The 55481-nt window shown below is 62.7% G+C and carries 56 protein-coding genes and 1 tRNA gene (2 of these 57 cut by a window edge); 27 read left to right on the top strand and 30 right to left on the bottom strand.

Annotation, left to right across the window (positions count from 1 at the left end; all coding sequences use genetic code 11):
* The 9 genes from rqpR to BWP39_RS15905 all read right to left on the bottom strand — a co-directional run.
* On the bottom strand, positions 1 to 99 hold the 5' end (the start) of the coding sequence (gene rqpR, locus BWP39_RS15945; protein WP_096721706.1) for a response regulator transcription factor RqpR. It extends 558 nt beyond the left edge of the window; only the first 99 of its 657 coding nucleotides appear in the window; the start codon lies at positions 97 to 99; the stop codon falls past the left edge of the window.
* Complete coding sequence (locus BWP39_RS15940) at positions 96 to 929, bottom strand: sensor histidine kinase (protein ID WP_096721704.1); 834 nt, start codon at positions 927 to 929, stop codon at positions 96 to 98. The genes rqpR and BWP39_RS15940 overlap by 4 nt, the downstream gene beginning before the upstream one ends.
* 422 nt (positions 930 to 1351) lie before the next feature.
* Entirely contained in the window at positions 1352 to 2122 is a 771-nt protein-coding gene (locus BWP39_RS15935) for a ferredoxin--NADP reductase (protein WP_091019573.1), read from the bottom strand.
* 371 nt (positions 2123 to 2493) lie between these two features.
* The gene (locus tag BWP39_RS15930; protein WP_096721702.1) at positions 2494 to 3138 is read right to left on the bottom strand and encodes a LysE family translocator; all 645 of its coding nucleotides are present in this window, start codon (positions 3136 to 3138) and stop codon (positions 2494 to 2496) included.
* Between the two features lie 193 nt (positions 3139 to 3331).
* Positions 3332 to 4291 (bottom strand): ABC transporter permease, encoded by a 960-nt coding sequence (locus tag BWP39_RS15925; RefSeq protein WP_096721700.1) that lies wholly within the window; start codon positions 4289 to 4291, stop codon positions 3332 to 3334.
* A gap of 40 nt (positions 4292 to 4331) precedes the next feature.
* Positions 4332 to 5342, bottom strand: a complete 1011-nt coding sequence (locus BWP39_RS15920; RefSeq protein WP_096721698.1) for an ABC transporter permease — start codon at positions 5340 to 5342, stop codon at positions 4332 to 4334.
* Entirely contained in the window at positions 5332 to 6885 is a 1554-nt protein-coding gene (locus BWP39_RS15915; RefSeq protein ID WP_096721696.1) for a sugar ABC transporter ATP-binding protein, read from the bottom strand. Before BWP39_RS15915 ends, BWP39_RS15920 begins: the two co-directional genes overlap by 11 nt.
* A 303-nt stretch (positions 6886 to 7188) precedes the next feature.
* The gene (locus tag BWP39_RS15910) at positions 7189 to 8208 is read right to left on the bottom strand and encodes an ABC transporter substrate-binding protein (protein ID WP_096721694.1); all 1020 of its coding nucleotides are present in this window, start codon (positions 8206 to 8208) and stop codon (positions 7189 to 7191) included.
* A gap of 113 nt (positions 8209 to 8321) precedes the next feature.
* On the bottom strand, positions 8322 to 9374 hold the full coding sequence (locus tag BWP39_RS15905; protein ID WP_096722649.1) for a LacI family DNA-binding transcriptional regulator: 1053 nt from the start codon (positions 9372 to 9374) through the stop codon (positions 8322 to 8324).
* Between the two features lie 277 nt (positions 9375 to 9651).
* On the opposite strand from BWP39_RS15905, the gene BWP39_RS15900 reads away from it, so the two are divergent.
* Positions 9652 to 10629: an aldose 1-epimerase gene (locus BWP39_RS15900; RefSeq protein WP_096721692.1), complete on the top strand. Its 978-nt coding sequence runs from the start codon at positions 9652 to 9654 to the stop codon at positions 10627 to 10629.
* Between the two features lie 10 nt (positions 10630 to 10639).
* Here BWP39_RS15900 and BWP39_RS15895 read toward each other — a convergent pair whose 3' ends face one another.
* Both BWP39_RS15895 and BWP39_RS15890 read right to left on the bottom strand, forming a co-directional pair.
* Entirely contained in the window at positions 10640 to 11437 is a 798-nt protein-coding gene (locus BWP39_RS15895; RefSeq protein ID WP_096721690.1) for an endonuclease/exonuclease/phosphatase family protein, read from the bottom strand.
* A gap of 28 nt (positions 11438 to 11465) precedes the next feature.
* Entirely contained in the window at positions 11466 to 11954 is a 489-nt protein-coding gene (locus BWP39_RS15890; RefSeq protein ID WP_096722647.1) for a hypothetical protein, read from the bottom strand.
* A 281-nt stretch (positions 11955 to 12235) separates the two neighbouring features.
* On the opposite strand from BWP39_RS15890, the gene BWP39_RS15885 reads away from it, so the two are divergent.
* The 3 genes from BWP39_RS15885 (at position 12236) to BWP39_RS15875 (ending at position 14959) form a co-directional block, all read left to right on the top strand.
* Entirely contained in the window at positions 12236 to 13213 is a 978-nt protein-coding gene (locus BWP39_RS15885) for an AAA family ATPase (RefSeq protein WP_096721688.1), read from the top strand.
* Between the two features lie 181 nt (positions 13214 to 13394).
* Entirely contained in the window at positions 13395 to 14501 is a 1107-nt protein-coding gene (locus BWP39_RS15880) for an NAD(P)/FAD-dependent oxidoreductase (protein ID WP_096721686.1), read from the top strand.
* A 143-nt stretch (positions 14502 to 14644) separates the two neighbouring features.
* Complete coding sequence (locus tag BWP39_RS15875) at positions 14645 to 14959, top strand: high-potential iron-sulfur protein (RefSeq protein ID WP_091019523.1); 315 nt, start codon at positions 14645 to 14647, stop codon at positions 14957 to 14959.
* Positions 14960 to 15013: 54 nt separating this feature from the next.
* On the opposite strand, the gene BWP39_RS15870 is transcribed toward BWP39_RS15875, so the two are convergent.
* A complete protein-coding gene (locus BWP39_RS15870) occupies positions 15014 to 16501 on the bottom strand; it encodes an amidase (RefSeq protein ID WP_096721683.1) in 1488 nt (495 codons plus the stop codon).
* 7 nt (positions 16502 to 16508) lie between these two features.
* Positions 16509 to 17207, bottom strand: a complete 699-nt coding sequence (locus BWP39_RS15865) for a dienelactone hydrolase family protein (RefSeq protein ID WP_096722645.1) — start codon at positions 17205 to 17207, stop codon at positions 16509 to 16511.
* Between the two features lie 608 nt (positions 17208 to 17815).
* Between BWP39_RS15865 and BWP39_RS15860 the strand changes: the two genes are divergently transcribed.
* Positions 17816 to 18961 carry a branched-chain amino acid ABC transporter substrate-binding protein gene (locus BWP39_RS15860; protein WP_096721681.1) on the top strand — a complete coding sequence of 382 codons (1146 nt, stop codon included), beginning with the start codon at positions 17816 to 17818 and terminating at the stop codon, positions 18959 to 18961.
* Between the two features lie 151 nt (positions 18962 to 19112).
* The gene (locus tag BWP39_RS15855; RefSeq protein ID WP_096721679.1) at positions 19113 to 20120 is read left to right on the top strand and encodes a cupin-like domain-containing protein; all 1008 of its coding nucleotides are present in this window, start codon (positions 19113 to 19115) and stop codon (positions 20118 to 20120) included.
* A 100-nt stretch (positions 20121 to 20220) separates the two neighbouring features.
* On the opposite strand, the gene BWP39_RS15850 is transcribed toward BWP39_RS15855, so the two are convergent.
* From BWP39_RS15850 to BWP39_RS15825, 5 genes are all read right to left on the bottom strand, one after another.
* Positions 20221 to 21843: a collagen-like triple helix repeat-containing protein gene (locus BWP39_RS15850; protein ID WP_096721677.1), complete on the bottom strand. Its 1623-nt coding sequence runs from the start codon at positions 21841 to 21843 to the stop codon at positions 20221 to 20223.
* 344 nt (positions 21844 to 22187) lie between these two features.
* Positions 22188 to 24164, bottom strand: a complete 1977-nt coding sequence (locus tag BWP39_RS15845; RefSeq protein WP_096721675.1) for a collagen-like triple helix repeat-containing protein — start codon at positions 24162 to 24164, stop codon at positions 22188 to 22190.
* A gap of 343 nt (positions 24165 to 24507) precedes the next feature.
* Positions 24508 to 26799, bottom strand: a complete 2292-nt coding sequence (locus tag BWP39_RS32100) for a collagen-like triple helix repeat-containing protein (RefSeq protein WP_207556840.1) — start codon at positions 26797 to 26799, stop codon at positions 24508 to 24510.
* A gap of 341 nt (positions 26800 to 27140) precedes the next feature.
* Positions 27141 to 28796: a collagen-like triple helix repeat-containing protein gene (locus BWP39_RS15830; protein WP_096721673.1), complete on the bottom strand. Its 1656-nt coding sequence runs from the start codon at positions 28794 to 28796 to the stop codon at positions 27141 to 27143.
* 277 nt (positions 28797 to 29073) lie between these two features.
* Positions 29074 to 30285 carry an MFS transporter gene (locus BWP39_RS15825; protein ID WP_096721671.1) on the bottom strand — a complete coding sequence of 404 codons (1212 nt, stop codon included), beginning with the start codon at positions 30283 to 30285 and terminating at the stop codon, positions 29074 to 29076.
* 221 nt (positions 30286 to 30506) lie between these two features.
* Between BWP39_RS15825 and BWP39_RS15820 the strand changes: the two genes are divergently transcribed.
* The 3 genes from BWP39_RS15820 (at position 30507) to BWP39_RS15810 (ending at position 33331) form a co-directional block, all read left to right on the top strand.
* A complete protein-coding gene (locus BWP39_RS15820) occupies positions 30507 to 31169 on the top strand; it encodes a HugZ family pyridoxamine 5'-phosphate oxidase (RefSeq protein WP_096721669.1) in 663 nt (220 codons plus the stop codon).
* A 396-nt stretch (positions 31170 to 31565) separates the two neighbouring features.
* Entirely contained in the window at positions 31566 to 31865 is a 300-nt protein-coding gene (locus BWP39_RS15815) for an H-NS histone family protein (protein WP_091008989.1), read from the top strand.
* Between the two features lie 251 nt (positions 31866 to 32116).
* A complete protein-coding gene (locus BWP39_RS15810; RefSeq protein WP_096722641.1) occupies positions 32117 to 33331 on the top strand; it encodes a cation diffusion facilitator family transporter in 1215 nt (404 codons plus the stop codon).
* Between the two features lie 206 nt (positions 33332 to 33537).
* Here the strand turns inward: BWP39_RS15810 and BWP39_RS15805 are convergent, their stop codons facing one another.
* From BWP39_RS15805 to BWP39_RS15795, 3 genes are all read right to left on the bottom strand, one after another.
* Positions 33538 to 33996, bottom strand: a complete 459-nt coding sequence (locus BWP39_RS15805) for an Lrp/AsnC family transcriptional regulator (RefSeq protein WP_074263115.1) — start codon at positions 33994 to 33996, stop codon at positions 33538 to 33540.
* A gap of 90 nt (positions 33997 to 34086) precedes the next feature.
* A complete protein-coding gene (locus BWP39_RS15800) occupies positions 34087 to 34731 on the bottom strand; it encodes a 3'-5' exonuclease family protein (RefSeq protein WP_096721667.1) in 645 nt (214 codons plus the stop codon).
* Positions 34728 to 35372, bottom strand: coding sequence for an MBL fold metallo-hydrolase (locus BWP39_RS15795; protein ID WP_096721665.1), 645 nt, complete (start codon positions 35370 to 35372; stop codon positions 34728 to 34730). The genes BWP39_RS15800 and BWP39_RS15795 overlap by 4 nt, the downstream gene beginning before the upstream one ends.
* A gap of 632 nt (positions 35373 to 36004) precedes the next feature.
* On the opposite strand from BWP39_RS15795, the gene BWP39_RS15790 reads away from it, so the two are divergent.
* Positions 36005 to 36613, top strand: coding sequence for a septal ring lytic transglycosylase RlpA family protein (locus tag BWP39_RS15790; RefSeq protein ID WP_096721663.1), 609 nt, complete (start codon positions 36005 to 36007; stop codon positions 36611 to 36613).
* Positions 36614 to 36680: 67 nt separating this feature from the next.
* Here the strand turns inward: BWP39_RS15790 and rsmI are convergent, their stop codons facing one another.
* Positions 36681 to 37553 carry a 16S rRNA (cytidine(1402)-2'-O)-methyltransferase gene (gene rsmI, locus BWP39_RS15785; protein WP_096721661.1) on the bottom strand — a complete coding sequence of 291 codons (873 nt, stop codon included), beginning with the start codon at positions 37551 to 37553 and terminating at the stop codon, positions 36681 to 36683.
* Between rsmI and BWP39_RS15780 the strand changes: the two genes are divergently transcribed.
* From BWP39_RS15780 to BWP39_RS15715, 14 genes are all read left to right on the top strand, one after another.
* Positions 37552 to 38106 (top strand): YraN family protein, encoded by a 555-nt coding sequence (locus tag BWP39_RS15780; RefSeq protein ID WP_235851428.1) that lies wholly within the window; start codon positions 37552 to 37554, stop codon positions 38104 to 38106. The two genes, rsmI and BWP39_RS15780, sit on opposite strands and share 2 nt — an antisense overlap.
* Positions 38107 to 38230: 124 nt before the next feature.
* Positions 38231 to 38818: a phosphoheptose isomerase gene (locus BWP39_RS15775; RefSeq protein ID WP_096721657.1), complete on the top strand. Its 588-nt coding sequence runs from the start codon at positions 38231 to 38233 to the stop codon at positions 38816 to 38818.
* Between the two features lie 20 nt (positions 38819 to 38838).
* On the top strand, positions 38839 to 39636 hold the full coding sequence (locus BWP39_RS15770; RefSeq protein WP_096721655.1) for a BON domain-containing protein: 798 nt from the start codon (positions 38839 to 38841) through the stop codon (positions 39634 to 39636).
* Positions 39637 to 39650: 14 nt separating this feature from the next.
* Positions 39651 to 39995, top strand: coding sequence for a c-type cytochrome (locus tag BWP39_RS15765; RefSeq protein WP_096722639.1), 345 nt, complete (start codon positions 39651 to 39653; stop codon positions 39993 to 39995).
* Positions 39996 to 40063: 68 nt separating this feature from the next.
* A tRNA-Ala gene (locus BWP39_RS15760) sits at positions 40064 to 40139 on the top strand.
* Between the two features lie 380 nt (positions 40140 to 40519).
* The gene (locus BWP39_RS15755; RefSeq protein ID WP_133116885.1) at positions 40520 to 40918 is read left to right on the top strand and encodes a surface-adhesin E family protein; all 399 of its coding nucleotides are present in this window, start codon (positions 40520 to 40522) and stop codon (positions 40916 to 40918) included.
* A gap of 117 nt (positions 40919 to 41035) precedes the next feature.
* Positions 41036 to 43246, top strand: coding sequence for a sensor domain-containing diguanylate cyclase (locus BWP39_RS15750; protein ID WP_207556837.1), 2211 nt, complete (start codon positions 41036 to 41038; stop codon positions 43244 to 43246).
* Positions 43170 to 44255: an autoinducer binding domain-containing protein gene (locus BWP39_RS15745; RefSeq protein WP_207556836.1), complete on the top strand. Its 1086-nt coding sequence runs from the start codon at positions 43170 to 43172 to the stop codon at positions 44253 to 44255. Before BWP39_RS15750 ends, BWP39_RS15745 begins: the two co-directional genes overlap by 77 nt.
* Before the next feature lie 147 nt (positions 44256 to 44402).
* A complete protein-coding gene (gene dctP / locus BWP39_RS15740) occupies positions 44403 to 45467 on the top strand; it encodes a TRAP transporter substrate-binding protein DctP (RefSeq protein WP_096721649.1) in 1065 nt (354 codons plus the stop codon).
* Positions 45454 to 46281, top strand: a complete 828-nt coding sequence (gene pxpA, locus BWP39_RS15735) for a 5-oxoprolinase subunit PxpA (protein ID WP_096721647.1) — start codon at positions 45454 to 45456, stop codon at positions 46279 to 46281. The genes dctP and pxpA overlap by 14 nt, the downstream gene beginning before the upstream one ends.
* 296 nt (positions 46282 to 46577) lie before the next feature.
* Positions 46578 to 46856: a hypothetical protein gene (locus BWP39_RS15730; protein WP_133116883.1), complete on the top strand. Its 279-nt coding sequence runs from the start codon at positions 46578 to 46580 to the stop codon at positions 46854 to 46856.
* Between the two features lies 1 nt (position 46857).
* Positions 46858 to 47310, top strand: coding sequence for a hypothetical protein (locus BWP39_RS15725; RefSeq protein WP_096721643.1), 453 nt, complete (start codon positions 46858 to 46860; stop codon positions 47308 to 47310).
* A gap of 15 nt (positions 47311 to 47325) precedes the next feature.
* Positions 47326 to 47808, top strand: a complete 483-nt coding sequence (locus BWP39_RS15720; RefSeq protein ID WP_133116882.1) for a hypothetical protein — start codon at positions 47326 to 47328, stop codon at positions 47806 to 47808.
* Positions 47809 to 47901: 93 nt separating this feature from the next.
* A complete protein-coding gene (locus tag BWP39_RS15715; RefSeq protein WP_096722635.1) occupies positions 47902 to 48282 on the top strand; it encodes a RidA family protein in 381 nt (126 codons plus the stop codon).
* Positions 48283 to 48376: 94 nt separating this feature from the next.
* On the opposite strand, the gene arsH is transcribed toward BWP39_RS15715, so the two are convergent.
* From arsH to BWP39_RS15690, 5 genes are read right to left on the bottom strand one after another with little or no spacing between them, the layout of a single operon-like run.
* Complete coding sequence (gene arsH, locus BWP39_RS15710; RefSeq protein ID WP_096721639.1) at positions 48377 to 49141, bottom strand: arsenical resistance protein ArsH; 765 nt, start codon at positions 49139 to 49141, stop codon at positions 48377 to 48379.
* A gap of 37 nt (positions 49142 to 49178) precedes the next feature.
* Complete coding sequence (arsB, locus tag BWP39_RS15705; protein WP_096721637.1) at positions 49179 to 50261, bottom strand: ACR3 family arsenite efflux transporter; 1083 nt, start codon at positions 50259 to 50261, stop codon at positions 49179 to 49181.
* Entirely contained in the window at positions 50248 to 50769 is a 522-nt protein-coding gene (locus tag BWP39_RS15700; RefSeq protein ID WP_096721635.1) for an arsenate reductase ArsC, read from the bottom strand. The genes arsB and BWP39_RS15700 overlap by 14 nt, the downstream gene beginning before the upstream one ends.
* A 16-nt stretch (positions 50770 to 50785) precedes the next feature.
* Positions 50786 to 51232 (bottom strand): ArsI/CadI family heavy metal resistance metalloenzyme, encoded by a 447-nt coding sequence (locus BWP39_RS15695; RefSeq protein WP_096721633.1) that lies wholly within the window; start codon positions 51230 to 51232, stop codon positions 50786 to 50788.
* The gene (locus tag BWP39_RS15690) at positions 51229 to 51561 is read right to left on the bottom strand and encodes an ArsR/SmtB family transcription factor (protein ID WP_096721631.1); all 333 of its coding nucleotides are present in this window, start codon (positions 51559 to 51561) and stop codon (positions 51229 to 51231) included. The genes BWP39_RS15695 and BWP39_RS15690 overlap by 4 nt, the downstream gene beginning before the upstream one ends.
* A gap of 190 nt (positions 51562 to 51751) precedes the next feature.
* Between BWP39_RS15690 and BWP39_RS15685 the strand changes: the two genes are divergently transcribed.
* Together BWP39_RS15685 and BWP39_RS32340 are read left to right on the top strand one after the other, a co-directional pair.
* On the top strand, positions 51752 to 52303 hold the full coding sequence (locus BWP39_RS15685; protein ID WP_096721629.1) for an arsinothricin resistance N-acetyltransferase ArsN1 family B: 552 nt from the start codon (positions 51752 to 51754) through the stop codon (positions 52301 to 52303).
* 7 nt (positions 52304 to 52310) lie between these two features.
* Positions 52311 to 52523, top strand: a complete 213-nt coding sequence (locus tag BWP39_RS32340; protein WP_096721627.1) for a GDCCVxC domain-containing (seleno)protein — start codon at positions 52311 to 52313, stop codon at positions 52521 to 52523.
* Between the two features lie 50 nt (positions 52524 to 52573).
* Here the strand turns inward: BWP39_RS32340 and BWP39_RS15675 are convergent, their stop codons facing one another.
* Genes BWP39_RS15675 through BWP39_RS15665 form a run of 3 tightly spaced genes read right to left on the bottom strand, consistent with a single transcriptional unit; the run spans position 52574 to position 55186 of the window.
* A complete protein-coding gene (locus BWP39_RS15675) occupies positions 52574 to 53440 on the bottom strand; it encodes an NmrA family NAD(P)-binding protein (protein ID WP_096721625.1) in 867 nt (288 codons plus the stop codon).
* A gap of 50 nt (positions 53441 to 53490) precedes the next feature.
* Positions 53491 to 54804 (bottom strand): serine hydrolase domain-containing protein, encoded by a 1314-nt coding sequence (locus BWP39_RS15670; protein ID WP_096721623.1) that lies wholly within the window; start codon positions 54802 to 54804, stop codon positions 53491 to 53493.
* Positions 54805 to 54853: 49 nt separating this feature from the next.
* Entirely contained in the window at positions 54854 to 55186 is a 333-nt protein-coding gene (locus BWP39_RS15665; protein ID WP_096721621.1) for a DUF4148 domain-containing protein, read from the bottom strand.
* Between the two features lie 170 nt (positions 55187 to 55356).
* Between BWP39_RS15665 and BWP39_RS15660 the strand changes: the two genes are divergently transcribed.
* A protein-coding gene (locus tag BWP39_RS15660) for a LysR family transcriptional regulator (protein WP_096721619.1) crosses the window boundary here: on the top strand, positions 55357 to 55481 show its start. It continues 790 nt past the right edge of the window; 125 of the gene's 915 nt are visible here — the first part of the coding sequence; its start codon is at positions 55357 to 55359; its stop codon lies off the right edge, out of view.

Below are 55481 nucleotides of genomic sequence, written 5' to 3'. Positions count from 1 at the left end.
TTCGGCGACTTCGATGGCGATGCCGCGGTCGAGCAGCAGATGGCGGACGCCCTGGCGGACGACGGCGTGATCGTCGGCGAGCAGAATGCGCAGGCTCATGACGATCTGCCTGCACTTGAGCGCCGCGCGGCGGCGTGCGACGGAGCGTGCGATGCGTGCGACGTGTACGGTGTGAGCGGCGATGTAAGCGCGAGTAGCGCGTCCCACGCAAAACGTGCGCGCACCGTCGTGCCGCGTGCTTTGCCGTCCGCCGGTTCGCGCGCGCTGCTCACGCGCAGCGTGCCGCCGAACGCTTCGCAGCGCGCCCGCATACCGGCGACGCCGAAATGACCTTGCGCTTCGCCGCGACGGCGGCGCGCATCGCGCGGCAGGCCGATACCGTCGTCGCTGATGGCCAGTGTCAGATACCGCCGATTGGTCTCGATGCGCACGTTCGCACACGATGCGCGCGCGTGCCGGGCGGTGTTGTTCAGCGCTTCCTGGGCGACGCGGAACACCGCTAGCGTCGCGTCGGTGGGAAGGCGGGTGAGGCGCACGTCGGCGGTACAGACGAAGCTCGTGCGGAGGCTGGTGCGGGTCGCGAAGCTGCCGGCCCATTGCGCGAGCGTCGCGACGATGCCCGCATCCAGCGATGGCGCATGCAAACCGGCGACCGCCTGGCGTGTCGCTGCGCAGGCGGCGTCGAGCGAGCGGTTCGCGACGGCAAGGGCGGCCGCGCATTGCGGCGGGGCATCGGCGGGTAGCCAGGTGTCGACACCGGCAAGCGCGAAGCGGGTGGCGGTCAGTTCGGCGCCCACGCCGTCATGCAGTTCGCGCGCGAGATGGCGGCGTGCGGCTTCCTGCGCGCCGACGAGTTCGGCGGCCAGTTCGCGCACGCGTTCACGCAGTCGGACGATTTCGTCATCGGCGGTGCAGACAAAAGAACGCATGCGAACCTCTAGCCCCCAGACATGCCCGTTACTTGTACAACTTGACGGACAATTGTTACGTTGGAGCGTAACGAAATTTACATTTCGCAACAAATCGGATCTAACCCTGGTGAGGGTTGCCACTATCGTCGCTGAGCCGCGATGATATCTGAAAAAAACTAGAAATGCCTATGTGGCAAGGCTTAGCGCGTGGTCTTCGCGTAAAACATAAGGTTTGTCAAAGAGTGGGATGTCAGAAAAACGCCGACAAGAAAGGTTAAATTTTGAGGACGAATTTGTAACTGCGCCGATTGCTGCCTGTAGAGGCGCGCCGATGGCGCCGCACAAACAAAAACCGGAGCGCGAGGCTCCGGTTTTGCGGTGACGAAGGGGCCGCAAGGGCCCCGGCAGCAGTTTCGCTGCGAGCGTTGCCGTTGCCGGCCTCAGCCGACGAACGCTTTTTCCACGACGTAATGCCCCGGCTCGTTGTTGCTGCCTTCCTTGAACCCAAGGCTGTCGAGCAGTTCGCGCGTGTCGCGCAGCATGTGCGGGCTGCCGCACAGCATCACACGGTCGCGTTCGACCGAGAACGGCTGCACATCGAGGTCTTCGAAGAGCTTTTTCGTGTCGATCAGTTCGGTGATGCGGCCGCGGTTCTGGAATGTTTCGCGTGTGACCGTCGGGTAGTACACGAGCTTTTCGCGGACGACTTCGCCGAGGTACTCGTGGTTGTGCAGGTCTTCGGTGATGTATTCCTTGTACGCGAGCTCGTCGACAAAGCGGCACGTATGCGTGAGCACCACCTTCTCGTAGCGCTCGTACACTTCCGGGTCCTTGATGATCGACATGAACGGCGCGAGGCCCGTGCCTGTGGACAGCAGCCACAGCGTCTTGCCGGGCAGCAGGTTATCGGCCATCAGCGTGCCGGTCGGCTTCTTGCCGATCAACACCTGGTCGCCCACCTTCAGATGCTGCAGACGCGACGTCAGCGGACCGTCCTGCACCTTGATGCTGAGGAACTCGAGATGTTCTTCGTAGTTGGCGCTCGCCATGCTGTAGGCGCGGATCAGCGGTTTGCCGGCGACTTCGAGGCCGACCATCGTGAACTGGCCGTTTTCGAAGCGCAGTGCGGGGTCGCGCGTGCAGGTGAAGCTGAACAGCGTGTCGGTCCAGTGGTGGACGCTCAGAACGGTTTGGTGAGTCAGGTTGCTCATGGCTTTGGGTGCAAAAAAGAAGGCGGCCAGATGGACTGGACGTCGGGCACGGCAAGGGCGATGCATGCGCGCATGCGGAAATGGGAGCGATGCGCAATCCGCCATTCTACCGCGCCTGCTGCCGGTGGGTCGCTGGGCGGTGACTGGGCGGGGCGTGAGGCGGGGTGCCGCGGAATCTTGCGATGATACCGAAAGCGGTCGTGCGGCGCAGCATTGACCCTGCTGGCGGGACGGCAAAGGCCTTGAATCTAATGGAGAAACGCCTGGAAAGCGGCGATTTCCACGCTCGATGAGCGGTGCCCTTGTAGGGATGGGGCTCGGCGCCCGGTCGCTGAGCCGACCACCCCGGTGATTTGCTGCCCTGAACCTGCCTAGCTGTCCGCCGCCAGTTTCGCCCCGAGGCCGACCAGCACCGCGCCACATATGCCGTCGATCGGCCGACGCAGCCGCCGGTAGCCGCGCTGCGTGCGCTCGGTGGCGAACATCAGGGCAACGCTGCCGTACCAGCTCACCGACATCGTCGCGATCATCGCGAGTACGACGCCGTAGAACCAGACCGGCGGGTGCGGAGGGAACATGGTCGCGAAGACGCTGGTCCAGAACGCACAGGATTTCGGATTCGTGAGACAGGTGAACAAGCCCGAGCGCCAGGCGCGGAAATACGCTTGCGGCGTCGCCTCGGGCGGCGGCGCGGCAACCGGCGCGGAGGCATCGTCGCGCCGCATGCTCGCGCGCAGCAGCTTGATGCCGAAGTAGATCAGATACAGCGCACCCGCGAGGCGGATGCCGTTATACAGCCAGTCGATTTTCTGCAGCACCGTGGCGAGCCCGAGCATCGCGAGCGCGACCCAGATCGCCGAGGCCGTGCCGACACCGAGTGCGGACACCGCGCCGAGCCCGCGCCGCCCGGCGAGCGACAGCTGGGTGATCATGAAGAAGTTCGGGCCGGGGCTGATCGTCGCGACGAGGTAGACGGCGGCGATCTGCAGCAGGATCAGAACGTAGGGCTGGTGCATGTCGATTGGCGGTGTTGCGCGGACGGCAGCCGCTCGGGGAAGGAAAGGCGATCTTACCCGGGTGAGGCGTGGCCGTCATGCCAGTTGTCGGCATGGGCGTGCGGGGTTGTCGTGCTGGATGTTGTGCCCGAGTCAGCTCGAACAGCCTGCACGGAACCTGCCGCCGCAATCCGCACGCGCGTAGTCCGGGCGCCTACCCTCCGGCCGCCACCGTCTTTCGCCCACGTTGCTTTAGCACCCGCGCCTGCAGCACGATCACGAGCAGCAGGAACACGCCGCGTATCACCGATTGCCAGTACGCAGAAAGACTGACGAAGCCCAGCCCATTCTCGAAGTTCAGCAGATTGAACACGAGGCCAAGTAGCGCCACGCCAGCAATCGTCATCGCGATCGACCCTTCGCCACCAGTGAGCAGCGTGCCGCCGAGCACCACCGCCGAGATCGCGAACAGCTCCCAGCCGACGCCTTCATTCGGCTGCCCGGCGCCGAACTGCGCGGCGAGAATCACACCCGCGAGACCCGCGAGCAGACCGCTCACGGCATAGGCCATGACCAGCGTGCGATCGACGTTGAGCCCCATCAACCGTGCGGCTTCCTCGCTGCCGCCGATCGCCAGCGAATGCCGTCCAAAGCGCGTACTGCGCAGCGCGAGCCAGCCCGCGATCGCGGCCGCAAGTGCGACGAGCCCAGGAATCGGCAGGCCGAACAGATCGCCCTGACCGAAGTTGCCGAAGTTCGAATCGGCGGCGATCGACACCGCGTCGTTCTTGCCCAGCAGCAACGCCACGCCGTGCGCGCCGAGGCTGGTCGCGAGCGTCGTGATGAACGGCAGGATCCTCAGTCGCGTGATGATCAGCCCGTTCAGCACGCCGACCGCGGCACCTGCAGCCGCACCGGCGAGCACGGCGACCCAACCGCCCCACGGGCTCGTCAGCGCCGCGACGACGCTGGCGAGCGCCGCAACCGTGCCGACCGACAGATCGATACCGCCGGTGATGATCACGAACGCCATGCCGATCGAGATCAGCGCGAACATCGAGTTGTAGCGCCAGATGGTCGTGAGGTTGTATGCCGAGGCAAAGTCGGGATAGCGCACGACACCGAATACGACGAGCGCGGCGAGCGCGATCAGGATGGGCAGGTTCTTTTTCATCGGGATCAATTCCTGGAGCGTCGTGGCTGGGCGATGTCAGTTAGCGCGAGCGCCGCTGCACATACACCGCCGCGACGATGATCGCGGCCTTCACGACGAGCGCCGCCGCATCAGGGATGCCGTGCGCGAGCAGCGTGTAACGCAGCAACTGGATGATCAGCGCACCGATCAGCGTGCCGCCGATATATGCCTTGCCGCCCGTCAACGCCGTACCACCCACCGCGACGGCCGCGATCGCATCGAGTTCAATGCCGAGCCCGACCACATTCGCATCGGACGACGAATTCACCGAAATCGAAATCAGGCCCGCAAGGCCCGCGAGCGCCGCGCAGATCGTGTACGCGATCAGCTTCGTGCGCGCAGTCGGAATGCCGCACAGATACGCGGCTTTCTCGTTGCCGCCGGTGACGAGCAGGTACTGCCCGAACAGCGTCTTGCGCACGATCCACGCGAACAGCGCGACGAGCGCGAACATCAGCAGCACCTGGAACGGCACGCCCGCGACCTTGCCGAGCGCGATCCACTGGAACGCAGGGTTGTCGAACGCCTGCAGGCTCCCGTCGGTGACGACTTGCGCAATACCGCGCCCGGCGATAAACAGCACTAACGTGGCGACTATCGGCTGCACCGATAATCGCGTGACGAGCAACCCGTTGAACGTGCCGCATACCGCTGCGGCCAGCACCGGCAACACGAACGCGAGCGCAATACCAAGGGCGCCGCCGATGTGCATGAAGAGCATCGGCGCAAGCGCACCGGCGATCGCCATCGATGCCCCCACCGACAGATCGATCCCCCCCGTCGCGACCACCAGCGTCATGCCGATGCCGACGATCACGATCGTCACGACCTGGGTCAGGTTCACGTTGAAGGTCTGCAGCGACCAGAAGTGCGGCGTGAAGATCAGATTGAAGACGAGCATTGCGAGCAGCACGGCGATCTCGCGCTGGATCGTGAGCCGATGGCGTTTCTTCACCGCTACCGCAGGTGCGGCTGCGTTTGCAGTAGAAAGCTGAGCTGCGCTGTCGTTGCGCAACGAATCATGAGCCATGCCGGCTGTCCTCCGGGTGCGCGGCGTGTGCCGCTTCCGCCAGTGCTGACTGACCTTCGCTGCCCCATGCAATGGCATCCATGATCGCGATTTCGCTCATCGCGGCGCCGTCGAGTTCAGCGACCGTGCGGCCGTCGCGGATTACAACGGCCCGATCGGCGACCGCGGTCAATTCTTCGAGTTCGGATGCAGACAGCAACACCGCGAGACCCGCGTCGCGCAGGTCGCGCACGATCTTCGCGACGTCTGCTTTTGCGCCGACATCGATGCCGCGCGTCGGCTCGTCGAGTAGCAGCAGCGTCGGTTGTGCGGCCAGCCAGCGCGCGAGCAGCACCTTTTGCTGATTGCCGCCCGACAGCTCGCGGATCGGTTGATCGGGGCTGCGTAGCTTGATGCCGAGCGACGCGACGAAGCGTTCGACGATCGCCTGCTGCTGTTTCCTGTCGACGATGCCGTGCTTCGCGAGCGTGCGCAGGCACACGAGCGTCAGGTTGTCGCGCACCGACAGCTCGGGCACGATGCCGTCGCCCTTGCGATCTTCGGTGAGATACGCGAGACCGCGCGCAATCGCGTCCTGCGGTGATTTCAGCGCGACCGTTTCGCCGCCGATCTCCACCGTGCCGCGTTCGAGCGGATCGGCGCCGAACATCAGACGCATCGTCTCCGTACGCCCTGAGCCGAGCAGCCCGGCGAGTCCAACCGCTTCACCACGATGCACGTCAAGCGACACATCGTTGACGAGCGGCCGCGCGCCGACCTTGCGCACGCTGATCGCCGCTTCGCCGCGGCGCGCGAGGTGCACTTCGCGCTCGGCGGTATCGCCTTCCACGACGGCGGCGAGCGTACGACCGAGCATCGTCGTGACGAGCTGGCGTTTGTCCATGTCGGCCATCGTGCTTTGCGCGACGGTCTGTCCATCGCGCATCACGGTGACGCGATCACAGAGCGCATACAGTTCATCGAGCCGGTGCGATACGAAGATCACCGCACGACCGTCGTCGCGCAACTTGCGCACGACCGTGAAGAGCAGTTCCACTTCGCGCTCGTCGAGCGACGACGTGGACTCGTCCATGATCACCATCTTCGCGTCCGCCGATACGGCGCGCGCGAGCGCAACCATCTGCTGGATCGCCGTCGAATAGCTGCCAGCCGGCTTCTTCACATCGACCTGCAAGCCAAACGATTCGAGCAGATCGGCGGCACGGCGCTGCACCGTGCGCCAGTCGATCAGACCAAAGCGACGCGGCTCGCGGCCAAGAAAAATGTTTTCCGCCACCGAGCGGAACGGCACCAGGTTGATCTCTTGATAGATCGTGCTGATGCCCGCTTCGCGAGCGGCCTTCGGACTGCGGAAATCGATCTCGCGACCTTCGAAGCGCACGCTCCCACCGGTGCGCCGATACGCGCCCGTCAGGATCTTGATCATGGTCGACTTGCCGGCGCCGTTCTGGCCGATCAGCGCGTGCACTTCGCCGGCTGCGACGCTCAGGTTCGCGCTGCGCAATGCGGGCACGCCGCCGAAGCTGATCTGGATGTCCTGCATATCCAGCAGCGTCGAACGAAGCAGGTCGGGAGAGGGTGGCGCCTGGCTGGCGGATGCCGTCACGGGGTCCTCCGGATGCGATGCTGTATTTCGCGCGGCGGGCATACTGGCCGCGCCGCAAGGTGATGGTACGCCGGACAAAGCGAAGCGGCGGCCCGCGCGATGCTCTACGCCTGTTGCGGGCGCGCCGCTTCCAACCTTCCCGTCAGCGGAGTGCACGACGCTCTCCGCTCACGCACTGCCCGTGAACCGCGGAGCGGGTCGCGTTGCACGCCGGCCCCGCGTTACCTCGTTACGTTTCAATCAATAGCCGTACTGCATGCTCTGCTGCACGTTGCTCTTGTCGTAGAAGCGATCCGAGACCTTGACCCACGTCGGAATCTTTTCGCCCTTCGCATAACGCTGTGCGACGTCGCAGGCGAGTGCACCGAAGAACGGGCTCGACTGCACGCTTGCACCGAGTTCGCCGGCGGCGATCGCGTCCATGCCGCCCTTTGTACCGTCGATCGTCACGATCTGGATGTCCTTGCCCGGCTGCTTGCCGGCTGCCTTGATCGCAGCGATCGCGCCGAGCGCCATTTCGTCGTTATGCGCGTACACCGCGGTTACGTCCGGATGCGCCTGCAACAACGTCTCCATCACCTGACGGCCCTTGTCGCGCGCGAAGTCGCCGCTTTGCGACGCGATGATCTGCATGCCCGGATTCTTCGCGATGACTTCGTCGAAGCCCTTCTTGCGATCGTTGGCGGCGGAAGCGCCGGTCGTGCCTTCGAGCTCGATGATCTTCGCCTTGCCGCTGGTCGCCTTGACGAGCCAGTCGGCGGCGCGGTGGCCCTGATCGATGAAGTCCGAACCGATGAACGTGATGTAGTCGCGACCCGCTTTCGCCACCGACTGATCGACGTCACGATCGACGAGGATCACCGGAATGCCGGCCTTCTTCGCCTGCAGCACGACCGGTGCGAGCGGCTTTTCTTCGCGCGGCGGGAACACGAGCAGATCGACGTGCTGCGCGATCATGCTCTGGATGTCGGACACCTGCTTCGAGTTCGAGCTGTTGGCGTCGGTCATCACGAGCTGCCAGCCGCATTTTGCGGCGACGTCCTTGAAGCTCTTCGTTTCGGCGAGCCGCCACGGGTTGTTGCTCTCGGTCTGCGCGAAGCCGACCTTCAGCGGGGTTTTGTTCGGCAGCTTGGGGAGCGCGTCGTCGGCATGTGCCGCGGCCGCCCCGAGACCGAGTGTCAGTGCGAGTGTCAGTACCTGAAACGATCCGGCCAGCGGATGAACCCGCAGCCGGCTCAATTGCCGATTGTGCGACGCCATGTCTTCCTCCAGTGCCTGGTGGGTTGTTTGTGCTTTTGTGGTGTTGCGGTCCGACGCATCCCCACACGAAGATTCCCGGACCCGCCGATTATTCCACTCGAAATTATTATTGGTCAATCAATAATAATATTAGTCACTGGCTGTTCTGTCTCGGTGATTACCCTCACCGAACTGCGTTCGACCAGCGGACCATCGAGTTTGACCATCCGGTGCCGCACCGGCGCGCCGGCGGCACGGTTGTGCTCTTCCTGCAGCAGGGTTTCGACAGCCCAGCGGCCCAGCTCGTAATTCGGCAGCACGACCGTGGAGAGTGCCGGATGTGTGTGACGCGCAATCTCCTGATCGTCGTAACCGAGCACCGAAACATCTTCGGGTACGCGGTGGCCGAGCTGTTTGAGCGCTTCGATCGCGCCGAGCGCCATCAGGTCGTTCGCGCAGAAGATCGCAGAAGGCGGATTCGGCTCGCGCATCAAGGACAACGTTTGCTCGAAACCGGTGCCGGAGCTCCAGTCGCCGTCGCGCACCAGCTCGGGTGTGTACGGCAGGTCGGCGGTGGCGAGCGCCGTGCGGTAACCCTTCAGCCGGTCTTTCGACGCGTCCTGCCAGGGCTCGCCGTTGATGTAGCCGATCCGCCGGTGGCCGGCACGCAGCAGGTATTCGGTTGCGACGTGGCCGCCTGCCACCTCGGCCGGCACCACCGACGACTGGCCGCCCTCGCTCGTGTAGCAGTTCAGCAGCACGGTCGGCACGCGCGACAGCGCGGCCGGCAGGCTGACCTTGCGCGTGTAGACCGTTGCGTAGACCACGCCGAAGACGTTCGGGCTCGACAGCACGGTGTCGAGCACCTGCTGCTCGATGTCGGCGTTGCCATGGGTGGAGTAGACCGCGAGCATCTTGCCGTTCGCGTAGGCCGCGTCGCGCGCGCCGTCGATGTTGACGACCGGGTGCGGGCTCGTCGAGATTTCGTCGGCCAGGTAGACGATCAGGTTGCGTTCGTCCTTGGATGGCGCGACCGGTGCGCGCGTCGCGAGCCGGTAGCCGAGATCGTGGGCCGCCTTGAGCACCTTGTTGCGGGTGGCTTCGGAGAACTTGGCGCCCGTCGCGTTGTTCAGCACCAGTGAGACTGAAGATTGGGACACGCCAGTGAGTTTGGCGATGTCAGTCATCGTAGGACGGCGTTGAGTCGTTTTCTTCATAAGGCTGACCGCGCGGCCGCGGCGGCAAGAGCAGGAAATGCCGGAAAACCGGCTGGATTGACGGTACCACTAATAATATGTGCCCGGCAACGCGCCAAAACCCGTCTGGATGGCTCTACGGGGCAGCGCCGTGTACTGGAAACATATGACAATTTATTACTAATAATATTGACCAATACTGCTGTGTCGTGCGATTCTCAGACGCGCCGGGCCGTTTCCGACCCTCAACCGCCGCTTCTATCCGACCATGCGCGACGCATCTCCGAGTACCCCCGTATCTGTTCCCCGCGCCGCGTCGTTCCATGCGCCGCAGGCCGATGCCGCCTTGATCGAACTGAGCAGCGGCGACACGCGGCTGACGGTGGCGCCACATATCGGCGGCTCGATTGCGTCGTACTACGATGTCTCGACTACGGGCCCGTTACATTGGTTCCGGCCAGCGACGCAATCTGCGCTCAACGCACGCGATCCGTTGCGAATGGGCAGCTTCCCACTGTTTCCGTACTGTAACCGCATTCGCGATGCGCGCTTCGAATTCGAGGGGCGCACGGTCGACCTCGCCGGCGACGGCAATCGCTTTCCGCACGCGCTGCATGGTCACGCCTGGCGTCGCGCCTGGAGTGTCGGTACGCGCACACCGAGCGCACTCGAGTTGCATTTCGAACATGTGCCGGACGTCCGGCGGCGTGGCGACTGGCCGTTTCACTACGACGCGCAGCAGCGTATCGAGTTGATCGGCGGAGCGCTGCATCTGACGTTGAGCGCACACAACCGCTCCGATCGCCCGATGCCGTTCGGTATGGGCCATCACCCGTATTACCCGCGCACGCCGCACACGCAGGTTCACGCGCAGGTGCAGGCGATGTGGCACGCGGACCGCGACGTGCTGCCAACGCATCTGGGCCCGCACCCGGCCGTCGATGCGCTGCGCAGCGGCATGCCTGCCGACGCTTTCGATCTCGACAACAATTTTGCGGGCTGGGCGCACGAGGCGATCGTGACGTGGACCGACGAGCGGCGCCGCCTGACGTTGACCGCCGAGGCGCCATTCGATCATCTGGTGGTGTTCGCTCCGGCGAACGAAGATTTGCTGTGCGTCGAGCCGGTGACGAACACAACCGACTCGTTCAACGCAGGCGAGACACCCGGGCACGCGGGCGGCCAGGTGCTGATGCCAGGCGAAGCGATTACTGCACGCATCGTGTGGACGCCGCAGCGTTTCTGATAGGCCCGGTTCAGCCGACCTGCAGGCGCGCCATATACGGAAGATGATCCGACAGCCATGCCGTTTCCTGGGCAGGCGGAATCCATTCGATCGGCTTCATGTCGCGCACGAACATCTTGTCGAGCGCGAGCGCCGGTGAAAACGCCGGGAACGTTCGCCCCGGTTCGCCGAGCAGCGTGGCGACTTCATGCAGTCCGTGCTCGCCGAAAAGCGGCACCGAGTCGTTGCGCCAGTCGTTGAAATCGCCGGCGAGTACGAGTGGGCCGCTTGGCGCTTCTTTCGCGATCCAGTGTGCGATCCAGTTCATCTGCCGCAGGCGGGCGGCGCGCGTGAGCGCAAGATGCGCACACAGCAACGTCACCGAGTGCCCCGCGAACGTCGCGCGCGCGACCAGCAGACCGCGTCGCTCGAAGCGATGTGCGGAGATGTCCCAGCGTCCGCCGAGATCAAGCGGATGCGGCGACAGGATCGCATTGCCGTGGCGCCATGAAGGTTTGAACACATTCGGCCCAAGCGCGATTTCGAGTTCGAGCGCGCGGGCGATTTCGGTGGCCTGGCAATGCCAGACATCATCGGCTGGATCGGTGAGCGGTGCGCCGAAAGTACTCGACAGAACCGGCGCCGGCATGCGCCGCGCCATCGCTTCCTGCAGGAAATACGCATCGGCGTGCGTCGACTGCACCCAGCGCTGCATCGCCTGCCATGCCTGAAAGCCGAGCGGCGAGCGGCCCTTGTGCAGGTTCCAGCTCACCGCAATGAAGTCTTTCGGCTGCGCGATGTCGCGAATCAGATCCTCGGGGTTTCGCATGCCGCGTCGTCCACGTCTTTTGTCGATGTCATGAGTGATTCGCGAGACTGGCGCGCACGCGGTAGACGAGCATCGGATTCTTGTCGACGATCGTCCATGCAGTCCATTCACCGGTCTTGACCTGCAGGCCCGGATGACTGGCGTTCACGACGCGCGGTTGCGGCGGCAGCTTGCAGCCTTCGCTGGTTTGCTGCGCGCTGTCGTCTTCGAGGGTTTCCTGTGCATCGATGGCGAGCGTCACGGTGTTCGCGTCGACCTGGGTCGGCGACACGGTGAGCGTGCGCAACAGATCGATGCTGCCGGCCGGTTGATCCTTGCAGCCGAGGTTGTGTTGCACGACATGATGATGCGTGTCCGTGCGCGCCTGGCCGACGGTCGTCGTACCGTCGAACGCGTCGATCTGCTGGCCGTCGCGCACGACTTGCAACTGCCATTGCACGACCGGCTGCGCCGACTCCTGCGCATGCGCGAGCAGTGCAGTGCCGAACAGCACGGCGGCGATACTGGTTTTCCACATGAGAACGATCTCCGGCGCCTGCATCCTGCCGATGGAACAGGCGCTCATCTTACGCCTGATGGCAATAACGGTTCTCTGACCGCCGATCGCGCGGCGGGTTCTGCAAGAGTGCATTTCAGTTGCTGACGGGAATCCGTATCGATCAGATAGAGCATGCGCTGTGCCTGTTAGCAGCAAACACACGCGGCTGCTCGCTTGCGCGCAAATTGTGCATCGCTACACTGACTCATAAGGGTGCGCAAAAATGCCGCACCTGCGGGTCCAGCACGACGGGGTGAACGATGACGACAGCCATGATCAAGCAGGAAATCGCCGTGGCGTCGTTCAGCAAGGTCTACGATCTCGACCGGATCGAGTCTGCGCTGAACGAGCTTGGCGATGGTGCGAACGACGCGTTGCGCACGACGTACGAGAAGATGCTGAAGATCGGCAACCTGCGCTTCTGCGTCAAGCCGAACCGGATGCCATCGATCGACGATCTGATCGGCGCGCTGCCGAACTTCGAAGAACCGCTCGACGATGTGCGTCGCCAGGTCGCGCTGTGCATCGAAACCGAGGACCGGCTCGAACTGATGCCAATCCTGCTGCTTGGCGACCCCGGCATCGGCAAGACGCATTTTGCGAAGCATCTCGCGCGTTTGCTGGGCACCGCGTATCACTACATCGCGATGAGTTCGTTGACGGCGGGCTGGATACTCTCGGGTGCATCGTCGCAATGGAAGAACGCGAAACCCGGCAAGGTATTCGACGCGCTCGTGCACGGCAGCTACGCGAATCCGGTCATCGTGGTCGACGAAATCGACAAGGCCACCGGCGATTCCCAATACGATCCGCTCGGCGCGCTGTACGCGTTGCTCGAACACGATACCGCGCAGACCTTCATCGATGAATTCGCCGAAGTGCCGATCAACGCGGGCCACGTGATCTGGATCGCGACGGCCAACGACGAACGCGCGATTCCCGAGCCGATCCTGAACCGCATGAACGTGTACGAAATCCCGCCGCCTGATCGCGACGGCGCGCGCCGCATCGCGCAGGCAATCTACGACGAGATCCGCACGGCGCACGGTTGGGGCGTGCGTTTTCCGACGCAACTCGATGACCGGACGCTCGACGCGCTGACCCAGGCGTCGCCACGCGAAATGCGCCGGGCGATTCTCAACGGATTCGGCGCGGCGCGGATTGCCGGTCACGAGCAGATCGAACCCGACGACATTCGTCTCGACTACGGCTCGCGCCGCAAACCGATCGGGTTCTGAACGCTTCTGCGGGTTTTTTGTTCCGCGTCGTACAATTTCGACAAATGCGGATGAGGTTCGCGGCGACACACAGCGCGTTGTAGCGCGTTGGTGTCGATCGCGACCCCACCCTGTTCCCATCCAGCAGTCAGGCAGCAATTGAGCGAGACGAAGCACGGCGCCAGGCGCCGCTGCGAGACCCATGGATCAGATCGAATGTGTAGTGATCGGCGCGGGTGTAGTCGGCCTCGCCGTGGCGCGCGCGCTGGCTGCGCGCGGACGCGAAGTGATCGTTGTCGAAGCGGCGGAAGCGATCGGTGTCGGCACCAGTTCGCGTAACAGCGAAGTGATTCATGCGGGGCTCTACTATCCGCGCGGTTCGCTAAAAGCGTCGTTGTGCGTGCGCGGTCGCGAACTGCTCTATGAGTACTGCGCGGCGCGCGGCGTGCCGCATCAGCGGTGCGGTAAGTTGCTGGTTGCGACGGCGCCCAACCAGATTGCGCAGCTCGAAAGCATTGCGGCGCGCGGCAAGGAAAACGGTGTGCTCGACCTGCTGCGGATCAGTGGCGCGGAAGCGCAGGCGCTCGAACCGGCACTGCAATGTGTCGCTGCGGTGTTTTCGCCGCAAACGGGGATCGTCGATAGCCATCAATTGATGCTTGCGCTCCAGGGCGATGCCGAACGCGACGGCGCGGTGTGCGCGTTTCATGCGCCGGTCGAATCAATCGAGGCGAGCAACGGGCGGTTCATCGTCAAAGTGGGCGGCGCGGCGCCGACGACGATCAGCGCCGGTTGCGTCGTGAACAGCGCGGGGTTGTATGCGAACGCGCTGGCGCGCAGCATCCGTGGGCTCGACGCGCGACATGTGCCGCCGCTATTTCTCGCACGTGGCAACTACTTCAGCGTGTCGGGTCACGCGCCGTTTAGCCGCCTCATTTATCCGATGCCGAACGAAGCGGGACTCGGTGTGCATCTGACCATCGATCTCGGCGGCCAGGCGCGCTTCGGTCCCGATGTCGAATGGGTCGACGCGATCGGCTATGACGTCGATCCGCATCGCGCGGACTCGTTCTATGCGGCGATCCGCGCGTACTGGCCAGCGTTACCCGATGCAGCGCTTCAACCGGCCTACGCCGGCATCCGGCCGAAACTCTCCGGCCCGGGCGAACCCGCTGCCGACTTTCTGATTCAGGGACCGGCCGCGCACGGTGTGCGTGGGCTCGTCAATCTGTTCGGCATCGAGTCGCCGGGACTGACGGCGTCGCTCGCGATCGCGCAGCGCGTCTGCGAACTTACCGGCTACGCATAACCGCAACCCTGCGCTCGCGTGTCGCAGTAGCGATTCGTTTATCTCTGTCATTTGAGCGAGCACGTACGGGTGCTTCGTTGCTATGCTTGGGGCGCGTCGTCGTCAGAACGGCGTTGAGTTCAATAAGAATGGAGTGAGTCCCCATGAAGTCATCCCGTCGTACGTTTTTGATTACGAGTATCGGCGTTGCGTCGACGCTCGCGCTGTCCCGCCAGGCTTTCGCAGCCGATGCCGCCAAGGTGACCGAAGCCGATCCGACCGCGCAGGCGCTCGGCTACAAGGAAGACGCCACCAAGGTCGACAAGGCGAAGTATGCGAAGTACGCCGCCGGCCAGGATTGCGGCAACTGCAGCTTCTACCAGGGCAAGGCCGCCGATCCCTGGGGTGCCTGTCCGATGTTCGGTGGCAAGCAGGTGTCCAGCAAGGGGTGGTGCAGCGCCTATAACAAGAAGGCCTGATTCCAGCAGAGCAGCGCTGGCTGCGCGTGGCGTGAATGCGGAACCGCGACAGGTTCACCCACGCGCAGGCATTAACGGCGGCCGCCGGTCGAACCACGGACGCGCCGCTTCCAGTTGTGTCGCCAGCTGCAGCAACGTCGCTTCAGCGCCCGCGCGCGCTGCGAACTGCACGCCGACCGGCAACCCGCGCGCATTCCAGTACAGCGGCACCGACATGGCGGGGTGCCCGGTCATATTGAACAGCTCCGTGCAACCGGCCCACGCGAACGCCTTGTTCGATGCTTCGGTGAGCAGTTTGCGCATCAGCGGTTCGAGCGGAAGCGCGGTGACCGCGCGCATCTGCAGACGCTCCCACGACGTCGGTTTCATCTCGCCGATCCTGATCGGCGCGGACGCGAGCGTCGCGCACAGAATTACGTCGTAACGCGACAGCAGATCGGTGACCCGGGCGGTGATCAGACGTTGTGTCTCGAGTGCGCCGGCCAGCGTGCGCGCGCCGAACTTGCGACCGATATGCGCCATTGCCCACGTGGCGATTTCGAAGTCCGCTTTCAGCGGTTTGCGGCCGGAGACACTTTCGGCACGCAGTACGGCGTCTTCTGCGATCACCGACCACACGGCGAGGAACGCATCGCGCGCGGCGATGAAATCGACGCCGGACGACACCGGCTCGATATGGTGTCCCAGCGATGCAGCCAGTTGCGCCGCGTCGTCGAGTGAGGCGCGTACATCGCCGGATAGCGTGGGCGCGAACATCGCTTCGCTCAGATAGCCGATATGCAGCGGCTTGACCGGTTCCTTCAGCGCGCCGACGAACGTCCCGGGCGCACCCGTCGGCAGATGCGCGTTGCCCGACGTGAGATCGAGCAGCAGTGCGCTGTCGCGCACGCTGCGAGAAATTGCATGATCGATGCCCATGTCGCCGGGCAGCGGATCGCCGGCCGAAGGTGTGCGACCGCGCGACGGCTTGAGTCCGAACAATCCGCAGCACGATGCGGGGATGCGGATTGAGCCGCCGCCATCTGCCGCATGCGCAAGCGGCACGATGCCTGCGGCGACCGCTGCTGCCGCCCCACCGCTCGATCCACCGGGCGTGTGATCGAGACTCCATGGGTTGCGGCACGGTCCGAACAGTTGGGGTTCCGTGTACGGCATCTGGCCGAGTTCCGGCGTGTTCGTCTTGCCGAAGATGTTCAGACCGGCCGCTTTTGTGAGCGCGACGATCGGTGCGTCTTCGGTGGGAACGTAGTGCCGGAAGTGGCGGCTACCCATCGACAGACGCAGCCCCGCCATCGCCGCACCGAGATCCTTCATCAGATACGGCACACCAGCGAGCGGCCCCTGCCCGGCGCCGTTCGCTTCATGACGCGCGGCGCGCTGGCGAGCCGCGTCGTAGTCCTTCAGGACGATCGCGTTGATCGCCGGATTGACCGCCTCGGCACGCGCGATGGCGATGTCGAGCAACTCGCGCGCGCTGGCTTCGCGCGTGCGGATCAGTTCGGCGAGGCCGGTTGCGTCGTGCGCGAGGTAGTCCGCTTGCACGCGAGCGTTACAGCCGTTCGCCGAGGAACGTCAGCGTGCGGCCGTGCGCGAGCGCCGACGCGTGCTGGTTATACGACGCGCGGTCGGTGCAGTTGAAGCCGTGGTCGGCGCCGGCATACACGTGGAATTCGGCATCGTCGCGACCCGCGAAACGCTCTTTCACCTCGCCCACTGCCGACAACGGAATGCCGTGATCGAGTTCGGCGTAGTGGAACAGAATGGGTACCTTGATCTTCGGCGCTTCGTCGAGTGCGTTCTGAATGCCGCCGCCGTAATACGCGACCGCTGCGTCGACCGTGCCCTGCGCTGCTGCGAGGTAAGCGAGCCGGCCGCCGAAGCAGTAGCCGATTGCCGCGATCTTGCCGGTCACTTCGGGCCGCGCGCGCAGCGCCGCGGCGCTCGCGCCGATGTCGGCGACTGCGAGACCGACATCGGTCTTCTGCATCAGCTCGATTCCTTTATCGCGGTCCGAGCCGGCATAAGTCAGCTCGACGCGCGGTTGCGTGCGCCAGAAGATGTCCGGTGCGAATGCGACATAGCCGTCAGCCGCGTACTGATCGGCGACCGTGCGGATGTGGCTGTTCACGCCGAAAATTTCCTGAATGATGATGACCGCCGGCCCCTTGCCGCTCTGCGGCAGCGCCAGATAACCTTCGAAGCTGTCGGCGCCGGCCGGAATGTCGATCCATCGCGAAGTCGTGCTCACACTGTTCTCCTGGAACAAAAGCGGTTGATGTCGGGGCCGGTCAGTGTGCCATCAAAAGAATCGGCTTGCAGTGCGGGTGCCCGGCCGATCGCGACGCGCCACGTCGTTCCCGTAAGCGGATTGAAACGATGTCGATTATTCATTTTTTGGCACTGTGAACACCCAGGCATCCCGCCATTGAAGTGCACCGCACTCACGCGCTCGTTTTCATCAATTGTTCTTGTGTTTGCAATGGCTATTCAAACTATTAACGGTATTGTCGTCTCTATCTTTAGCTGGACTGTTGGCGGAGCATCCGGCGCACCGGGTACCTGGCGGAAACCCGCATGGGCTGGTGCTTTCCGTGTATCACTGGGGTTTCTACGAGGGCTCTTATCGAATAAGCGCTATTGGTAGTGATCCCAGTTTCCCAAAAAAATCCCCTAAATTAATTTGATCGCCTACACTTGCGCGCAAGTACGGGTAGGCACCTGTCATAAACAGGTCGACACACGTGCTGGCCAAGTGCATGAACGATGCATCCGGCGTGATCGTCCACGGGACAAGCAGGGATGGAGCGGGGGCACAGGGCGATTACGTTGCTTATGGGACCGAAACTGGAGACTTACATGAATATCAAGCTTCAAAAGCTGTTGCCGATCAGCGCTGCGGCCATGCTGTTCGCTACGATGGCAACGACCGCGGTGGCGGACGAGGTCGTCAAGATCGGTCACGTCGCACCGCTGACCGGCGGCATTGCCCACCTGGGCAAGGACAACGAAAACGGTGCACGCCTCGCGGTAGAAGAAATCAACGCGAAGGGGCTCACGATCGGCGGCCAGAAGGTCACGCTGCAACTCGATGCACAAGACGACGCAGCTGACCCGCGTACGGGTACTCAGGTTGCACAGAAGCTCGTCGACGACAAGGTCGTCGCCGTGGTGGGCCACCTGAACTCCGGTACCTCGATTCCGGCATCGAAGATCTATAGCGATGCAGGCATCGTGCAGATCTCGCCGTCGGCAACGAACCCGGCTTACACGCAACAGGGCTTCAAGACGACGTACCGTGTGGTCGCGACCGATGCGCAGCAAGGTCCGGCACTCGCGAACTACGCAGCAAACCAGTTGAAGGTGAAGAGCGTCGCGATCGTCGACGATTCGACCGCGTATGGCCAGGGTCTCGCGAACGAATTCGAGAAGAAAGCCAAGGCGCTCGGCTTGAACGTGATGTCGCATGACGCGACCAACGACAAGGCCGTCGACTTCCGCGCGATTCTGACGAAGATCAAGGGCGAAAACCCCGACGCGATCATGTACGGCGGTATGGATGCCACCGGCGGTCCGTTCGCTAAACAGGCCAAGCAGCTCGGCCTGCGCTCGAAGGTGCTGGCAGGCGATGGCGTGTGTACCGACAAGCTGTCCGATCTCGCCGGCGACGCTACCGACAACATCGTCTGCTCGGAAGCCGGTATGGCGCTCGAAAAGATGGCGGGCGGCAAGGCGTTCGAAGCGAAGTACGAAAAGCGTTTCGGCCAGCCGATCCAGATCTACGCACCGTTCACGTATGACGCTGTGTACATCATCGTCGATGCCATGAAGCGTGCTAACTCGACCGATCCGGCGAAGATCCTGGCTGCTATGCCGGCGACCGACTACAAGGGCGTGATTGGCGAAACGACGTTCGATTCGAAAGGCGACCTGCAGCACGGCGTGATCTCGCTGTACAACTACAAGGCGGGCAAGAAGTCGGTGCTCGACGTCGTGAAGATGTAATTCCGACGGTTGCCGGGTGACGGGTCGAACCTGTCGCGCGGCATCGAAGCAGCACGAAAAAGGCACCCGGGTTAAACCCCCGGGTGCCTTTTCTTTTGGTGGGCGGCGTGAGACGCTATCGTCAGAACAACAACCTGACTGAGAGGCTGCAATGACACGCCCGATCGACGACGAATGGCGTCGGTGGATTGCCGAGAACCTGTTGCTCGACGTCCCGCCCGATGCGCTTCAGGCCGCGCTCGTTTCACACGACTTCGCCGCGGAAGATGCCGCGCGCGAGGTACAGGCCGCGCTGGCGAGTCCCTATCTGCTAGGTAGCACGCGACTGCGCAATCGTTTGCGAAAACGCGAATGGATGCTGTCGGTGTACGGCACGCTGAACCGGCTGCGCGCGAACGGCGGCACGGTGGAACGCCGCGAGAAACTGACCCACGACGAATTCTTCGAGCAGTATTACTTCCAGAACCGACCGGTGATCATCACCGGCGCGTTCGATACGTGGCCGGCGCGGATGAAGTGGAGTTTCGATTACTTCCGCGAGCGTTGTGGCGATTGCGAGGTCGAAGTGCAGTTCGGCCGCGAAGCCGATACAAACTACGAGATCAATCAACCGAAGCTCAAGCGCATGATGCGCTTTCGCGACTACGTCGATCTGATCGAGCGCAGCGGTCGTACCAACGACTTCTACATGACTGCGAACAACACCTCGCACAATCGTGAAGCGCTCGTGGACTTATGGTCGGATGTCGAACCGATTCGCGCGTACCTCGATGCGGAGTCGCCGGATAACGGCTTTTTCTGGTTTGGGCCGGCCGGTACGAAGACGCCGTTCCATCACGATCTGACCAACAACTTCATGGCGCAGGTGATCGGCCGCAAGCAGGTGAAGCTGGTGCCGTTGTGCGATACGCCGCATATGTACAACCATCTGCATTGCTACTCGCAGGTGGACGGCAGTGCGGTCGACTTCGCGCGTTTCCCGGCGCTGCAGAATGCACAACTGATCGAATGCACGCTCGAGCCCGGTGATCTGTTGTTCCTGCCAATCGGCTGGTGGCACTACGTCGAAGGACTGGACGCGTCGGTGACGATGACGTTCACGAACTTCCTCGAACGCAATGACTTCGGCAGGACGTACGAGACGTATCACGAGCTGTGAATCGCGCAGCGGGTCTGGCTGGGCGATAGCGACGCTTCAGGAAAACGGCGGACCGTTGTTAGCGGTCCGCCGTGCTTGCTGCAGTGTTGATACGTTGCCGTTACTTCTTGGGTGTGGTGCCGAGCGAGCCGAGCCCACCGAGCAGGCCGCCGGAAGACGAAGTACTCGAGCCGCCGGTCAATCCGCCCGTGAGCGAATTGAGCAGACCGGTGACCGGCGCGAGCAGACCGCCCAGGCCGCCGGAGCCACTTGAACCACTCGTTCCGCCTGTACCGCCCGTTGCGCCACCGAGTGCGCCGGTCACAGAACCGAGCAGACCGGTGACAGGGGCGAGCGGGTTCGAACCCGAGCTTCCTGTACCGCCCGTCGCGCCACCGAGTGCGCCGGTCACCGATCCAAGCAGACCGGTGACAGGTGCCAGCGGGTTCGAACCTGTTCCGCCGGTTCCTCCAGTAGCACCACCGAGACCGCCAAGCACGCCAGTCAAACTTCCTGTGACGTTAGTGAGCAGACCGGTGACTGGTGCGAGCGGACCCGTGCTGCCGCCCAGCGCACCGGTGAGCGTTCCGGTGACGGTGTTGAGCAGACCGGTCACAGGCGCCAGCGGACCACCGCCTGAGCCAGAACCCGATCCGCCGAGTCCACCGCCCAGACCGCCGAGCGTGCCGGTAAGCGTACCGGGCAGCGAGGTGAGCAGTCCGGTAAGCGGCGCGAGCGGATTGCCCGAACTCGTGCCTCCAGAGGTCAGCAAGCCACCTGCAGAGGTGACGGTGTCGCCGACCTTGGTGACGATGTTGCCGAGGTTCTGACCGATCGGGTTGCCCGTCGCTCCGCTGATCGCGCTGCCGGCAGAATCCAGACCGTGACCGATCGTCGACAGCAGGCCATTGAGTGGCGCACCCAGACCGGTGGCATCGCCAATCGTTTGAGTGGTTGCCGAGACGGTCGAGGTAATCGGCGTGATTGCCGAACTGACAGCCTGCGTGACCTGCTGGATCGGCCCGGTGGAGATGGCGTTGCCGAGCTGCGTACCGAGACCGCTGACGGCATTGCCGACAGTCGATACCACGCCACCGAGCGGCGTCGTCAGTGGGCTCAGCGGTGCGGTTGGTCCAGTACCGAGACTCGTGACCAGTTGCCCAACGTTGTTGACGGCCTGGCCCGCGTCGTAGACGACATTGCCTGAACTGGCGAGGGTAATGCCGAGCGGATCGGTGGCCTTGCCGAGCTGGCCGAGACCGTTGGCCGTTCCGTTGCCGAGCGCAGTGACACCGGCGCCGAGATTGGAGACGACGTTACCGAGCGCGGCCGTGGTCGCGGGGTTGGCACCGGGAATCGGCGTAGTGCCGATCTGGCTGCCGATCGCGGAGACCGTCTGGCCAGTCGCGGTCACGATGTTGCCGGTCTTCTGGACGACGGTGCCGATGGCGTTGGCGCTAGGTGTTGGAGTAGGCGTCGGTGTCGGTGTCGGTGTCGGCGTCGGGGTGGGCGTCGGGGTGGGCGTCGGCGTTGGCGTCGGCGTTGGAGTGGGCGTCGGCGTCGGTGTCGGAGTAGGCGTAGGCGTAGGCGTAGGCGTAGGCGTTCCTCCGCCACTACCGCCACCTCCGCCGCCGCTACCGCTTCCCAAACCACCCGGTCTTGTGACGGTCGACCCGCAACCTGTCAGGGCAATCAACGACGATACGCATACGGCGATCGCTGTCATTTTGAATTGGCGATTCATGTTGTGCTCCCCTCGTAAAGAATCTAGTGGAGGAGTCAACTGCAAGCGCTATGCCAATTTCTCCGACGACTCGCATAAACCGCCGAGGCTTGTGGAATCAATGGGAACGGGTTGCCGAAATCCGTCGATGAAGCTCGCCGGCTTCGATGTGTCGCGGAACAGGCACTCGCGCAGGCGATGCGTAACGTAACGCGCAGCGGTTTTGCGTCCCTGGTGAATGCAGGCGCCGTCATACAGAACCGGGGCGATAGGGCTTTGGTCCGGTAGAACGATCAGCACAGTTCGAAAAAAAAGCGGACCGGGTGACCGGTCCGCCTTGCTTCCTGACGTGTTGATCGTTGCCGTTATTTCTTGGGTGTGGTGCCGAGCGATCCGAGTCCACCGAGCAGGCCGCCGGAAGACGAGGAGCCCGAGCCGCCGGTCAATCCACCGGTGAGCGAGTTGAGCAAGCCGGTGACCGGCGAAAGCAGACCGCCCAGACCGCCGGAGCCACCTGAGCCACCCGTGCCGCCTGTGCCGCCGGTCGAGCCGCCCGTTGCGCCACCGAGTGCACCGGTCACCGAACCGAGCAGACCAGTGACAGGAGCGAGCGGATTCGAGCCGGTTCCACCTGTTCCACCGGTAGCTCCACCGAGTGCACCGGTCAGAGAACCAAGCAGCCCGGTGACAGGAGCCAGCGGGTTCGAACCAGTCCCGCCGGTGCCACCAGTACCGCCAGTTGCTCCACCGAGGCCGCCGAGCACACCTGTCAACGTCCCGGTGACGTTAGTGAGCAGACCGGTCACAGGGGCGAGCGGTCCGGTACTGCCACCCAGCGCACCAGTGAGCGTTCCGGTGACGGTGTTGAGCAGACCGGTCACAGGCGCCAGCGGACCGCCGCCTGAGCCAGAACCCGATCCGCCGAGTCCACCGCCCAGACCACCGAGGCCACCGAGCGCGCCGGTAAGCGTACCAGGCAGCGAGGTGAGCAGCCCGGTGAGCGGTGCGAGCGGATTACCCGAACCCGTGCCTCCCGAGGTGAGCAGCCCACCCGCCGAGGTCACGGTGTCGCCAAGCTTGGTGACGACGTTGCCCAGGTTCTGGCCGATCGGGTTGCCAGTCGCTCCGCTGAGCTGGGCGCCGGCAGCATCGAGGCCATGACCGATGGTCGAAAGCAGACCATTGAGCGGTGCACCCAGACCCGTCGTATCGCCGATGGCCTGAGTGGTCGCCGAGACGGTCGAGGTGATCGGCGTGATGACCGAGCTGACAGTCTGCGTGACCTGCTGGATCGGTCCGGTGGAGATCGCGGTACCGAGCTGCGTACCGATACCGCTGACGGCATTGCCGACACCGGAGACCAGACCGCCGAGCGGCGTGGTGAGCGGACTCAGCGGCGCGAGCGGACCGGTGCCCAGACTGGTGACGAGCTGACCGACATTGTTGACGGCCTGTCCTGCATCGTTGACGAGATTACCGGAACTGGCCAGCGTGATGCCGAGCGGGTCCTTCACGTTGCTGTTGCCGAGCTGACCGAGACCATTCTGCAGGCCGGTACCGAGTGCCGTTACACCATTGCCGAGGTTCGACACGGTGTTGCCGAGCGCGGCGGTGGTTGCGGGGTTACCGCCCGGAATCGGTGTGAGACCGATCTGGCTACCGATCGCAGAGACGGTCTGGCCAGTCGCGGTGACGATGTTGCCGCCGTTCTGGACGACTACGCCGAGCGGGTTGGCGCCGGTGGGTGTCGGCGTCGGAGTAGGCGTCGGCGTCGGAGTGGGTGTCGGCGTTGGAGTAGGCGTCGGTGTAGGTGTCGGCGTCGGCGTCGGCGTCGGCGTCGGCGTGGGCGTCGGCGTCGGAGTGGGCGTCGGTGTCGGTGTCGGTGTCGGGGTGGGCGTCGGCGTCGGCGTCGGCGTCGGCGTCGGCGTCGGAGTGGGCGTCGGCGTCGGAGTGGGCGTCGGCGTCGGGGTGGGCGTGGGCGTCGGTGTCGGAGTAGGCGTCGGTGTCGGAGTGGGCGTCGGCGTCGGCGTCGGAGTAGGCGTCGGTGTCGGAGTGGGCGTCGGCGTCGGCGTCGGAGTAGGTGTCGGTGTCGGCGTCGGCGTCGGAGTAGGCGTCGGCGTCGGAGTAGGCGTCGGTGTCGGTGTCGGGGTAGGCGTCGGTGTCGGAGTAGGCGTCGGCGTCGGCGTTTTACCACCGCTTCCTCCACCTCCAGTACCGATGGTTCCACCACCGGAACCACTTCCCACACCACCTGGTTTAGTAACGGTCGATCCGCACCCTGTCAGCGCGATCAGTGACGATACACACATGGCGATCGTCGTCATTTTGAATTGGCGATTCATGTTGGCCTCCCCTCGTAAAGAATCTAGTGAGGGAGTCAACTGCAAGCGCTATGCCAATTTCCCCAGCGGCCGGTACAAACCGTAGAGGCCAATGGAATCAACGGAAAGGGATCGCCATAGTCCGTCGATGAAGCTCGCTGGCTCCAATGTGTCGCGGAACAGGCACTCGCGCAGGCGATGCGTAACGTAACGCGAAGCGGTTTCGTATCCCTGGCGAATGCGGCATCAGTCATACAGAGCAGGTGAGCGTCGAGTACCACAGGACGGTCGTCGCAGGCACAAAGAAAAACGGCGGACCGGTTACCCGGTCCGCCGTACTCCCTGGCGTGTTGAGCTGCTGTCGTTATTTCTTGGGTGGCGTGATGGGCGAGGCGACTCCACCGAGCCCGCCGGTCAATCCACCGGTGAGCGAGTTGAGCAGCCCGGTGACCGGCGAAAGCAGACCGCCCAGACCGCCGGAGCCACTTGAGCCACCTGTTCCGCCTGTGCCGCCGGTCGAGCCGCCCGTTGCGCCACCGAGCGCACCGGTCACCGACCCGAGCAGACCAGTGACAGGGGCGAGCGGGTTCGAGCCGGTTCCACCTGTTCCACCGGTAGCCCCACCGAGTGCACCGGTCAGGGAACCAAGCAGCCCGGTGACAGGAGCCAGCGGGTTCGAACCAGTTCCGCCGGTGCCACCAGTACCGCCAGTTGCTCCACCGAGGCCGCCGAGCACACCCGTCAACGTCCCGGTGACGTTAGTAAGCAGACCGGTGACCGGTGCGAGCGGACCCGTACTGCCACCCAGCGCACCAGTGAGCGTTCCGGTGACGGTGTTGAGCAGGCCGGTCACAGGCGCCAGCGGACCGCCGCCTGAGCCCGAACCCGATCCGCCGAGTCCACCGCCCAGACCACCGAGGCCACCGAGCGCGCCGGTGAGCGTACCAGGCAGCGAGGTGAGCAGCCCGGTGAGCGGCGCAAGCGGATTACCCGAACCCGTGCCTCCCGAGGTGAGCAGGCCACCCGCCGAGGTCACGGTGTCGCCAAGCTTGGTGACGACGTTGCCCAGGTTCTGGCCGATCGGATTGCCAGTCGCTCCGCTGAGCTGGGCGCCGGCAGCATCGAGGCCATGACCGATGGTCGAGAGCAGTCCGTTGAGCGGTGCACCCAGACCCGTCGTATCACCGATGGCCTGAGTGGTCGCCGAGACGGTCGAAGTGATCGGCGTGATGACCGAGCTGACGGTTTGCGTGACCTGCTGGATCGGTCCGGTGGAGATCGCGGTACCGAGCTGCGTACCGATACCGCTGACGGCATTGCCGACACCGGAGACCAGACCGCCGAGCGGCGTGGTGAGCGGACTCAGCGGCGCGAGCGGACCGGTGCCCAGACTGGTGACGAGCTGACCGACATTGTTGACGGCCTGTCCTGCATCGTTGACGAGATTACCGGAACTGGCCAGCGTGATGCCGAGCGGGTCCTTCACGTTGCTGTTGCCGAGCTGACCGAGACCATTCTGCAGGCCGGTACCGAGTGCCGTTACACCATTGCCGAGGTTCGACACGGTGTTGCCGAGCGCGGCGGTGGTTGCGGGGTTACCGCCCGGAATCGGTGTGAGACCGATCTGGCTACCGATCGCAGAGACGGTCTGGCCAGTCGCGGTGACGATGTTGCCGCCGTTCTGGACGACTACGCCGAGCGGGTTGGCGCCGGTGGGTGTCGGCGTCGGAGTAGGCGTCGGCGTCGGAGTGGGTGTCGGCGTCGGAGTAGGCGTCGGCGTCGGAGTGGGCGTCGGCGTCGGAGTAGGCGTCGGCGTGGGCGTCGGTGTCGGCGTCGGGGTCGGGGTAGGCGTCGGCGTCGGCGTCGGAGTGGGCGTCGGTGTCGGTGTCGGGGTGGGTGTCGGCGTCGGAGTAGGCGTCGGAGTAGGCGTCGGCGTCGGCGTCGGAGTAGGCGTCGGAGTAGGCGTCGGAGTAGGCGTCGGTGTCGGAGTAGGCGTCGGAGTAGGCGTCGGCGTCGGGGTAGGCGTCGGCGTCGGCGTCGGAGTAGGTGTCGGCGTCGGAGTAGGCGTCGGCGTCGGCGTCGGAGTGGGCGTCGGCGTCGGCGTCGGTGTTGGAGTAGGCGTCGGGGTAGGCGTCGGCGTCGGCGTCGGTGTTGGAGTAGGCGTCGGGGTAGGCGTCGGCGTCGGAGTAGGTGTCGGCGTCGGAGTAGGCGTCGGCGTCGGAGTAGGCGTCGGAGTAGGCGTCGGGGTGGGCGTCGGGGTGGGCGTCGGCGTCGGAGTAGGCGTCGGAGTAGGCGTCGGCGTCGGGGTGGGCGTCGGGGTAGGCGTCGGAGTCGGAGTCGGAGTCGGAGTCGGAGTCGGAGTCGGAGTCGGAGTCGGAGTCGGCGTCGGCGTCGGCGTCGGCGTCGGCGTCGGCGTCGGCGTCGGAGTCGGAGTCGGAGTCGGAGTCGGAGTCGGAGTCTTCCCACCTCCCCCACCAGTACCCGTCCCACCGCCGCCGGTACCCGTACCACCGCCTCCACCTCCGGTGCCGATGGTTCCGCCGCCGGAGCCGCTTCCCAGCACACCTGGTTTAGTAACGGTCGATCCGCATCCTGAGAGCGCGATCAGTGACGATACGCACATGGCGATCGTCGTCATTTTGAATTGGCGATTCATGTTTGTTTCCCCTCGGAAATAAACCGATAGGGGGTCAACTGCAAGCGCTATGCCAATCTTTCTCGGAAGCGCCACAAACCGCCGAAGCCTGTGGAATAAAGGGAAAGGGATTGCAGCAGATCGAGCGTGTGGCTCGCTGGCTTCGATGTGTCACGGAACAGGCACCCGCATACGGGACGCGTAACGTAACGCAAGCGACTTCGCGTGTGTCTGACGAAAGCGATATCCGCCATGCAGAACCACCGAGCTTCGGCGTCACCAGACAGCCAGCACAGCGCGCAAAAAAAACGGCGGACCGTGTTATCGGTCCGCCGCACTCCCTGAGATGTGAAACGTTGTTGTTATTTCTTAGGCGTACTGGCGAGTGAGCCAAGTCCGCCGAGCAGACCGCCGGATGACGAGGAACCCGAGCTGCCGGTCAGTCCGCCGGTGAGTGAACCGAGCAGACCGGTGACCGGCGCAAGCAGACCGCCCAGACCCGCCGAGCTACCCGTCCCGCTGGAACCACCCGTTGCCCCACCGACCGCTCCCGTCACGGACCCGAGCAGTCCGGTGACCGGTGCCAGCGGATTCGAACCCGAGCCGGTACCACCCGCGACGCCGCCAAGCGCGCCCGTCAGAGATCCGAGCAGCCCGGTAACAGGCGCCAGCGGATTCGAGCCCGAACCGCTGGCTCCGCCCGCTACGCCACCGAGTGCGCCGGTCACTGTACCGAGCAGTCCGGTAACAGGGGCAAGCGGATTCGATCCTGACGTACCGGTGCCGACCGTTCCACCGAGACCGCCGAGCACGCCGGTCAAGCTTCCCGTGACATTGGTGAGCAATCCGGTGACAGGTGCAAGCGGCCCGGTACTGCCACCGAGCGCACCCGTGACAGCGCCGGTGACCGTCGTCAGCAGCCCTGTGACGGGCGCGAGCGGACCGCCTGAGCCAGAGCCCGTACCCGTACCCGTACCGGAACCACCGAGGCCGCCCAGACCACCGAGGCCACCCAGACTGCCAGTAAGCGTACCCGGCAGCGAACTGAGCAGTCCGGTAAGCGGCGCGAGCGGATTGGCCGAGCCCGTGCCGCCGGAGGTCAGCAGACCGCCTGCCGAGGTGACGGTGTCGCCGACCTTGGTGACGATGTTGCCGAGGTTCTGACCGATCGGATTGCCGGTCGCACCACTGATCGCGCCGCCGGCAGAATCCAGACCATGGCCGATGGTCGACAGCAGACCGTTGAGCGGCGCGCCCAGGCCGGTGGCATCGCCAATCGTTTGGGTGGTCGCCGAGACGGTCGAGGTAATCGGCGTGATCGCCGAACTGACAGCCTGCGTCACCTGCTGGATCGGCCCGGTAGAGATAGCCGTGCCGAGTTGCGTACCCAGGCCGCTAACGGCATTGCCGACAGTCGATACCACGCCACCGAGCGGAGTCGTCAGCGGGCTCAGCGGTGCAGTCGGTCCAGTGCCGAGGCTGGTAACGAGCTGGCCGACATTATTAACAGCCTGTCCGGCGTCGTAGACGACATTGCCCGAACTCGCGAGCGTCACGCCGAGCGGATTGCCGCCCTTGCCGAGCTGACCGAGGCCATTGGCCGCGCCCGTGCCGAGCGCGGTGACACCGGCGCCGAGATTGGAGACGACGTTGCCGAGCGCGGCCGTGGTCGCGGGGTTGGCACCGGGAATCGGCGTGGTGCCGATCTGACTGCCAATCGCAGACACGGTCTGGCCGGCGGCAGTAATGACGTTGCTGGTCTTCTGGACGACATTGCCGACCGCGTTGGCGCTAGGCGTCGGCGTGGGTGTCGGAGTCGGTGTGGGCGTCGGCGTCGGAGTAGGCGTCGGCGTGGGTGTTGGGGTGGGCGTAGGTGTCGGAGTGGGCGTCGGCGTTGTTCCTCCATTGCCTCCGCCTCCGATCACCCCCGGCTTGGTCACGGCCGAGCCGCAACCTGTCAGTGCGATCATTGAAGTTACGCACAAAGCAACTGCTGTCATTTTAAATTGGCGTTTCATGTTTGCCTCCCCTCGTAAAGAGCCTGGTGGGGAGTCATCTGCAAACCTTATGCCAATTTCATCCGGAATCGAGCGGTGCCGGCCGGGCAAGCTGCATCAAGGGAAAGCGGGCGACAGCCGCGGCGGCACAGGGTCGCGGCCGCAGCGATGTGGTGTGGAACAAACGTTCGATTGAGCCGCGCGTAACGTAACGCGCGTTCCGTGCTGGACGAGGACGTCACCGTGACGGAGCGCGATCGATTTGCCGCGGTTCACCAGGGCGTTAGCGTTTACCCCGTCAGATTTTCAGTCGCCGCAGGACCCTGGGACCGGCTATCGCGATGAGCGCCGCGCACAGGGCGACGACCGACAGCCCGATCGGCAGGCTCGTCACCTGCGCAATGCCGCCGATGATCACCGGCCCCAGCAGCATCCCGAAATAGGCGAGCCCGGCAACATGCGCGAGCCCTTCGGCTGCATGAATGCCCTTGACGCGCGCCGCCGCCGCGAACAGCACCGGCATCATGTTGGCGAGCCCCAGCCCCATCAGCGTAAAGCCCGCCAGCGCCGTGACCGGATAAGGCAACAGCAGCGCGCCGAGCATACCGACGAACGCCAGCGATGCGCTCGCCATGACCAGTTGCGGCGCCCCGAAGCGCGCCCGCACCGCGTCGCCGCCGAAGCGCGCGGCAGCCATGCCGCCCGAAAATGCCGCGTAGGCCGCGCTCGCGACCGCGGGCGTCGCAATCACGATGTCGCGCATATAGACCGTCGCCCAGTCGTACATCGCGCCCTCGGCGATCAATGCGATCAGCGCGAAGATGCCGAGTGCCCACAGTGCCGGCGAGCGCCAGCGGTTGGCGCGCGGCGTGTGGGCGTCCGGATGCTCGGCGTGCGGCACGTGGGGCAAGACCGCCGGACACGCCACCACCAGTACCAGTGCGCACACCGCTGCGGCAAGCGCGAGATGGACCGGCGGCGCCATGCCGCGCGACATCAGCGCGCCACCGGCGGCCGCACCGGCCATCCCGCCGACGCTGAACATACCGTGCAGCGTCGACATGATCGGGCGTCCCAGCGCGATTTCGACGGCGCTTGCTTCCGCGTTCATCGCCACATCGAGCGTCGCCATGCCCATACCGAAGACAGCCAGCACGACGAGCAACAGCCAGTAAGAAGGCACGATCAGGATCAGCGCCGCGCACACCGACATCGTCAGGCCGCCGGCGAAGCACGCACGGCGCGAGCCGACGCGGGCGATCCATGGTCCATTGGTCGCCATCGCGGCAATCGAGCCGACCGCCACCGCCAGCAGCGCGAACGACAGCAGCGCCGGGTTCAGATGGAAGCGGTCGCGCACCGTTGGCACATGGACTCCCCACGACGCGTACATCATCCCGGCGATGAAGAACAACGCCATCGTGGCGTTGCGAGCCCGGTTGCGGGCAGCAGTGGGGAGTGCCCCATGGGCGGCGGGGAGCGCGGGGAAATCGGAGGGTCGATCGGACAAAGGGAGCTCGTTGCGTTAGCGGGAAGCAGGCGCGTGGGACAGAAAGGAAACCGCGAGGAAACCCCGAGGAAAACGCGAGGTAAGCGCGCTGAAAGCGAACGTCAGATTCTATCCGCCCGGGCGAGTCTTATGGCGGGGCCGCCTGAACTAATATGGACGTCTGAACAGACAGGACAGGCTCAGCGGGGCAGCCCCGCTTCCGCCCACCGAGGACCGCGCACTTGAACATCCCCGCTCACGCTCCGCTGCATCTGCTGCACCAGGCCGCTGTCGGCACGCTGGCCACCCATGCGCGCGAGCCGCAAGGTTTCCCGTATCCGTCGGTCCTGCCGTTTGCGCCGGACTCGATGCATCGCCCGACGATCCTCGTGAGCCGTCTCGCTGAACACACGCGCAACCTGCACGCCGATGCGCGGGCTGGTTTCCTGGTCGCCCACGCGCCCGACGGCGACGTGCTGAACGGCCAGCGCGTCACCTTGCTGGGGGCGTTCGAACCGGTCGAACCCGACGCTGGTTGGGTGCGCCGCTATTTGCGCTACCACCCGGACGCCGCCCGCTATCTGGCACTCGGCGATTTTTCGTTCTGGACGATGAACGTCGACCGGCTGCGCTATATCGGTGGATTCGGTGCGATGGGCTGGCTGGACGCACAGGATCTCGATCCGCTCGAGCCGCTTGCCCCCGACGAGGAAGCCGCGCTCGCCGATTTTTTCGACGGTCATCCGAAGCGCGCCGACGGTCTCGTACTGGCGGGCGTCGATCGCTACGGCGCGGATCTGAAAATCGCCGGCGAGCGGACCCGTTTCATGTTCGATGTACCGAAATGCGATTCGGATGCGTTGCATGCCGCATTGGCCGACTGTATCGAACGGCATCTCTCCTGAATATCGAGATGACTGGACAGAGCATTCTGTTTATTTCGTCCGAAGTGAAGCAATTTCCCATTTTGTTGCGTCTCATCACTCTCAAGTTCTCATGCCGTGAAAAGTTGAGGCGTAAATGGCAAATTAATTTTCATGATTCGGGAGTTGATAATCTAATTATCTGAAATATGCAGTCGGTTTGCATGAACGTAGAAACGACCGAAATGAAAGTTTCTTAACACCGTCGCAGTACTCCTCGAAGCACCTTGAAACAAAAGATAATTAATTTCGGTAAGCGATCTTTTCCCCACTTTCGATTTTGTGTTAATCTCGCCTGCAAATTCCGAGGCACCACAACCTTCAAACGGCAAGCCTGCTTAAGATCGGCAGCCATTTATCCAAACCACAAGGCAAACTATGTCTTCCTACAAGGACCTTCTCGCTCAGCGAGAAAAGCTGGAAAAGCAGATCGAAGAAGCCAAGGCACGCGAATATGCCGAAGTGCTGAACGAGATCAAGCAGAAAATGACCGACTACGGTATTACCCTGGCCGAACTCGGCGGCGGTCGCGGCAAGCACGCCAAGGCTGGCCGTCCGCGCGCAGGCGTTGCACCGAAGTATCGCGACCCGGATAGCGGCAGTACGTGGTCGGGCCGCGGCAAACCGCCGCGGTGGATCGCGGGATTGGATCGCGAGAAGTTTCTTATCCAGAAATAATGCCCGATCGCACCTCACGGTGTGAAGCGTCAATAAAACCGCGTTATCCGCAAGGAGCGCGGTTTTTTATCGTCAGTCGGTTCCACGGTGGATAGCGTCGTGACAGAACGTGTTGAGGGCTTGAATACGAATGCTTCGTGTTCCAGTAAGCGGCTGATTTAAAAGGGTATTTTTGAGTGGCCGAGCATCTTTCGAGATGCCTCGCGGGTAGAATGACGGATACCGTCTACCGACAGTTTGCTTTCATTCGTATGCCTTCAGCCGCTATCGCACAATCCGGCGAGAAACATCGGGTCGCACGTAAAACCACGGTTGTGAGTATCGTGCTCAATGCGATATTGAGCGCATTGCAATTAATCGTCGGAGTTTTGGCGCATTCCCAGGCGTTGATTGCCGACGGCGTCCATTCACTATCCGATCTCGTATCCGACCTTGTCGTACTGATTGCCAACCGCCATAGCGGCGCGCAACCCGACGCCGATCACAACTACGGCCATAGTCGCTATGAAACGGTCGCGTCGCTGTTTCTCGGCGCGCTGCTGATCGCCGTGGGTGTCGGCATGCTCTGGCGCGCGGGCACCCGGCTCGCGGATATCGAGGCGATTCCGGCCGTCCATCTGAGCGCGCTGGTCGTTGCGGTACTCGTGCTCGTCTCGAAGGAAGCGCTGTTCCGCTACATGCTGCGCGAGGCGCAACGCGTGCGCTCCGCCATGCTGATCGCGAACGCATGGCATGCAAGGTCGGATGCGGCGTCGTCGCTGGTGGTCGCGCTGGGCATTATCGGCAGTCTCGCGGGCGTGCGTCTGCTCGATCCGATCGCCGCGGCGATCGTCGGCTTCATGGTGGCGCGCATGGGCTGGGTGTTCGGCTGGGACGCGCTGCAGGATCTGTCGGACCGTGCGCTGGACGAAGCGGCGTCCACCGGCCTGCGCACCTTGTTGCTGGCGACGTCCGGTGTGCGCGATGTGCATGAACTGCGCACCCGCAAGATGGGCGACTTCGCGCTCGTCGACGCACATATCCTCGTCGATCCGCTGATCTCTGTATCTGAAGGGCATTACATCGCCGAGTCGGCGCGAGCGCGCCTGTTGACCGACCCGCGCGTGCTCGATGCGCTGATTCACGTCGACCCCGAGAACGACACGCTGGCACGGCCGCCCGTCGATCTGCCGCCGCGCGAGCGCATCGTTGACGAACTGAATTCGGCGCTGGCAGGACAGGGTGTGGTTGTCGAGGCGGTCAATCTGCACTATCTGAGCAGTGGGCTCGATATCGAACTGGTCTTGCGGCCGTCGCGGGAGCGCAGCGATGAACGCAGTGATGAAGATGACGGGGCCTGGCTGGCCCGTATCGACCGCGTGGAGTTGCAACGTCGTCTGGGTGCGCGAAGGCTGAGCGTACTAAAGGCAACCGCCTTGTCGGCGCCGCAGGGCGAACTGGTCCGCGAACATCGCGACCTCGCCTGATGAAGACGCTCTGCGTTCTTGCAGTGGCAATTGCGTGTCGAACTTGATTTCGCCGTAGTACACCGCTCGCGCGGACTTCGCGACGGCGCCTGACGAAGACATCTCCGCGGCTCTACAGCGGGAATTGCGTGTCGAACTTGATTTCACCGCAGTACAACGCTCGCGCGAACTTGCGCGATGTCGCCTGACGAAGCCGCCCCTCAGCGCTACAGCGGCAACTGCGTATCGAACTTGATCTCACGCAGCACGACGCTCGTCCGAACCTGGGCAACGGCGGGAATCTTGAAGATGCGTTCGTGCAGGAACGCGTCGTAGGCCTTGATATCGGGCGCGACGATTTTCAGGATGTAGTCGGATTCGCCGGTCGTGCTGTAGCACTCGGTCACTTCCGGGCAGGTGGCGATTTCGCGCTCGAACTGCTCGACGCCGCCTTCGGTGTGCCGGGTCAGGTGAATGTGGGCGAGCGCGCAGACATGGAGCCCCAGCTTCTCCCGATCGAGCAACGCTGTATAGCGCTGGATCACGCCCGATTGCTCCATGTCCTTGATCCGCCGCCAGCAGGGCGTACTCGACAGGCCGACCTGATCGGAGATTTCCTGGACCGAGCGGCGCGCGTCCAGCTGCAGCAGACGCAGGATCTTTTGAGAGAACGTATCGAGTGTCAACTGCGCCTCCGTGTGCGTCGCGGTATAGCCAAATGGTAGAGGCCGCGAAAACGAAACGCAATGTATACCGGCTCTTATGAGGGAGATTCCCTAATTTGCGCCACCCTCAGCGGTTTTTCGTGCTGAGTCGTCCCCATCAGAATCCGCAGCGCCGTTTGCAGCGGCGGCAGTGGAGGCCTGCGACGCACGTAGCTCGGCGAGCATGTTGCAGAACAGCGCGCCCTGCTCGATCGCGTCGTCGAGCGCGACGTGCGTATGCGGATGATCGTCGAACCAGTGCTTCGGCAGCCGCGGTTTGATGCACTTGCGATACGGCAATCCCGTCATCGCGAACGCGAGTGTCTTGATGTCGAGCGCGGACCACGAGAACGGACAGCGGCCGGCGAAACGCATCATGTACCAGAACATGAACGTGAAATCGAAGCCGGCCGGCATCGCGACGAAGACCGGCTTGCCCGGCAGCGCCTCGACCCATTCGACGTACTTGTTCAGCGCGGCTTCCGGCTGCTGCAGGTCGAGCCGGCAGGCGGCCCACGCCTCCGGCTGCGTTTTCCACCAGGCTTCCTGCACCGGATGCGGCTTGGCGCCCTCCAGCAACTCGAGGTTGGCCGAGAAGGTGGCGACGAGGCGCTTGTCCGCGGTGTAGGCCGCGGACGCGAAACTCAGCATCGAGTGCGGGCCGGGAATCGGGCCGTCGGCTTCGACGTCGGTGCTGACGTAGATTTCCTCGCTCATGCGCCGACTCCGTCTGCCACGTACGGATTGGTCTGACGCTCCGCGCCGAATGTCGAAGTGGGACCGTGGCCCGGCACGAAGGTCACGTCGTCGCCGAGCGGCCAGAGTTTTTCGCGGATCGAGCGGATCAGGTCCGCATGGTTGCCGCGCGGAAAGTCGGTGCGTCCGATCGAGCCCGCGAACAGCACGTCGCCGACCAGCGCGAGCCGGTGCGCGCGGCTGAAAAACACGATGTGGCCCGGTGTATGGCCGGGGCAGTGATACACCTCGAACTGTTCGTCACCGAACTTTGCGGTGTCGCCGTCGTGCAGCCAACGGTCCGGTTCGAATGCTTCAGCGGCCGGGAAGCCGAAGCGTGTGCTCTGATCGGGCAGCTTGTCGAGCCAGAAACGCTCGTCCGGATGCGGACCTTCGATCGGTACGCCATAGTGCGCCGCGAGCGTTTTCGCGCCGGCGCAGTGATCGATGTGGCCGTGCGTGAGGAGCACTTTTTCCACCGTGACCGCCTGCCGCGCGACTTCGCCCTGGATGATATCGAGGTCGCCGCCCGGATCGACGACGGCCGCGCGGCCGGTTGCCTCGCAGACGAGTAACGAGCAATTCTGCTGAAATGGGGTGACCGGTATCAAGGTGACTTTCATGGCGTACGCGCGGCTCTAAAACTGCGATTGTACCGGCCGCTCCGTGCCTGCGCCGGTCGTCGCAAGAGGTGGGTGCAGCAGGCGCATCTTTCGTGCCGCAGATAAAAATTCAGTAAAGATTCATGGGGTTATCCCTCGTTTGGGAGGGCGGCGATGTGATTTGGGTATAATGGCGACCTTGTGCACGGGAAACCGTGCTGCCACTGGGCGACCCGAACCCTGATCTGAAAGGACGAGCGGGCGCCGTCAAGCAAGTGCCGTCAGTTGTTGACGGCAAATCCAGCATCGACAGGTTTCGATGCACACGTCTTACCCAGCCAGGCGCCACGCGCCTGCTACGGCCAAGCTGCCGTGACGCTGGGTGGGGCCTACGCCGCTGTTCCTGGGCGCCATGGTTGTCGGCGCTCAAGAACGTGTTTGCCACGTTCGATGGCGGCATGTGGGGTCTGGTCAGGCTGCCGGGGACAGGTTGCGCCAGACGTGAAAACTAACCGTGCGGTAGCGGCAGAAATTGCCGCATCCGGGCTACGACGCTCTGCGCCTCGCGCAGGCGTTGGCTTTTGCCTTGCCGCCGGAGTCGCATGCAACACGCAGCTATCGCGTGATGCGGCTCGACAATGTGAAGCACGTTTATGAAAACTCGGTTGCCCCGACGTATCGGGAGTCTTTTTGCCTTTTTTGTGCTGGCGGGGTGCGCGATGCCTCCTGGCCCCGCCGATCAGGCCAGCAACACGCCGCTCAGCACCCGGAGCGCGCATGCAGGCAGTGATCTGAGCGCACCGGTAGCCTACGGCGCCGCGTTCGGTGTGCCGGCTTCCGGCGCCGATGCGAAGGCGGGCGACAAGTCGCTGGCCGACGCCGAACCGCTGACCGAAGGCGGCCCGGACGTCTCGGATTTCCATCAGACCGGCCGCGCCTCGTGGTACGGCCCGCGTTTCCACGGTCGCCGTACCGCGAACGGCGAGCGCTACAACATGCACGCGCTGACCGCTGCGCACCGCACGCTGCCGATGGGCTCATACGTGCGCGTGACGAACCCGACCACAACGCGTTCGGTGATCGTGCGCATCAACGATCGTGGGCCGTACGCTCGTGGCCGCGTGATCGACCTGTCTTACGCCGCGGCGCTCGAACTGGACCTGCAGCATGCCGGTACCGCTCGCGTGAAGATCGAAGGTTTGTCGCAGCAGGAAGTCAAGGCCGCACGCAACGAAATACTCGCGGCGAATTCGACGAGGTAAGCCGGTACGCGGAATTGCTGCCGCGCGATCGCTAGATGTCTCCCTGAAGGGCCGCCTGTGCGGCCCTTCAGTCTTTCTTGAGCGCAAGTGCGCGCGTATACAGCGCGTTGCGCGATGTACCGGTGATCGACGCCGCCACGCGCGCCGCACTGCTCACCGACAACTCCTCCAGCAGCAGGCCCAGCAGCGCGTCGTGATCCGCTTCGTCGGTCGCCTGGGCTTTCATCCCTTCGACCACCAGCACGAATTCGCCGCGTTGCCGGTTCGGATCGGCGGCGAGCCACGCTGGTCCATCGGCCAGGGTGCTCACGTGCAACGCCTCGTGTAATTTCGTCAGCTCACGGGCGATCAGCATGCGCCGTGCACCGCCAAACGCGTCGGCGAGCGCCGTCACGGTTTCGAGAATGCGGTGCGGCGCCTCGTAGAACACCATCGCGTACGGATGACCCGCGAGCGGCTGCAGCATCGTCGCACGTTGCTTTGCCTTGGGCGGCAGGAAGCCGAGAAACGAGAACGTTTCGGCCCAGTCGCCGGCTGCGCTCAACGCGGTGGCAAGCGCGCTGGCGCCGGGCAGCGGCACGACCGGGAAGCCCGCTTCGCGCGCCGCTTCGACGAGTTTCGCGCCGGGGTCGGAAATGCCCGGCGTCCCGGCATCGGACACGTAGGCCACACGTTCTCCTGCCTGCAGGTATTCGACGATGCGCTGCGCCGCGGCCCGCTCGTTGTGCTGATGCACGGCGACGAGCGGCTTCGAGATGCCGTAGCGTGCGAGTAACTGGCCGGTGTTGCGGGTGTCTTCGGCGGCAATGCGGTCCGCGAGTCCGAGCACATGCAAGGCGCGCAACGTGATGTCGGCAACGTTGCCGATCGGTGTCGCCACGACATAGAGCGCAGGGGCGGGGTACTGCTGCCCTTGGGCGAGTTCGGAGAGAGGAGTCATGAGACGGAACCCGCAGACAGACAAAGCAAGGCCGCCATTGTGCCACGCAGCCAGTCGTATTCCGGACCGCATGGGGCGAGCGCCAACGCCAACGCCAACGCCAACGCCAACGCCAACGCCAACGCCAACGCCAACGCCAACGCCAACGCGTGTTCAGTCCGCCGACGACAACTTTCCGCCGCAACGCGGGTCGAAGCTCGTCGGCGCGGCATTTGAAGCACATGCGCTCGTGTTCCTGCAGCATCAGCGGCTACGCTTCGTGGCACGCAATGTCGTGTGCCGCGGCGGCGAAATCGACCTCGTGATGCGCGATCGGGACGGCACGCTCGTATTCGTCGAAGTGAGAGCGCGTGCACAGCGTCGCTACGGCGGCGCTGTGGCAAGTGTCGGTTGGCACAAACGGCAACGGCTGTTGCGCGCCGCACAGCATTTTCTCGCGACTCGTTTGGCGCACCAGAATGGCGGGATGCCCGCCTGCCGGTTCGACGTCGTTGCGTTCGAAGCAGGCCGGCTCGTCTGGCTACGCGACGCATTTCGTGCCGACGACCTCTAAACCTGCCGGATAGCGTGCACGAGTACGCTAAACTTGCGGACGCGAACGGGGCGGATGAACGCCCGATCTTCACAACACGGGCCGCGTGCGATGCGGCCGCGACGCAGCACACCATAGAGAGTCGATGTCAGTCGAACGCATTCAACAGCACTTCCGCGAAAGCGCGGAGGTGATACACGAAGCCATCGAAGCGCTATCGATGCCGATCGCCGCGGCCATCGACGCGATGTTCGCCGCGCTTGCCAACGGCAATCGCATTCTTGCGTGCGGTAACGGCGGTTCCGCCGCCGACGCGCAGCAGTTCGCCGCGAAACTGATTGGCCGTTTCGAGCGCGAGCGCCCGGAGTTGCCCGCGATCGCGCTAACCGCCGATTCCTCCGTATTGACCGCCATCGCCAGCCATTACGCGTTCGAGCAGATCTTCTCGAAGCAGGTCCGCGCGCTCGGTCAGCCGGGCGACGTGCTGTTCGCGCTTTCCGCCGCGGGCGATGCCGCCAACGTACTGGCCGCAATCGACGCCGCGCACGAGCGCGAAATGATCGTAGTCGCGCTGACCGGCAACGGCGGCGGCGAGTTCAATAACCTGCTGACCGACACCGACATTCACATCTGCGTGCCGTCGGCGCGTACTGCACGTATCCACGAAGTTCATGTGCTGACCATCCATTGTCTGTGCGACGGCATCGATGCCATGTTGCTCGGCGAAGATTGACCCAGAAGGAGAGTTTGTTGATGAGCGCAACCCGCGTCAAAAGAACGCTTGTACGTACCACGCTCGTGGTGAGCCTCGCCGCCGGACTGGCCGCGACCTTGCAGGGCTGTGTGCTGGCTGTGGCAGGTGCTGCCGGCGGCGGTGCGCTACTCGCAACCGACCGCCGCACGCTCGGCGCGCAGACCGAAGACCGCGAGATTCAGGTGAAGGCGCTGTCCCAGCTCAGCAGCAACCTGCCGGACGCATCGCACATCAATGTGGCGGTGTTCAACCGGCGCGTGCTGATCACCGGTGAAGTACCCGACGATGCGTCGAAGCAGAAAGCCGACACGCTGGTGCGCGGTATCAACAACGTGAATACGATTGCCAACGAACTCGCGGTGCAGGCGGCCAGCGCTTACACCTCGCGTAGCAACGACACCTACCTCGAAACCCGGGTTAAAACCGCGCTGATCGCCGAGAAGAACATCTCCGCGAACAACTACAAGGTGGTGTGCGAGCGCGGCATCGTGTACCTGATGGGCCTCGTTACCGTCGACGAAGGCAATCGCGGCGCCGATGTGGCGAGCCGGGTGCCGGGTGTCGTGCAGGTCGTGAAGGTGTTCCAGTACATCCAGCCACAGGAAGCGGCGGCTGCTGCGGCGGCATCGTCGACGTCGGTGGCAGCGCCTGACGCGCAGTCGGCTGCGAGCGAACCGACGGTCGGCGCGGTGCCGGATTCGTCGGTGACGGCGCGTCCGCTCGAGCAGCAGGCGCCTGCACCGGTGACGAACTCGAAAGCCGTACAGCCGGGCAATCCGGCCGCGCCGCAAAAATGAGCGTGACGGTCGGGATGCGCGGTGTGCGTTTAGCTCGATGGATGTGCTCGGCGCTGCTGGTTGTGGCCTGCGTGCCGGTTGTTCGTGCTGCCGATGTACCAGCCGGCCAGGTGATTGCGAGCCGCAATGCGTGCATGGGTTGTCACGCAATCGATCGCAAACTGGTTGGCCCGGCGTTCCAGCAGATTGCCGCGAAGTACAAGGGCGATGGCGAGGCGCGGGCGAAGCTGGCGCGCAAGGTGAAAGATGGTGGATCGGGCGTCTGGGGTGTGATTCCGATGCCCTCCCACCCGTCGATGAGCGATGCGGATATCCGCACGGTTGTCGACTGGGTGCTGGCCGGCGCACCGGCCAAATAAGGCCGTCCTGGCAGTGGTCGGGCGCGTCGCAAAACGCAAAAACGGTGTGCTAGAATCGCAACGTCGTTGGGGCGGTAGCTCAGCTGGGAGAGCGTCGCGTTCGCAATGCGAAGGTCGTGAGTTCGATCCTCATCCGCTCCACCAAACGTATTTCTGGTAGTTCTGCATGAGACGCGTCGTATGTCTTTGCAGCAAGTGTAGAGAGACGCTTCCCAAACAAAGCCGGCCTTGTGCCGGCTTTGTTGTTTCAGCGTTCGGAGTTTTACCTATCCAGACTGATAGGTATCCCCAGTCTATCGAGTCGACAACAATATCCGGTTATCGTACGGCCCTCGCGCTGGCGTGAAATCCCACATCCATGTGTGTCACCTCCTTACAGGTGAGAAACTTTTGAACCTGCCGGAAGTGATTCAGCGGCGAGGGAATACCTGTCGAAGACGCATGGCGGCACTAAAGGAAACACATTCGAAATGCGAGCCGGGAATTTGACTCGCGTCCAATCCATGCAGAGAGTCTCATCACAGATGACGTCAAAGAGAATGATTCGATGGCTCGGGTGCATCGCGCTGTTTATCCCGTGCATGAATGCCTGGTCAACGAACTGGTTACTCCTTGGTCAGACATCGGAGCATCAGGTCTGGCTGGACACTGACAGCGTTGAGCGTCTTGCTAACGGTGATATGGCCTATCTGAGTATGGACATCGCAAAAACGGGATATCTACCCGCTGGCGCAAGCGAAGTACTCGCCATTGCGGATACCCGATATGAAATGGACTGCTATCAAGCGAGATGGATGGAGAGGAGCACCGAGTACTTTTCGGATGAAGGCAAAGAAGTCGGAAAAGCACCTGAAGCGAAAGCGGCATGGGCAAAAATAGAAGATGGAACAGACCCTGCGTTTGTGTACAAAAAAATCTGCTAGGCACACCGGATCTATGATGAATCACCCGGGGTCACGTGTCGCGCCAGTCAAGAAGGGGATAACGAAATGGTGAGTGCCGATCGGCGTAGAGCATCGGTCACGTTCAGAATCCTGAGCGTGGGGATTCTGCTCGGGATATTGATCTGCGCGGCGTTCATCGGTGTGATTCGCGTCGACCTGAATAACACGCGCGACGCAGCTCGTCGTTCGGCGAGTATCGTTGCGACTTCCTATGCAACCCATCTCTCCAGGGTGCTTGCAACCGCCGATGTCCTGAGCACGGTGGTGAGCTATGAGTACGGGAAATCACCTTCGACCTTTAATCTCAAGTCACTCGTGGACGGCGCCACCCTCACGCCAGACGCAGCGACCCAGATCACCATCGTCGACGCCGACGGCAAGTCAACGCAGACGTGGCCCTATCCTTTAAGCGGGGCAATCTATCTTTCCGACCGGCCTCATTTCGTCGTTCAGAAAAACAGTCCGACTGCGGGGTTCTTTGTGGGTGCGCCGGTCAAAGGACGCATTTCGGGAAAATGGACCATTCAATTTACCCGTCGGCTGAACTCAGGAAACGGGCACTTCGACGGTGTCGTCGTCGTTTCTGAATCGCCTGAGTACCTGGCGGAGGGGTTTATCAGTAGCGCGCTGATTGGTGCGAATGGCGCGTTGCTTGCGTTCCGGCGCGACGGCGAAGTGCTTGCCCGTCAAACCCTGAACGGCCCCGCCGATCCTGCCGGGCCGCCGCTTGGCGACTATATGTCCGCACTGGACAACGCGAGCGGTGAGTTGACGGATCCCGTTGACCATTCGAGTCGTTTCTTTGCCTACGCGGCTGTACCCGGGTATCCAGTCGTGGCGGCCGTCGAGATTTCCCAGGGCGAAGTGTTCAACGGGTTCCGGCAAAGACGGGTTGTCTATGCTGTCTTCGGTGCGCTGTTCCTTGCGTTGATCGCGTTCGCAGTTGCGTCGTTTCTGAGGTACGTCAACGCGCTGATTGCCACCGAAGAAAAGATGAGGCATCTGTCCGAGACAGATGCACTGACCGAACTCGGCAACCGACGAAGCCTGCGCCAGGCCATCGAAGCGGCTTTTTCCCAGGAGGCAGTCCCGCCCGATTCAATAGCGCTCCTCGCGCTTGATCTGTCCGATTTCGGCCGGATCAACGATCTGCTGGGACAGGACGCGGGTGACGCCCTGCTGCGACTGGTCGCGGGGAGGCTCAAGGAGGTGGTCGCGGACAGGGTGCGCCTCGCCCGCGTAGGAGGAGATGAATTCAGCATGCTGGTCGAAGGCCCGAACGCGCTTTCGCGCTCGCTTGGGCTGGCAAGAGCGATCATCGATGCGTTTGGTCTGGCGTTCGGATTGCGCGGACATAGCTACGTGATCAAGGTCTGCATCGGCGTGGCCAGCAATTCGTCCGTTTCGTCCAGCGTGTCCGAGCTGTGGCGCAACGCGAATCGCGCGATGGCGGAAGCGAAGAAGCTAACGGCTGCATCCGCTGAAAGCGAGGTCCGTTCGTACACGGTCAGCATGGCGGAACAGGGGGACCAGCACGAGCGTGATTTTCATGCGCTGCTCGGCGCGATGCAGAAGAAGACGATGACCATCGAGTATTCCCCGGTTGTCGAATCCGGGCGCGGGTCAGCGGTTGCGTACCATGCCGCGATGATCTGGCATCGGCCGGACGTCGGCCGGTGTCTCCCCGATGTGTTCTTCCCGCTCGCGGCCCAGCACGATCTGTTGTTCCGTCTTGGAACCCATCAGATCGAGGAAGCCTGCAGGCAGATCTCCGTTTTGCCAGGACCGCTGTCCGTGCCGGTATGTGTGTCGATTCCGGCGGCAGTCGTGATGCAGGGCGACCTCGGTAACTTTATCGACTACGTTCTTGAGTCAACCGGCTTCGATGTCCAGCGATTGTGGCTCGGCATTGAAGACGCGCCCCTGCTCGTCGGTAATCCACAGGCCCTCGCGACACTGCATCGACTGAAAGAACGAGGGGTGACGTTGTATGCGGCGGGTATCACCGGCGACGACTGGTCGATCTCCGGTATTCGGGCGTTGTCCGTTTCCGCCGTTGAGATTGGTGCTGGCCTGCTGGCTCAGGTAACGGTCGACCGTGTTGCGGGATCGGTGGTGGCCGGCATCCTGACATCGTGCGCCTCGCTCGGTCTGACTGTGCTTGCTGCGGGCGTCGATAGCCAGGAAGCACTCGACTGGCTGAACAAACATCACGACGATGTCTGGGCGTATGGCAGCCAGTTCGCTGAACCGTACACCGCTGGAACCGACAACGCGCTGGCCGGGGCTCGGGGCGATGGCGCGTGATTTTCGTCGGAGTCTGCTCGAGGCTGTAGCGCCCTCACTCGCGAGCCAGAAGACTATCGTTCGCGATGGAACAATCGAGCTCAGTCTGCTGGATTGCGGCGCAAGCGGCTTTCTGCTGCAGCGTCGTCACGTCCGCTTCGATGGGTCGCTTGCAATCCAGAAGATCGACGCGACCGACGGTCTGCGTCTGGACGAATTCATCGAAGGCGATCCGCACTACGACGCGCTGACATCTGCCTATCGCCTGCTGGTTAGCAGGTTGAATGAAGTAAAACAAAACCCGACGGCAGCGAACCCACTGACCGGCAACGTTACCGACTGCCAGAACGAACTCGAGGTTCTGCGTCTGATGCGCCAGGTTTGTGAGGGCGTCGGTGGCACGTCATGCGTCTATCACTGGGTGCGTGCTCCCGACGATGCGAGGCGCGACGGACCGGTGTACGACACGCACGTCGTGCTCGCGAGTTGTCCTCCGGCGTGGATACAGGCCTACGAGCGGAGAATGGCCGCAGATCCCGTCATGGAATATGCGCGCGATAACAATGCGCCTCTGCGGGGATTCCGCCAGTTGAACATGTCCGATGGCGCGTGGCTTGCGGGCGAAGCCCAGCTCTATGGTCTTCGCAGCAATGTATTTTTCCCGGCCCGCAGGCGCGATGGGGAGCTGTTCGGATTGCTGCATGTGAGTTCAGGCGATCCGGCGCCCGAGGGTGAGGAACGCCTCTGGCAGAACCAGCGCGTACTGCGTGGCCTCGCGGAAGAGATGCTCGACTGGCCAGCCATCCAGTACCGCCGGGCAGCCGCGCAACAATACCAGTTGAGCGAAACGGAGCGCGCCGTGCTCCGCTGGCTCCACCGGGGCGGCGACGCCGCGCATGCTGCCGCTGATCTCCATCTCACGCCGAAGCAGGTCTACCGGATCTATAAGGCCGTGAAGATAAAGATGGGGCGTGACGACATACGGGCGTGCACGAGGATGGCGGCGGAGGCCGGGTTATTCGATCTTTAGATCGAAAATCATCTGTTTTCTACTTCCCTTAAGAGAAACAGTAATATCCCCATTCACCTTTTCACCTCGGTAGCCTTACGTTCCATGACATACGGGACATAGGGAGCGGACGTGAGGCAGGTACGTGGATGGAGTCGGCTGCACTGGATGGAATTGTGCTCGGTGCTGATGCTGGCGCTGTCCGTCCTGTTTCTGTGTGCCATCTCCAGTATCGGATACGGCGCCGAGCGCGACCTAAGGTGGACGGTTGAAACTGCGTATCCGCGAGACACTGCCGCGGGCGAGGCCGTCGACGACTTCGCGAGAGCCTTGACGCAGGCCTCGGCGGGCACCGTGAAGGTCCGCTCGCAATTCGATACAGCCACCGGCCTCGACGATATTCATATGCCGGTGCGCGGTGGCGACGCAGTCATCGCTTCGGTTCTGTTCGCCAGCGATCTGGTGCCCGCGTCACCGGTATTCCAACTCTCAACGCTGCCCTTCGACGTCAGATCAGTTGGCGATGCACAGCAACTGGCACGTCTCGCTGCCACCCGATATCGAAACGCACTGGCGAGTTCGGGCTACCTGCTTCTGATGGTCGTGCCGTGGCCGCCTACCGGGATCTGGACGCGGGCGCCGCTGGCAACACCCGACGCACTGAGCGCGGCCCGGGTGAGGACCTACGATCAGGTTTCCCGCAACGTATTTTCATCCGTCTCCGGTGAGGCGGTGACCCTTCCGATCCGGGACACCGTGCGCGAGCTTGCCGACGGCAAGGTCGATGCCGTGCTGTCGTCGGGTGACGGTGAAGCAGGCCGGATCTATGCAAAGCATCTCAGGAATTTTACGGCGATTCGATACGCCTATCCGTTGTCATTCATGGTGATGCGACAGGCTGCGTTCGAAGCGCTGCCGCTCGATATCCAGCGCAGCGTGCTGTCGGCGGCCACCGAAACCGAAGCCCAGCTCTGGAAAGACCTGCCTTCGCGCATCAGGCGCAATAGCGACCAGATGCAGCAGATGGGGATACAGGTGACTGACGGCGGCAACGCGGTGATGACATCAGCGCTACGCGCGGCAGGCGATCACGAAATCGAATCGTGGCGGGAGCGAGTCTCTCCCGAAGACAAGGAAATCATGAAGACGTACGAAACGCGTTGTCATCCGAGCGCAGATGCCGAATGTGCTACGGCGCAATTTTCTGGGAGCGCAGCGCATGAAAGCGATTGATCTGAATGTCGACATGGGCGAAGGCTTCGGCAACGACATCGCCCTGCTCGAGTTCGCGACCTCGGTCAACATCGCCTGCGGCTGGCATGCCGGCGATGCCGCCACGATGCGACGCACCGCTGCGGCAGCGCTCAAGCGAGGCGTCGCGATCGGGGCTCACCCGAGTTATTCGGACCGTGAGAATTTCGGACGGGTCGTACTGAACGTCACCACCGACGAGATCTACACGGGCGTCCTGTACCAGATCGGCGCGCTGGCGGCGATCGTGAAGGGGCTCGGCGGTCACGTGTCGCACGTCAAGCCCCATGGCGCCCTGTACAACGAGGCCGAGCGGGACGAAAACGTGGCCGACGCCATTGTGCGAGCGGTGCGCGACCATGATTCATCGATGGCTGTTTTCGGTCTCGCGGAAGGACAACTGGTCGACGCAGCGCGGCGCGCTGGCTTGACGGCATTCGACGAAGTCTTCGCTGACCGGGGTTATACGGCAGAGGGCAAACTCGTTCCCCGCAATGAACCCGGCGCCTTGATCGAGGCTGATGCGGATGCGCTCCAGCAGGTCCTCGAAATGGTTCGACATCAACACGTGAAATCTGTCAGCGGCGGCTACGTCAGTGTCCGGCCAGATACGGTTTGCCTGCATGGTGACGGCGAGCATGCGCTGACATTCGCGCAGGAAATACGCGCTGCGTTGCGTTCAGAAGGGGTAACGGTGACTTCGCCAACGTTACTGCAACATGCTTCCCGGCCTGAAACCGGGAGTCGGTATATAGACCGCGGCGTACTGGAAAGCCGATTGGGGTGTGACGAATGACGAGAGGGATGGCGTGGCGTTTGTCGCCTGCAATTCTCTTTTTTCTAGGCGTGGCACTCGTCTCTCTCGCCACGGGAGAAGCGGGGAATCGTCCTGTTGACCGACATTTCCGGGTTGAGTTTGGTGGGCGTCCGTGCCGTGTCGATACAACCAACATCGGAGACGGGGCGGTGATCACCGGGTATCGATGTGAAGGGGTGCGGTAGAAATTTGCGGCAACGGATCCGAATTCCTTAATTGATCGCACCGATTCGATACTGGAACCAGGCATGCGGTTCTATGAAGGCAAAAGTCTCATGATGCTAGCCCTCGTTGCGATGGTGGCCGCGTGTGCTGTGCTGGTGATGCTAGCGAAGCAGCCACCTCCGGCGAGGCTTGCGCCTTCGCAGTTCATGGTCGCAGGCATCGGGCCGAAAACGGTTGCTTACTATCTTTCGCATCGCCAGGAATTGAGGACGCGCGAAGACGATTGCACAGGTCGCGGTATCCGCACGCTTGCCGATACACCGGAAGCGCGCGACTGTACCGCCGCAATGGAAGCCGCCATGCAGATTTTTGCTACGCCGGGGAAATGACATGCTCAACCTGATGGACACAACGACGGTGTCGGAGCGCACCAGACAGACGGCGACGGTGATCGATTCCTCGAAACGAGAGGCTGACATGGCTACCCACAATCGAGACGCAACCCGCTCAGGTGATCCGCTCTTCGAAGCGCAGGTGAAGGATGAACAGGTGATCGATCTAACCACTCGCTGGAGCACATTGATGCTGATCCTCATTTCGGCGATTGAACACGGTACGTCGACCGGACGCAGCAATGCACTTCGCAGGCTGCGTGAGTTAGGCGTGAAGGTTGACTCGATGCATAGTCTTCAGTTGCGCATGCGCGCCAATCTGGCGCATCTGCTTGCCGTGTCGCCCCAGATCCGGCATTCCGCAGACCCCGACGTTCAACGTGCATTAACAGAGGCCCTGGAGCTGCTATCCATGAGCAAGCCCAGCGTCCTGCCAGTTCGTCGTTCGTAGCCGAGGAACCCGACTATGAAATCCATCATCAGATCACTACGCAAGACGACAGCGGGGAAATCGCTTTCCACCACCTGTAGTCATGGAAAAACCGATGTTGTCGCTGGCAGGAGAATGGATGTGTTGCGCGTACTTGTGCTGAGCCTTCTGGTCGTCGCCAATGTCGCATGGGCAGAACAATGGGTTTCCGTGGTTTACACGGATAACAAGGAGCTGTTCCTCGACACGGCGAGTGTGAAGTCGCTGGCTGAGGGAAAGCTTGAATTCGACCTTAAACAGTACTCCTCCCGTGCCTATGAACCTCCCGGAGTGACTGCGCCCATCGCCATTGCAGTCACGGATTACGTGATGGATTGCAGACGCAGTCTCTGGACGGCGAAAAACGTCAAATACCTGACCGACGACGAAAAAATTGCGGCCGTACATCCGGAAGCGGATGCCTGGCATTCCATCGAGCCGCAAACAGACCTGGGCACGGTTTATAAGAAGATTTGCTAGGTGCGCTATCGCGCCCACTCTGCGCGATAGCAATTGCCGCCGCTCGACTCCATCGTTAGTCTTGGGAGACAGTCTTCCACGAAGGAGAGCGAAATGCCCCGTCAGATTGTGTTCACGCCAAAAGCGGCCAGGCCGCCGCCAACCTATAGCCAGGCAGTCAAAGCCGCCGGCCTGATCTTTGTCTCCGGCACAGCACCCGTTGATCCGGCGACAGGTGCGATCAAGGGCACAACGATTCAGGAGCAAACCCGGCAGTGCATGGTCAACATACAGGCGATCCTGGAGGAAGCAGGCAGCTCCTTGAGCAAGATCGTAAGCGCCACTGTTGTGCTGGCTGACGAAGACGACTTCGCTGGTATGAATGAGGAGTGGCTTAAGTGGTTTCCTGTCGATCCGCCAGCTCGTCAGGGCGCGAAATTGCCAGCGCGTATACCGGGGCTCAAGATATCGATTGCTGCGATTGCTGAGGCCTAAAACTATTTATCGAGGCGAACTGCTACGCGGTCGGCGAGTGGCTCGCTTAACTGTGGGCTTCCCCGCGACCTTGCTGCCGCAGCATCTGTTGCCGTCACTCCGTTTCGCTGTCGTCAGTGTCTGCATTGGCGGTGAGCACTTCCTGACTCATGGCAGCGGCCGCGAGTGTCGTTGCTAGCTCGGGGTGTGCTTCTTTCCGTTCACTGTAGCGATCGGTGAGGTAATCCGAACGATCACGTACCAGTAGCGTGAACTTGTACAGTTCTTCCATGACGTCGACGACGCGATCGTAATAGGCCGAGGGTTTCATCCGCCCGTCCGCGTCAAATTCCGTCCACGCTTTCGCTACCGAGGACTGGTTCGGGATGGTCACCATGCGCATCCAGCGGCCGAGCACACGCAGCGCATTCACGGCATTGAACGATTGCGAGCCGCCACATACCTGCATCACTGCAAGTGTGCGGCCTTGCGTCGGACGAACGCCACCACTCTCAAGCGGTAGCCAGTCGATCTGATTCTTGAATACAGCCGTCAAAGTGCCGTGGCGCTCCGGGCTGCACCATACATGCCCTTCCGACCACTCCGAGAGTTTGCGCAGCTCGATCACCTTCGGATGATCGGGGGACACGCTATCCGCGAGCGGCAAACCATGTGGATCGAAGACTCGCGTTTCCGCGCCGAAATGGCGCAGGATGCGTTCGGCTTCCAGCGTGAGCAGCTGACTGTATGACGTGGGGCGCAACGAGCCGTAGAGCAGAAGAATCCGCGGAGCGTGTTGCGAAACGGTGACGGGTTCGAGTTTATGCAGGTCCGGTGTATCAAGATGCGGAGCGCTGATGTTAGGAAGATCCTGCGTCATTTCCAAACCCTCCGCCCTACGCTGTCGATGACGCTCATCACGCTTGTCCCTTGATACTGTGTTGCGCCTCGTACCAATGCTGCGAACGATTGACGACGCCAACGACGAGCAACATCACCGGCACTTCGATCAACACGCCGACTACCGTAGCTAACGCGGCACCGGAATGAAAACCGAACAGACTGATTGCGGTCGCAACCGCCAGCTCGAAGAAATTGCTCGCACCGATAAGACTGGACGGTCCGGCGACACAATGCGCGACACCGAGCCTGCGGTTCAACAGGTAAGCGAGGCCCGAATTAAAGAACACCTGGATCAGGATCGGCACCGCGAGCATGGCGATAACCAGCGGTTCCTTGACGATCGCCTGTCCCTGGAAAGCGAAGAGCAGCACGAGCGTCGCGAGCAATGCGCAGATTGAGTACGGGCCGAGATGTGCAACGGCGTGCCGGAAATACGCTTCGCCCTTCGCGAGCAAATACCGGCGCAGGAGTTGGGCGAGGACGACGGGAATGACGATGTACAGCCCAACCGAGATGATCAACGTGTCCCACGGCACAGCAATCGCCGAGAGGCCGAGCAGAAGCGCGACCAGCGGCGCAAAGGCCACGATCATGATGGAGTCGTTCAGCGCGACCTGCGAGAGCGTGAAATACGGATCGCCTTTGCAGAGTTGCGACCACACGAACACCATCGCCGTGCAGGGGGCCGCAGCCAGCAGGATCAACCCGGCGATATAGCTGTCGAGCTGTTCAGCAGGGAGCCACGACGCAAACACATGGCGAATGAAAATCCAGCCAAGCAATGCCATCGAAAACGGCTTGACGAACCAGTTCACGAACAGCGTAACGCCGATGCCGCGCCACTGACTCTTGACCTGCGTCATCGCGGCGAAGTCGATCTTGACCAGCATTGGAATGATCATCACCCAGATCAGTACGCCAACCGGGAGATTGACCTGCGCCACTTCCATACGTCCGATTGCCTGAAACACCTGAGGCAGCACCTGCCCGGCCGCGATACCACCCACGATGCAGAGAGCAACCCAGACCGTCAGATAACGCTCGAAGAATCCGATCGCCGGTCGCGTACGCCCAATCGCCGTATCAGTGCTGCTCATCTGATTCCTCTGCCGGCCTGCTGCCAATAGCGTGCATCTCTTGCTGAATCGCGTTGTGATCCAGCACGTGCAGCGGCAGGCTCACGAACTGACTCACGCGGCTCATGATCTGCCGATACACCTTGCTGAATACTTTGCGCTTGTCTTCATCGCTACCTTCGAAGGCGGCCGGGTCTTCGAAGCCCCAATGCGCCGTTAGCGGGTGGCCGGGCCAGATCGGGCAAACTTCACCCGCCGCGTCATCGCAGACCGTGATTACGAAGTCCATGTGCGGCGCGTCGGGTGTCGCGAATTCGTCCCAGCTCTTGCTACGTAACTGCGACGTGTCATAGCCAAACGATTCGCACCGTTCGATCGCGAACGGGTTGACCGCACCCGATGGGTGACTGCCCGCGCTATACGCGCGAAACCTGCCCTTTCCGAGCACATTGAACAGCGCTTCAGCCATGATGCTGCGCGAGCTGTTACCGGTGCAAAGGATGAGGATCGAATAAGGTCTATCGCTCACGTGTGGCTCCGAAGTGTCACGATGGGTGAGCCGACGTACAACATGCAGTCGACGATTGCGCGTGCGCTTCTGGCTGTTCGCGCGAGTGACCGTAGACCGGTGCGGCTTCAAGGGTTCTGAACGTTTCCCATGCAACGCCCTGCGGATCGACCGTCCAGGCCTTGTCCGACCTGGCATAGCAACAGGTTGTCCCGATCTGTGCCTCTACAGGCAGTTGCGCCACGCTAAAGCGCGCATTCATCTCAGCCAGTTCCGCATCGGTTTCAACCTGAATGCCGACGTGATCGACACCGGGTTTCGCGCCACGCTGCGAAATCGCGAAGTTCACTGCGGGATCGATCAGCTCCCACTTGCAGTAATCGTCTTTACGAACGGTCGGCGCCGCATTACCGAACAGGGCGCTGTAAAACCGGATGCTGTCGCTCAGGTTCTCGACTGCGACATGGATGTGCATACGCTTCATGGTGTGTCTCCGCAGCAGTTCGGGAGATCGCTTGCGGTACAGGTCGCGCCCGCGCAGCAGTTCTCCGTGAGGAAGCCAATCAGGCCCGTCATGGCGTCGAAGTTCGCGGTGTAGATGATGAAACGTCCGTCCTGTCGCGGTTTCACCAGGTCTGCGTGTGACAGATCCTTCAGGTGAAACGAAAGACTGGAAGGAGAAAGCCCGAGCTGCTGCGCGATTTCGCCGGCAGCCATACCGTCCGGACCGGCTACCACCAGCAGACGAAAGATCGCAAGGCGCGATTCATGGGCGAGCGCGCTTAGAGCGCGTACAACGAGGTTCGAGTCCATGCCCCGAACAATAGAGTATTCATTTCTATATTTCAAGTATTATTGAAATGACGTGTGAAACACGCATGAGCGGCAGCGTGTTAGCCCTGTTGCGCAGAGAGAGGATTGGCGGGACAAAACATACGATGTCCAGCTGATAATCGGCGCTACAGAATCGATTCCTGTCCACGCATCAGACGCGGAGGTTGCCATGCAACTGCGTATCGCGACGCCCGACGACGCGGAAGCCATCGCCGCGATTTACTCGCCGGTAGTCACCGACACGGCTATCTCTTTCGAACTCGAACCACCGACAGCAGACGAGATGCACCGGCGATTGGTTGCGACGCTACGACGGTTTCCGTGGCTAGTCAGTCTCGACGACGCGGGTCTGGTGAGTGGATACGCCTATGCGGGCGCGCATCGCGAGCGGCCGGCTTATCAATGGTCGGTCGACACGACCGTGTATGTGCATGCGGCCAGTCGAGGGCGAGGCATCGGGCGCGGCCTGTATGACGCGTTGCTTGGAGAACTGACGAAGCTCGGTTATGCGCAGGCGTTCGCGGGCATTACGCTACCGAATCCAGCGAGCGTTGCGCTGCATGAAGCGGTTGGATTCAGGCACATCGGCGTCTATCAAAAGGTTGGATTCAAGCTCGGCGAATGGCGCGATGTCGGTTGGTGGCAAAGGGCGCTGGGTTCTTGCGCAAGTGATCCTGTCGAGCCGAGAGCCTTTGATGCAACCGGCAGGTTGCAGGAGTGAAGCCCCGATGAGTACAGCCATTCTCGAATCCATCCTGACCTGCCCGCACTGCGGTTTTGCGAAGCAAGAAACCATGTCCACGGATGCATGCCAGTTCTACTACGAGTGTTCGAACTGCAAGGCACTGTTGCGCCCAAAGTCAGGCGATTGCTGCGTGTTCTGCTCCTTCGGTTCAGTGCCATGCCCACCGATCCAGTCTCAGCGCGGGTGCTGTAGATAGCGAACACGGAAACGAGCGCAGCAGCAAGCATGACCGACTTCTCGCGAGCGTCAGCCCGCCTGCGAAACAAGCCCCCGCAAAACCGCTTCCAGCCCCACTTCACCCCTGACAATCCCGCCTTCCTCGCCCTCAAAATCGATGAACCCTTCATTGAACCCGTCAAGCATGCGCATCCGCGGCAACGGTTCTTTCATACCCTGCGAGCGAAACAGCGCGTCCCACGTTTCGCGCGGCACCCCTTCCGCATGAACCGGACGACCGAGCACCTGGGCAAACGCTTCGGCCAGATCGTTAGGGCTCACACGTTGCGGGCCTTCCAGTTCGACGATACGCACACCGTGCCAGTTTTCTTGAAGCAGTTGCGCAGCCACGCGACCCACATCCGCAGTCGCGACCATCGGCACAGCCCTGTCGAGCGGCTGCAGGAAGCTCTGAATCACACCTTGATCGCGCGCCGGCGCAACATCCCAGGCGGCGTTCTCCATGAACCAGCCAGGACGCAGGAAGGTCACGGGTATCGGCAGATCGCGAAGCGCCTGTTCCATCAACGTGCGTTGCGTGAGCAGATTGGCTTCGCTGGCCTGTGCGCCGATCGTCGACAGGCAGACAACTTTGCCGGGACGCGCCGATGCGAGCGCCGTATTTACTGCGTCGATGACCGCGCGAGCCTGCGGAAAACCGGGTAACGGATCGAAGTCGGACGGCGGCAGAATGAAGACGCCTTGCGTGCCCTCGAAAGCGGCGGTAAGCGACGCGGCGTCATCCATCTCAGCGGTCACGATTTCACACCCGCGCTCAGCCCACGTACGTGCCCGCGCAACGTCGCGTACCACCGCGCGCACCGGCTGACCCGCTGCGAGCAACGTGCGCGCCACCGCACCGCCGACCTTTCCTGTAATTCCTGTGATTGCATACATTGCTGTTTCTCCTTGTGTAGATAGATGAGCACCGATCCATGCTCAGGCGCTCAGGCGCGCTCCAGGCCGCGATACAAGCCTTGCTCGAACTGTCCGTACAGCTCCACGACACGAGCGTCGTAGAACGGCAGAATCTGTGTGAATAGCGTGCCCGCCACTTTCCTGGCCGGATCGACCCAGAAGTAGCTGTTCAGCAGTCCCGCCCAGCTGACGCTGCCAGCGCTGCGTCCATGCGGACCCGGCTGTGTGTTGATATCGAAGGAGAGTCCCCATTTGTGAGGCATCCCCGGAAACTGATCGAAGCTGTTCGACCACGCCGGCTGTGCCGTCTTCATCCCGGTGACCTGAAGATCGCCGATCTGATTCTGGAACATCGTTGCGACGGTATCGGCACGCAGAACCCGTTCACCGCGGTACGTGCCGCCGTTCACGAGCATCTGCAGGAATGCCATGTAGTCGCGCGGTGTACTGAATGCGCCGCCGCCGCCCATAAAAAACTCGGGCCGCTGGTTGATCTCGAACGGAGCGGGCTTGAGCGATCCGTCGGGTTGCCGGTTGTGCATCGTCGCCACGCGCTGCTTCTGCGCGCTACTGATCAGAAAGCCCGAATTGCTCATGCCGAGCGGTGCAAAGAGGTGCTCGCGGAAGTAGACCTCCAGCGATTGATCGGTGACCGCCTCGACGAGCTTGCCCACCCAGTCCATGCTGATGCCGTACTGCCAGCTTTCGCCAGGTTCGAACTCGAGCGGTGCGTTGAACGCGCCGTTCATCGAGTAGCCGATATCCGGCATGCCGGTCACCTTTTCGTACCGGCTCATGTTTTCACTCCAGATGCTGTAGGTGAAGCCGGACGTATGGGTCAGCAGATGACGCACGGTAATCGTGTTGCGTGCAGGACGCAGCTTCGGTTGTCCCGAAGCATCGAAGCCGTCGAGCACCTGCGGCGACTTCAGTTGCGGCAGAATCTCGCCGGCGGGCTGGTCGAGCCGAAGCTTGCCCTGCTCGATAAGCTGCATACAGGCGGTTGCCGTGATCGCCTTGGTCATCGATAGCAGCCAGAACACGGTGTCGGGTGTCATCGCCGAACCGGTCTGGGGATTGGCATGACCCGATGCGCCCTCGTAGACGAGCCCGTGCTGCGTCGCGCCCATCGCCACCACGCCGGCGACGGTACCGTTGTCGACGGCTTGACGCAGCGCAACGTCTATCGCGGTAAAGGCAGGCTTGCGGACCAGAACGCGATTGCGTTCCTGCTGTGCGTCCGCGGCCCCGGCTTCGATGCTGGTCAATCCGCCCACTGCGGCAACGGCCACGAGACCGGACGCTCGCTTCAACAGGTCGCGGCGGGTGAGTTGAACGCTCATCTCTGCTCCTCGGAAATTGAAATCGACAATGATTGGCGCGACGTGCCAGTCAGTGATGCGCGTAGAACGAGCCAATCGACGCATTCGCGACGACGCTATTGACGCGATTACCCGACGCGGACGAACCGCTGTGCACGCCGCCTACGCTGCTGCCGACGTTCGACCCGGTACCGTTCTGCGCGGCCACAGCCGCTTCGGCTGCCTGAATATCGGTGGGGTAGTTCGGGCTGACGCGGCTGGGCCGGTAGCCCACGCTTTCCAGTTGCACGAGTTCTGCACGCACCTGCGCACGCGTGACCGTCGAACTGGAATCCTGTGCGTAGGCAGCGACCGGGAGGGCGATGGCGGCTGCGACAGTCAGTGTGAAAAGACGGGTGTTCATGGCAATGCTCCTTTGAATCGTTGAGGTAGCGACCTACCGTTGGGATGCATTGTGAGCAAACGCGATGAGAAACTAAATGTCACGAGTGACACTTGTGAAATGACTTCCAGTTACGAATGAGGTAGGGTGGACTGCGTGACGCACGGTGCAATGACCAGGATGCAACACCTATGAGATCGTCCAGCGAGAATCTGTCTAGCGGGATCGGCGTATTTGCCGCCGTTGTCGATGCGGGCACGTTCGCCGCCGCCTCCGAAATGATGGGTATGTCGCCGCCTGGGGTGAGCCGTGCCAT

It is taken from the genome of Paraburkholderia acidicola (genome assembly GCF_002362315.1).
GTDB classification, from domain to species: Bacteria; Pseudomonadota; Gammaproteobacteria; order Burkholderiales; family Burkholderiaceae; genus Paraburkholderia; species Paraburkholderia acidicola.
The sequence above is the reverse complement of the archived record's forward strand: the minus strand, read 5'-3'. Positions and strand labels throughout refer to the sequence as shown.

Excerpts from the sequence above, each read along its gene's own strand:
- BWP39_RS15940 (WP_096721704.1), bottom strand. The coding sequence starts at position 929 with ATGCGTTCTTTTGTCTGCACCGCCGATGACGAAATCGTCCGACTGCGT.
- BWP39_RS15935 (WP_091019573.1), bottom strand. The coding sequence starts at position 2,122 with ATGAGCAACCTGACTCACCAAACCGTTCTGAGCGTCCACCACTGGACC.
- BWP39_RS15930 (WP_096721702.1), bottom strand. The coding sequence starts at position 3,138 with ATGCACCAGCCCTACGTTCTGATCCTGCTGCAGATCGCCGCCGTCTAC.
- BWP39_RS15925 (WP_096721700.1), bottom strand. The coding sequence starts at position 4,291 with ATGAAAAAGAACCTGCCCATCCTGATCGCGCTCGCCGCGCTCGTCGTA.
- BWP39_RS15920 (WP_096721698.1), bottom strand. The coding sequence starts at position 5,342 with ATGGCTCATGATTCGTTGCGCAACGACAGCGCAGCTCAGCTTTCTACT.
- BWP39_RS15915 (WP_096721696.1), bottom strand. The coding sequence starts at position 6,885 with ATGCAGGACATCCAGATCAGCTTCGGCGGCGTGCCCGCATTGCGCAGC.
- BWP39_RS15910 (WP_096721694.1), bottom strand. The coding sequence starts at position 8,208 with ATGGCGTCGCACAATCGGCAATTGAGCCGGCTGCGGGTTCATCCGCTG.
- BWP39_RS15905 (WP_096722649.1), bottom strand. The coding sequence starts at position 9,374 with ATGACTGACATCGCCAAACTCACTGGCGTGTCCCAATCTTCAGTCTCA.
- BWP39_RS15900 (WP_096721692.1), top strand. The coding sequence starts at position 9,652 with ATGCGCGACGCATCTCCGAGTACCCCCGTATCTGTTCCCCGCGCCGCG.
- BWP39_RS15895 (WP_096721690.1), bottom strand. The coding sequence starts at position 11,437 with ATGCGAAACCCCGAGGATCTGATTCGCGACATCGCGCAGCCGAAAGAC.
- BWP39_RS15890 (WP_096722647.1), bottom strand. The coding sequence starts at position 11,954 with ATGTGGAAAACCAGTATCGCCGCCGTGCTGTTCGGCACTGCACTGCTC.
- BWP39_RS15885 (WP_096721688.1), top strand. The coding sequence starts at position 12,236 with ATGACGACAGCCATGATCAAGCAGGAAATCGCCGTGGCGTCGTTCAGC.
- BWP39_RS15880 (WP_096721686.1), top strand. The coding sequence starts at position 13,395 with ATGGATCAGATCGAATGTGTAGTGATCGGCGCGGGTGTAGTCGGCCTC.
- BWP39_RS15875 (WP_091019523.1), top strand. The coding sequence starts at position 14,645 with ATGAAGTCATCCCGTCGTACGTTTTTGATTACGAGTATCGGCGTTGCG.
- BWP39_RS15860 (WP_096721681.1), top strand. The coding sequence starts at position 17,816 with ATGAATATCAAGCTTCAAAAGCTGTTGCCGATCAGCGCTGCGGCCATG.
- BWP39_RS15855 (WP_096721679.1), top strand. The coding sequence starts at position 19,113 with ATGACACGCCCGATCGACGACGAATGGCGTCGGTGGATTGCCGAGAAC.
- BWP39_RS15850 (WP_096721677.1), bottom strand. The coding sequence starts at position 21,843 with ATGAATCGCCAATTCAAAATGACAGCGATCGCCGTATGCGTATCGTCG.
- BWP39_RS15845 (WP_096721675.1), bottom strand. The coding sequence starts at position 24,164 with ATGAATCGCCAATTCAAAATGACGACGATCGCCATGTGTGTATCGTCA.
- BWP39_RS32100 (WP_207556840.1), bottom strand. The coding sequence starts at position 26,799 with ATGAATCGCCAATTCAAAATGACGACGATCGCCATGTGCGTATCGTCA.
- BWP39_RS15830 (WP_096721673.1), bottom strand. The coding sequence starts at position 28,796 with ATGAAACGCCAATTTAAAATGACAGCAGTTGCTTTGTGCGTAACTTCA.
- BWP39_RS15815 (WP_091008989.1), top strand. The coding sequence starts at position 31,566 with ATGTCTTCCTACAAGGACCTTCTCGCTCAGCGAGAAAAGCTGGAAAAG.
- BWP39_RS15810 (WP_096722641.1), top strand. The coding sequence starts at position 32,117 with ATGCCTTCAGCCGCTATCGCACAATCCGGCGAGAAACATCGGGTCGCA.
- BWP39_RS15800 (WP_096721667.1), bottom strand. The coding sequence starts at position 34,731 with ATGAGCGAGGAAATCTACGTCAGCACCGACGTCGAAGCCGACGGCCCG.
- BWP39_RS15795 (WP_096721665.1), bottom strand. The coding sequence starts at position 35,372 with ATGAAAGTCACCTTGATACCGGTCACCCCATTTCAGCAGAATTGCTCG.
- BWP39_RS15790 (WP_096721663.1), top strand. The coding sequence starts at position 36,005 with ATGAAAACTCGGTTGCCCCGACGTATCGGGAGTCTTTTTGCCTTTTTT.
- BWP39_RS15780 (WP_235851428.1), top strand. The coding sequence starts at position 37,552 with ATGAGACGGAACCCGCAGACAGACAAAGCAAGGCCGCCATTGTGCCAC.
- rsmI (WP_096721661.1), bottom strand. The coding sequence starts at position 37,553 with ATGACTCCTCTCTCCGAACTCGCCCAAGGGCAGCAGTACCCCGCCCCT.
- BWP39_RS15775 (WP_096721657.1), top strand. The coding sequence starts at position 38,231 with ATGTCAGTCGAACGCATTCAACAGCACTTCCGCGAAAGCGCGGAGGTG.
- BWP39_RS15770 (WP_096721655.1), top strand. The coding sequence starts at position 38,839 with ATGAGCGCAACCCGCGTCAAAAGAACGCTTGTACGTACCACGCTCGTG.
- BWP39_RS15765 (WP_096722639.1), top strand. The coding sequence starts at position 39,651 with ATGCGCGGTGTGCGTTTAGCTCGATGGATGTGCTCGGCGCTGCTGGTT.
- BWP39_RS15755 (WP_133116885.1), top strand. The coding sequence starts at position 40,520 with ATGACGTCAAAGAGAATGATTCGATGGCTCGGGTGCATCGCGCTGTTT.
- BWP39_RS15745 (WP_207556836.1), top strand. The coding sequence starts at position 43,170 with ATGGCAGCCAGTTCGCTGAACCGTACACCGCTGGAACCGACAACGCGC.
- dctP (WP_096721649.1), top strand. The coding sequence starts at position 44,403 with ATGGAATTGTGCTCGGTGCTGATGCTGGCGCTGTCCGTCCTGTTTCTG.
- pxpA (WP_096721647.1), top strand. The coding sequence starts at position 45,454 with ATGAAAGCGATTGATCTGAATGTCGACATGGGCGAAGGCTTCGGCAAC.
- BWP39_RS15730 (WP_133116883.1), top strand. The coding sequence starts at position 46,578 with ATGATGCTAGCCCTCGTTGCGATGGTGGCCGCGTGTGCTGTGCTGGTG.
- BWP39_RS15725 (WP_096721643.1), top strand. The coding sequence starts at position 46,858 with ATGCTCAACCTGATGGACACAACGACGGTGTCGGAGCGCACCAGACAG.
- BWP39_RS15720 (WP_133116882.1), top strand. The coding sequence starts at position 47,326 with ATGAAATCCATCATCAGATCACTACGCAAGACGACAGCGGGGAAATCG.
- BWP39_RS15715 (WP_096722635.1), top strand. The coding sequence starts at position 47,902 with ATGCCCCGTCAGATTGTGTTCACGCCAAAAGCGGCCAGGCCGCCGCCA.
- arsH (WP_096721639.1), bottom strand. The coding sequence starts at position 49,141 with ATGACGCAGGATCTTCCTAACATCAGCGCTCCGCATCTTGATACACCG.
- arsB (WP_096721637.1), bottom strand. The coding sequence starts at position 50,261 with ATGAGCAGCACTGATACGGCGATTGGGCGTACGCGACCGGCGATCGGA.
- BWP39_RS15695 (WP_096721633.1), bottom strand. The coding sequence starts at position 51,232 with ATGAAGCGTATGCACATCCATGTCGCAGTCGAGAACCTGAGCGACAGC.
- BWP39_RS15690 (WP_096721631.1), bottom strand. The coding sequence starts at position 51,561 with ATGGACTCGAACCTCGTTGTACGCGCTCTAAGCGCGCTCGCCCATGAA.
- BWP39_RS15685 (WP_096721629.1), top strand. The coding sequence starts at position 51,752 with ATGCAACTGCGTATCGCGACGCCCGACGACGCGGAAGCCATCGCCGCG.
- BWP39_RS32340 (WP_096721627.1), top strand. The coding sequence starts at position 52,311 with ATGAGTACAGCCATTCTCGAATCCATCCTGACCTGCCCGCACTGCGGT.
- BWP39_RS15675 (WP_096721625.1), bottom strand. The coding sequence starts at position 53,440 with ATGTATGCAATCACAGGAATTACAGGAAAGGTCGGCGGTGCGGTGGCG.
- BWP39_RS15670 (WP_096721623.1), bottom strand. The coding sequence starts at position 54,804 with ATGAGCGTTCAACTCACCCGCCGCGACCTGTTGAAGCGAGCGTCCGGT.
- BWP39_RS15665 (WP_096721621.1), bottom strand. The coding sequence starts at position 55,186 with ATGAACACCCGTCTTTTCACACTGACTGTCGCAGCCGCCATCGCCCTC.